This is a genomic window from Burkholderia sp. IO2, assembly GCF_029522185.1.
Lineage (GTDB): Bacteria > Pseudomonadota > Gammaproteobacteria > Burkholderiales > Burkholderiaceae > Burkholderia > Burkholderia cenocepacia.
Genome location: NZ_JAKWFH010000038.1, coordinates 1 through 56,280 on the forward strand (window position 1 = coordinate 1; position 56,280 = coordinate 56,280).

Below are 56,280 nucleotides of genomic sequence, written 5' to 3' on the forward strand. Positions count from 1 at the left end.
TGTCCGATCACGCTCGCTTCACGATCGAATCCGGCGTGAAGGTCTTCTTCGCGGACCCGCACAGCCCATGGCAGCGTGGCACGAACGAAAACACGAACGGCCTTCTACGACAATACTTCCCAAAGGGTACCGACCTATCCCGGTGGAGCGCTCGAGAGATTCAAGCCGTTGCAAATACATTGAATACCAGGCCCCGGAAAGCGCTCGGCTGGAAGACGCCGGCCGAAGCTCTGGACGAGTACCTGAAATCTGTTCAACAATTTAGTGTTGCGACGACCGGTTGAATCCGCCCAATACGCCAGTCGAGCACATAGGAATCTGGCCGCCGAATTCGGCATGACAGTCTCGATGAGCCGGCGTGCCAACGCGTGGGACAACGCGCCGATGGAGAGCTTCTTTAAAACTCTGAACGTCGAGCGCATTTACCAAACGCGCTACGAAACCCGCGCTCAGGCTCGCCTGGACATCGTCGACTGGATCGAAGGCTATTACAATCGGCAGCGCATGCACACGTCGATCGACTACCTCACTCCCGTCGAATACGAAACCCGACGCGACGCTGCATGACATGCTGAACGTGAAAACGAGGCAGGGTCAATCCGGGTGGGCGTGAATTGTGCGGACAGTGTCTGCACAATCCGGTCTGCAGGCCACGTCAAGTAAAAAGCTCGCATCTGCGCGAGATTGCGCCATCCGAAACCACGACCGAATCACTCTGACAGCCCAGCGCCCAAACGGCGGATCACCGCGTCGCCATAAGCGGGCCGCCCCTTCCCGCCCTGCTCGAACTCAACGATTCGTCGCCCGATCTCCCAATATGTCGCCGTCATCAGGGCGTTCACCGTGCGAGCCGTCGCTTCGCGCGACGACGCAACTACATCGGCAATTTCACGGTGCAGTCCGGCATAAGCGGCCTGCCCGACATCGAGCTGCGTCACAGTGCGTTCACCGCGTCCTTAAACGCCTCGCGCCGTAGCCCAGTATCACCGACTCCGTCATTTCCCGCAGGATAGCTTCCGCTACTTCACCGTTGCCAATGGCATGAACAATGCCAGCGGGTCGCTAGTCAGCGGCGCGAAGCCGAAATGCCGGTAGAACGCCGCCGCCGTTTCGTCCTTTGCGTCGATCGTCAGAGCCACCGCAGCGATTTCGGACTTTGCGGCACGTTGCAGCGCGTTGACCAGCAGCGCTGCGCCGAGTCGCCTGCCGCGATATGCCTGATCGACGGCCAGGCGCCCCATGCGCACCACCGGGATCGCAGGATAACGGGGCAACTTGCGCGCGATGGCGTGCGGCAAATCCGTGAGCGCGACGCTGGCGGCAGACAGTGTGTAGTAACCCGCGACGACGTTGCCGTCGAGCATCACGAAACAGGCGGCCACCCTGCGGCGTACGTCCTGCGTAACCACCTCGCGCAGATATCGATCAAGCGCGGGCGTGCCGCATGCGAATCGAGATCGATCATGAGCCGCCTCAAGGGCGGCCACTACCAACTGCGCACCGCTCATGCGTTACGCAGCAGTTGGTCGTGAAGATCGATCGCGCGCTTGAGCGCGTCGACCGGCTCGGCGGGCGTCAGGATCGCGTGCGCGAACCGTTCCGATTCCGCAACCGACAGGCGGATCACTTCCGCGTCAGCAATCGCGCGTTGCGCCGCCTCCCGGGCGGCCGAGACGACGAAATCGGACATCGTGCGCCCCTGAATCTCGGCAGCGCGCCGGATCGCCGCGTGCACATCCGTTTCGATGCGGGCCTCAAATCGTGTGGTAGCCATGGTCACTCACCTCCTGACGCCATTGTACGGAAAATTGCCGGGGCGATCAAGGTGTACGGAAAATTGCCGAGTCACTAGTGCCAGTGTCGCGGCATTGATGGCTTCAGCGGTCATCGGACCGTTGCCGAACTGCTCAAGCAGCTCGGCCGGAATCGCCGGCAGAGCCGCCGGCTGGGCTTTCGGTTTGCGAGGCATACACTCTCCTTGAGAGCATGTTATGCCTTAAACACGAAATTCCTGACAGGCCCGACGATCCCGCCTCTCAACGAAGCGCCGGTACGCGCAGCACTGCAGCACTGGGTTTAACGTTGATTCCAATATTATTTGACTTCCCTCCGCCACTACCCCCGCCCTCTGCCTCCGTGCCGTTGCGGCTTGCCCCCCCTGACGTCGAGGTGCCGGACGACGTCGGGTTTCCCGTGATGGTGATAACGTCACCGTGTGCAGGCGTTCCGCTGATCGTCAACGTGATGGGGGAACTCTCGTTATCCATGGTGACTTGTGTATTTGGCTTGCCCGGGCTCGCGATCGCATCCAGCGGAAATGTCTTCTTCATTGCAAACGAGACGACGCCATTTTTGGATGAAGCGGTTACGTTGGCCGCCTTAAAATCGCTACTCGCAGTGACCGCGGATGCTACGCTGTCCGCGACCGCCGCCGCGGATTGCCCCCCCTGCGGCACCGTGTATTTCACACTGATCGACTGACGGCCTGACGTAGCGGTCTGCCCTGACTGCGAGGGTTGCAACGCAACCGATATGGTGCCTTCTGCCCACGCAAGCGAACATTCATTGTGGTATGAAAGGATCATGCTTCTCTCGGCGTAGACGTCGAGGTGGTCCCGCCCATTCTGGTCCAGCCCGTTCAGATACGCGATATATTTTTGGATGTCAGCCTGATAAGTCGACTGTATAGATTGAGCGACGTGCGAAATAGACAGGGTGTTCAAATAGTTGGCGCTGATGCCAGTCTTTGCAGCACCGAATACGGTGCTGCCAGCGGTAAGGGAATGAACGACGGTGAGCGGAGTAAACACGGTCGCCAAGGTAGATGAAATAGTCCCCAGCACATCGAATGCAAACCCCGATCCGGCCATCTGCGAGTACAGCGAATTGACGAAATCAGCACATTTCGATTGAGAATCCTGGACGAGCGAATTGACAGCCTGAAAGTTTGATAGCGACCGGCTCGGCGTCCCGCTTTTGTCCCCGGACTGAACACTCGAAGCTCCATCGGGGGTGGCGGGTTTTGGCTGCTTCTCCGCCAGCGCCTCGCTGGCCGTCATCAAAGGCTTCGCTGTCAGTTGAAAACTACGTGGCACGGTTGAGCAGCCGGCGGTCAGAACGAGGAGCAGCGATATTGCCAGGTAAGTGAGTTTCATGACTTCCCCCGTCATTTCGAGTTCTTGTAATCGAGTAGCGCCACCGCTTGGCGCAGCGAACACACGTCAAGCGGCAGGCTTCGGGGGACGCACTGGGTGCATAACCGACTCGGGGCACGACGGCAGTGGATGCAAGATCTCGGAGAATCCCGGCGAGTCAATGCTTGGCACCGTAGACAACGATGGAGCCGGCCGCGCGTCGGACAATCCGACGTCACTCGCACGTAGGCGCCACTTCCTATTCCAAGCACGCGCTTCCTTCTTAGTCAATCCCGATTCGGATATCGCATCGACGAAGAACGCGACGTCACGCCCCAGGCGATCGTCATTCACATTCGAGGTTGGAAACAACTGCGAGAAAGCTCGCCGCACGTTGGGTGGCGTGTGGGGTAGCCCCTTTGAGGAAAGAAGCTTGCGAATCTTCATAGCCGAGACACCAGAGTCGTCCGGCGGTGACGACTGCGTCGACCGGTCAAGGAAAAAACCGTAGTCAACCTCTGTCGGCGCGACACCCAGCGTCCGATACAGCTGGAAAAACGATCGCATTTTCGATGCGTCGCTAACGGGCGAAGCATAGTGCTGCTGATAGGCCATGCGCACAGCAGCGAACGAACCGAAACGCGCAAATCCGTTCGTCCACACCGCCCGTCGCTGATCATCCGCGAAAACGGAGCACAAAAACCTGCGTGCAGACTCACCGTTCAAGTGAACGAGCTTGCGCAATGCGCTGGCCTCACTGCCGAATGCCTGGTCAACAAGAGCGGGGGCGCTAGCATCGACACGCGCGACGATCCACTGCACTTCCCGGCCGCCTCCGGCCGTGGCGCCACGCGGCCCCCAGGTTACGAAGCTTGAACGATCGTTGCTGAAGCACGTTTTCTCTGGATGAGCAGACGACCAAAGTGGCTTGCTCTGACAGAAGTTCCATTCGAGATGATCGTAATCGGTCGCCTCGTAGGTGAGGACCAGCGACTGCGCCCGTTCATCGGCCGAAGGCGGAGGCACGTCGGGAAGCAACTGCTTCCACAGTTCCAGTGTCAACTCCCCCTTGAACGCCGGAGATCCGTCAGGGAGCTTCTTCTTCAATGGCGGGCACGCCGCGACGACCTTCACGACTCCCGCGGAGCCAGCACCGAACACGCCGTCTGCCTTAAGGCCTGGAGCGCCGCAACCATGCGCCACGCCGTCGAGGGCCGCTTGTGCACGAGCGACCTTTCCAAACTTCCCGTCGAAAATTGCTCGATCATGGACCGCGTAAAGCGTGACGTCCTCCTGCGCATGCGCGGCGACGACATAGCCTCCCCCACACGCGGCCGCCAGAACGGCCGTTGTTGCGAAGCGAATCATTGTTATCCCCCGCCGAACCGATCTATCGTGATTGTTTCTGCTTCGCACGCCTGCATCTCGTACGTAACACAAGCATAGACGGTACTCGAGAGAGGGCCAACCAGATTCTTACCCCGATCCGTTGATCAAAATGAACTTGTCACCGGTTGCGAAGGAAAATTGTCAGTACGCAAGTCGACGGCGACCAAAGGATACGAAACTACCGGAAATGCATGAGTTTGAACGTCGCGAATTGAAGTCGTCACTGGCCTTGGCCTTGGCCTTGCAACGCTCGATGTCGGCTCCCCCGCGGCGCCGTTGCAGCGCCGGCAACCCGTTCAAACGTTGTGCGAATTCGGAGTTTGGGCAGACTATCGTGCTGTCGTGATAAGGTTCCCTGTCCGCGCGACGCGAAAAGCCCCATCTATCCGATCCTGTGATCGATCTGGCGCGCGCGCCTTAATTCATTGTTACCCTCTCGGAGCGCGACACGCACCCGATCAAGGTATCGCCGCCCTCCCAAGATCTCTACTGCGAGATCGACAAGTGTCGACCATAGCTTGTCGTCGGCGACGACCGTGCCGAACTCAAGCGGAGGTAGATCGTGATTGATGAACCGGGTTACTACCCCTCGGCAGAGCCGCTCGCAGTTGTCCAAGTGACGCCAAGGCGCGGCCCATGGAAGGCGACGTTCGACCATCTGCAAAACCTGATCCGATATCCGCACGTAGCCGAGCCGTTTCTTGTAAGTCTGATTCGTGTCCAGCGACACATACTGCATGCCGAGCCCGTCGGGCTTCCCGCGATGGACGCTAAACCAGCCATCCTGCGCTGCGATGCGGCGCGACACATGGCGCGGCTTGAGAATCTTCGTTTCACCGATGTGCAGTGGATCCTGGCGTTCTTCGTCTGAAATCACGTCCGCCTCATCGCAGGCCAGCATCCAAACAGCTGCAGCAGGAGGCACGCGTCCCTCCGCGGGCTCGTCGGAGGGTTGCTTGATCGCAAACCACAGCGCTGCAAGCGCACTGCCAGACCAGTCGAGCAGTCGCGTCGGCATCGCGTGGTGCTGCGCGATCGCGAGCCAGTCGACTTCGGCGAGATCGAGAGTCGACTCCAGATAACGAATCGCTCGTTGCTTGAACTCCGCCAGCATACGCGCCTCGGTAGTCGGCGTCGTGCACGCGTGTCGTGCAATGCCGGGCTTGAGAAGCCAGTTCTCGCTTCTCTGTCCGCGAAACAAATGGATGTTGTAGCCGAGGTCAGGCGTTCCCGAAACCCATCTGTCTACGTACTGCAGGAAGGTCGCGATGTCACGCGCTTCGCCGAGATACTGAGCGGTCCGGTCTTTGATGTTGGTAGTCAGCATAGGTCCGGTAGGTCAGGCTGCGTCGACAAAAGGATAAATCGGCCTGTCATTACGACCCACCCAGATCATCGAGACGGGCACGTGCTGCCGCAATCGATTGGTGCAGCTTCGCCTCCAGCATCTCGCGTGGCGGGAGCACCGTGAGGTACTCGGCCACGTGGATGCCACTTTTGCCGAGTTCAAGCAATTCGATCTGTTCTTGTTTCTTCCCAGCACACAGGATGATACCGATCGGCGGCGCTTCATCTGGCTCTTGCTCATGCTTTGCCAGCCAGCGCAAGTACAGCTCCATCTGACTCTTATACTCAGCCTTGAAGGCGCCGAGCTTCAGTTCGATGGCAACAAGACGCTTGAGCTTGCGGTTGTAGAACAGCAGATCAAGATAGAAGTCGTCATCGTCGATAGGCAACCGCTTTTGGCGCGCGACGAACGTGAAGCCCGCGCCGAGCTCCAGTAGGAACTGTTCCATCTCGCGCAGGATCGCATCCTCGAGATCACGCTCCAGATAGTGATCATTAAGGCCGAGAAAGTCGAGGATGTACGGATCTTTCAGCACGAGGTCAGGCGTCATCTGCTGCGCGTCGCGGAGGTGTGCCACTTCGCGTCGAATCACTTCGTCGGGTTGCCGCGACAGCGCACTTCGCTCGAACAACATCGACTGCATCCGCTCCTGCAACTGCCGCGACGACCAGCGCTCCAGGCGACAGAGTTCAATATAGAAGTCGCGCTTGAGCGGGTCGTCGACGTATATCAACATCTTCAGATGGGTCCAGCTCAATTCTCTCCGCAGTGCGGAGAGAATTGGTTCATCCGGAAACACCTCGGCCGCGCGGATGCAGTGACGCAATTGCTGCTCGCTCCAACCCCGGCCGTACTCAGCTCGCAGTTGTCGTGCGAGCGCGGGGAGGATCTGTTGTCCGTAGCCCGCGCGCTCCCCGCCCAGTACATCATCTCGGATGCGACGACCAACCTGCCAATAAAGTAGGGTCAGTTCCGCATTGACGGCCGCGGCCGCCCGGGCGCGCGCCGAATCAATCATGCGGCGGATGTCGGTCAAGAGGGATGCGGGGACGAGTTCGGTCATCTTGTTGGGAATGGAGGAATCGGCGGGCCGGCGTGCGCCAGCAGTAGTCACGTTACCGGAATCTCAGCAACGGCGGAACCCTGCTGGGCGCTCCCAATTCTCTCCGCACCGCGGAGAGAATCCAGCCATCTTCCCGCAGAAGCCCTCGCCCCCTCACCGCGCTAACTGTGGGTGCGCGCAATTGAACTTCGGCGTCGCCAGAGAAGAAGCCACCCTCCAGTCGCCCGGCCCGGATCGAAGAACCTCCAGGCCCGCGTGTGACGCAATGCCCTATGAACCCACCCACCGGCACGTCGTCGCCCGGGCCAGAAATACAGGGGCGCCGAGACGGTGGCGGCAGCGTTTTTCGATCGCGGCGGCGGGGGCGCTCGATACCCTTCGGACAGGGTGCCGCGCCCGCGCGGGCGTCGCCTATGTCCCAAAGTAAAGGGTAACATAGCCCTTAATATGTTCCCCTTCATTTCGCTAGACGCCGTCTCTCGAATGCCTTCTTCTTAACGCGATTGCGCGGCACTAAACCTACGGCAAAATTGTTCAGTTAAGAACAGCGGCATCGCCGCCATTAAAGCCGCAATGTCCGGCTGAAATCGACTTTCATGTCGCCATGAAATGAATACTTGGTATGTCGGATGCCCCCCAGATCCAAATGCCCGATACGCTCGAGCATTCCGAAGCCGGGGTAATACGCGTCGACCCACCCTTGACCGGTAACGCGCGCTCCGTGATCGCGCGAACACACGAACCGACGGCGCCCGTTCGTGAACACGAAGCTTCCGCCGGCTAGAGAGACCGTCGGGCTGAAAATCAGGCACGTGCTGAGGGCCGCAACTCACCGTGCCTTCGAGCCGTGAAAATACGCATAATACGAATTCACTGTATCAGGAGGCTGTCATGTCCACCATCACCGCCATCGATCTGGCGCGCCACACCCGCCAGATTCTCGACCGAGTTGCCCGCTAGGTCGAACGCAACCAGACCGTGATCGCGCGCCTGATGCCCGCCGAACCCGCGATGAACGCCGCCCAGGCGCTCGCCGGTCTGCCGATGATCGTTGCCGAGGCCGCGGCCCGTTGGCTACACGACAGCCGCACCGGCTTCGAAGACGGAGTGCGTGACCCGTGGGCGTGATCATCGACAGCTGCGTGGGGTCGGGCTCGCCGGCGGAATGGTCGCGCCGTGCGCGGTGATCGATGCAGCCGGAGATACGCCGGTGTTTATCTCGACGATCTTGCTCGGCGAACTGGCGTTCGGCGCGCAGTCCTGCGCGAATGCGGCCTAGCGCGCGCCGCGCACCTGCGCCTCGAGCGCCGGCCTGCGCTGGACATCACGCGCCACACCGCGGCCGCGTTCGGCGTGCTGGCCGCCGCCGTCGAGCAAACCGGCCGCTCGCCGCGGCCCCACTGCAACGACCTGTGGATTGCCTCGCAAGCGATTGAGCACGGCTACGCACTGATGACGCTGAACGTGCCGGATTTTGCGGACCTGCCGGGACTGAGCGTGATAGTGCCGACGAGCGCCGGCACCAGCTGAATGGGATCACCAAACCAGCTATAGGCACCGACATCCGTTTCGACTAGACGTGCTTGCATAGCAAATCAAAACCGCACCCGCACCCCGGCTCCGACGCCATTTCCTGATGAGGCATGCGTAATCGTGTCATAGCGCCACGCCGCGTAGATGTCTGTGCGCTTCGACAGTGGATAGTCGTAGCCCAGCGCGAACGTCGACCACCGGATGTCGAAACCGGTGACAGGACGCCGACGGGTGCCCGCCCACGACAGCAGCATACTGCCCATACCGAATCGCGCGCTTGCTCCCACCTGCACGGTGTCGTCGGTCACGTTGCTATTGTTGCTCACCCGCTCGTACTGGAACATGAGCTTCGTCGCGTCGATCCGATAGGCACCGCCGACAAGCCATGCCGTTTGTGCCGTCGCACCGTTAAGAAAAAGCGAAGCTGTGTGCAAGCTTTGCACCGCAGCCGTTGCCGAAAACGAACCGGCGAAGTAAAGGACGTTGGCACTATAGTTCGCCTGTCCAGCATGGCCAGCCACACCCGCATTGCTATAGAGCAGGCTTCCAGAGAGCCCGCCGACCTCCGGTGTCTGATACAACACCGAACTGTCGATCGCCGTATCGCTTTGCACGGAAGCCGCCCCCATGGCGGAGCCCAGGTATCCGTGGGAGATCATCGGCGAGAACGCGAACGAGTTACCGAACGGATTGAAGAGTAACGTGGAGACGAACAGGGGTGCCGTATTGCGCCCGACCGTCACTTCCCCAAAGCCTCCGCTCAGTCCGACAAAGGCATTGCGACCGAAGAATGACTGACCATTGAATGAACCGAGCTGACCAGCGTTGACACGGAAAAAACTCTCCAGCGTGAATATCGCCTTCATGCCGTGACCAAGATCCTCCGATCCAGACACGCCCCAATATGACGTCGTCATCCCGCCTGAGCCAACCTGCCAGGCACTGCCAGCGGCGCCTGGCGCATGCGTTTCGCCAACAAAGGCGTCGATCAAACCGTAAAGCGATACCGAAGACTGGGCGTGGACGACGCCCGGGATGCCCCACATCCCAACCGAAACAGCGCAAGCGCGCGCCAAGCCCCAAACTATCTTCCGCATAGGTTCTCCTCCTCGTTGTTCGAATCGATCGCGCGCAACCGGGGCGACGCGTCTACGCGGACACGACGCGCGCGAGCGGCCGACCGTGCTCGGCCAATGCGACGGCCACCACGAGTTCATCCGGCGCAGGAGAATCCGGCACAATCAGCGACGCGGTATCGAAGTGATCGAAGTTCCACATGTCAACCGCGCCATGCAACGGAATGTCCAGACACGCACCTGCGGCGCCGCGCTTCGTGACTGACGGAATGAGCGAGGTGGTCCCCGGTAGACAGGCGCGTATCGCCTTGCCCATTCGTGGATGTAACAGCGCGGCCGCACACTCGAGCGGCACCGCCGTGCCCACCAAGGCGGCCTTGCCGTACACTTGAATGGCCCCGCGTTGCACGCCCAGTGCACATCGGGCGTGCTCGGTCAGCGACGTCCCCAGCTCCGCACCGAGCTCGTACAGAGGCTCAAGAGGATCATCTATTCGCCAGTTCTGCCGTGACAGGACCGCAGCTGCAATGGCCTGGCGGTGCGCTGGATAGATTGCGGTGCCCAGCTCGGCACGCCGCTCAACCAGATGCACCACGATCTTTGCGATTTGAACGCTCACGAGGTTACCTCCGTGGCTACCGCCGCGTGCTCACCCTGAAACAGGGGCGCCGCGGGAAACGCGCCGCGCGCCGACTCGTAGGCGCGTGCGGCGCGCAGCACGAGTGCATCCGCGTGCAGGCGCCCAACGATCTGCACCCCCGTGGGCAAACCACCGGGCAGGCCGCACGGTACGCTCGCGGCAGGCAGCCCGGTCTGGTTGCACCACGATGTCTGCTGAGGTGCCGTGAGCAGTGTCTTCGGCAACCCGGGCACCGGCAATGGGCCGCAATGAAACACCGGTGTCACGAGCAAGTCGTAGCCCTCGAAGAACGCGGCCATCTCGACACCCAGCAGATGACGTGCACGCAACGCACCGGCAAGTTCTGGCGCGGTGACTTGCAGACCGGACTGCACAAGAACCTGTACGTCCGAGTCGAGCTGTGCACGTTGCGCCTCGCTCATCGCGCATGCACGTTGCGCAAAGAACACCGACCACTGAATCGCGTGCATGCGACTGTCCAGATAATTGGCCAGCGGCTTCACATCGACTTGCTCGACGTGCGCACCCAAGGCCTTGAGCACGTCCGCGGCCTGCGCGACACTTGCAGCGACCATGGGGTCGACCGTCACGCCCGCAATGCCAGGGCAATACGCCACGCGCAGCCCGGCGACGCCATCCTCCAGTCCAATGCGATAGTCCACCGGGCGAACTGACTCTGACCGCAAAGGCTCGTGCACTCCCGATGCAACGCTAAGCATCAACGCGGCGTCACGCACATTGCGCGCAATTGGCCCGAGCGTGGACAGTCGCGTCCAGGAGCCGGCTACGCCGGTCGGCACGAGATCGAACGTGGGCTTAAAGCCTACGACGCCGCTCCAGCACGCCGGCACACGAATCGACCCGCCGCCGTCGGTGGCCAGCGACAAAGGACCCATGCCAAGTGCGACCGCAACTGACGAGCCGCCGCTGCTGCCACCCGGCGTCACGCGCCGATCCCAAGGATTGCGGGTAATGCCGGTGAGCGGGGAGTCCGTCACAATCTTGTTGCCGTATTCCGATGTCGTCGTTTTTCCGAACAACAATGCCCCGGCACGGCGCAAGCGCGAAACCGCAGGCGCATCGCTACGTTGCAGTGTGTCCGGGCTCGTCAATGAGCCATACCGCGTCGGAAATCCTTGTACATCGATGAGATCCTTGACCGATACCGGCACGCCATCGAGTAGCCCGAGCGGCTCGCCGCGCATCCAGCGCTGCTCCGATTCGCGCGCTGCCTGCAGCGCCATATCTGCATGGAAGCTGCACATGCAATTCACGAGCGGATCAAACCGCTGGATGCGCTCCAGCACTGCCTCCATACACTCACGTGGCGACAGTGCATGACGTCGATACTCGACAAGCAACGTCTCTGCACTCATCATGGATATATCATTCATATCGCACTCCTTAGTGATATAGACAAAGTAATGACGGGATGTCGTGGCCGCTTTATCCCTGACAGGTCGGTAAAATCGGTCCGACCGAATCCAAAAGCGCAAAGCCGTTATCCGCCTGCGCCTGAGCGATGCGCGTCATGCATGTGACGTGATCGCCCACTCGGCTCACGCCCGTCTTACCGCGCGGCAAATTCAGCGAAATGCCCGACAATGCCGCCTTGACATGCATGACTTCGACGCTGCCAGCGTCTTGCGCGGCCTGCGCAAAGAGTCGAATACCTGCGTACGTGCATTCCCCGTGAGGCAGCATCACCGCATAGGGGCCTAACCGCGGCGCACGGGTGTTGGCCACGCGCGCGGTGTAGCGCGCAAGAAAGCGATGATTTTCAGCGCTATCGATGCTCATAAAGTACGATGACACACCGATGGCGCCCGTTGATGCGCCCGCAGTTGCAATCGATAGCGATTCGTGCGCGATGTCCGTGACCAACTGCGGCCTCATCGCAAACGACCGATACTGTTTGACAAACGTGACCGGATCATCGCCGATGCTGTGCCATACCAGTTGCGGCTGCTGTGCTGCAATTCGTTGAAGCACGGCACCATAATCGCGCGTGCCGAACGGCAACCAGTACACGTTCAACAAGCGGCCACCGTGGCGAGATACGGCCGCCTCCAGCGCGGGCACCAGCACCTTGCGGTTGCTGCCGACGTCCGAGACGACCGCGCTGACACTCTTTCCACCACCACGCATGAGCCACGTAATGAGCGGTTCGACCCGCTGAGCAACACTCAGACCGGTACTTAACAACAGCGGATCACAGCGACCCTCGTCGAAATTCGGATAGACGACAAGACGCGCGGCCGTCTTAGCGGCCTGCAGCGCCGCCTCGCGCTCGGACGGCAGCACCATGCCTGTGAGCATCGCCACTTCGTCACGCATCAATAGCTGCCTGGCTTTCTCGAGCGTCACTGCCGTCGACATCTGCGTATCTTCGACGGCCAGCTCGAGCGGCCGCCCAAGCAGTCCGCCAGCAGCGTTGATTTCTTCAATGGCGAGCATCGCACAGTGCCGATTGGTTTCCCCGACCCGGGTAAGTGGGCCGCTCAACGGCGCAAGCAATCCGATCTTGATCGGCGCCGCTGCTCGGACAAGGTTCGGACAAACGGCGGCGCTGAACGCCCCAAGCGCGCCCCACAGGGCAGATCGCGAAAAGTCACGTCGATTCATGTAGGTTCTCTTTCAATGAACGCCGCTTGCGAATCAGCCGTTCGTTCAGCAGCAGGTGACAAGAATTGGGCCAACGGGTGCGCGCTGTCCGTGCCGCGGTGCGGTTCGATCTTTCCCGCATGGGCGAGCCGCCCGTTCTTGAGCACAATGCATCGCTGCGCGCAGCGCAACACGAGGTCAAGATTCTGTTCGACAAGCAGCACCGCCAGCTTCGAACGACGGCACAGCACCGGGATTACATCGCCGATCAGCTCGACAAGATTGGGTTGCACGCCGTCAGAAGGCTCGTCCAGCAACAACAGTTTCGGTCGACCACACAACGCACGCGCGATAGCCAGTACCTGTTGCTCGCCGCCCGACAACGTCCCGCCATGTTGCGAGAGCCGCGTTTTCAATATCGGGAAGTACTCGAACACCTCATCCAGAATCTCGGCGTCGCCGGCCGCCGCGGTTCCCATCATCAGATTCTCGCGTACCGTGAGCTTCGGAAAAATCCATCGCCCCTGCGGCACCAGCCCGATGCCCAGCCGAGCGATTTCATGCGCGCGCATGCCGTTGATGACGTGCTCGCCAAAGCGAACCGCTCCGCTCACGTGCGGCAAAAATCCCATAATCGCCTTCACAAGCGTCGTTTTTCCCGCTCCATTGCATCCGAGCACCCCGACCACTTCGTTGGGCTGAACGGCAAGCGTGATCTGGTGCAACACAGCAATGTCGCCGTATCCGGCCGACAGATTTTCAATGTGCAGCATGACTTGCCCCCTGCCCCAGATAAATGCGTCGGACTTCCTCGTCCTTCGCAATGTCGTCGTAGCGCCCTTGGCGAACGATTTGGCCGCGGTGCATAACCCACGTCTCGCAATTAAGCGACTGCACGAAACGCAGGTCATGTTCGATGGCAAGTACCGCACACTGCTCACGCAGGCGGTGGATGAGATGCACAAGCCGCTGAGCATCAGTGGCGGATAAACCCGCAGCAGGCTCGTCGAGCAGCAACAATGCGGGGCGACACATCATCGCCATGCCGATTTCCAACCACTGGCGCTCGCCGTGTGGCAGATGCATCGCCAACATGTCGGCTTGCGCGGCAAGTCCGATTTGCTCGAGAACGCCATCGAGGTGCCGCATCGAAAACGCCTGTCGATTCGACACACCGAGCGCAGCCACTTCGAGGTTCTCGCGTACGCTCATCATCTGGAAGACATTTGTTCCCTGGAATTTCCGTACGACGCCGCGCCGGCAGTATTGATACATCGGTCGGCCGGTCATTCGCTCACCTGCGAGGTACAGCTCGCCAGCCCCAGGCACAATCGCGCCCGACATCAGCCCGACCAGCGTGCTTTTTCCAGCGCCGTTCGGGCCGATGACGCAAAGCAGGTCTCGCGCGCCAATTTCTACGTCAACGCCCGCAATCGCGTTAATGCCGCCAAATGCACGGTACAGTCCGACACCTTTGATGATCGGCGCGTTCATCACGACCCTCCTTCGACGCGCCGCGCACCAGAGCGCGGCATGCGCTTGAGCGATATTCCAGTGAATTGACGCAGTCCCTTGAGCATGTCCCCCAGACGCACACCGTTCGGCAGGCAAAGCACGCACGCAAGAAAAACTGCGCCGAGAATAAGCGGCCACCACTGTGTGCTCAGACTGGACGCACCATGCTTGAGTAGCGTCAGGCCGACAGCGGCGAGCACGGGACCGCCCAGCGAGCCACGTCCGCCTATGGCAACCCAGAGGATGACTTCGGTGGCCAATACCGGTGAAAACACATCGGGCGCAACAACGCCGGCGGTTGCTGCCATCAAGCAACCCGCCACCGCGGCCAACACCGCCGAGGCCATGAACATCAACAGGAGATGCCAGGACGTGTGATATCCACACGCCAGCGCGCGCCATTCGTTCGTCGAGATCGCCGCGAGCACCTTCCCGTATCGGCTGCGACAAAGCAGCCACACCACGCCAAGCAGCGCAACGAGGATTATTGCGACGGCATACCAGGACGCGACCGGGCCGCTCAAATCGAGTGTGTGCCCCGCAAGCTGGAAGGACAGCCCCGGAATACCGAGCAAGCCCGTGTCACCGCCTGTTACCGACTGCCAGCTCGTTGCAAGCTGCTGCGCGATAATCAACACCGCCATACTGAGAATGGCAAAGAAATGCAGCCTCACCCCTGCATACAGCAAGAAGTAACCGAGAACGGCCGCTGCGACCGCAGCACAGGCAAGGCCAGCGAGAAATCCGACTAACGGCGTCTGCCCAAACTGGACCGTAGTCACGGCGAAGCCGTATGCTCCAATGCCGAAGAAGGTCGTGTGACCCAGCGTCAGTACACCGGCACGCCCCCACAGCAGGTCATAACTGAGCGCCAATATCGCCAGAACGAGTGCATCGCGTATCACGGTGAGTTGATACGCCCCAACGACAAACGGCAGAATTGCGCCGGCCACAACGATCGCAAAACCGGTCATAACCGGAGACAGATCGCTGCCGCTCAAGGCGGGCTGTGACAACCAAGTCCGCGCACGAGAAAAATAACGGTCGAACATTGCCTTACCCCTTTCCGAGAAGCTGATGCGCCGCACTAAAGCCGGGGAGCAGACCCTGTGGCCGGAAACGAATCAGGACAATGGATACAATCAGGACAATCGCCGACGCGAGTGACGGATCGACGCGATAGCTGAGCAAGGTCTCGATCGTGCCGACAAAAGCGCTGCCGAGTATGCTGCCGGCCACCGAACCGATCCCCCCCAGCACGATCACGAAGAACGCCTTGGCAAGATAGGACACCCCGAGATGGGACTCCACCGACACCATGGGCGCCACCAGAACACCGGCGAGCGAAGCGAGCGCGGCGCCACCACAAAAGGCCACCCGATTCAGCCTTCTGGTATTGATGCCGACAGCTTCGGCCATCGCCGGATGTTGAATGACCGCACGCAGCTTCGTACCAAAACGCGTCCGAGTGAACAGCACCCAGCATCCAGCGGTAGCAGCCAGTGCCACACCGATCACGAACATCCGATAAGCAGGATAGCTGCCGCCCGGTACGTCAACGGTTGCGTTGAACGGCGCATAGACCAGCATCGGCTGAGTGCCGAAGATCAACTCGATCGCCCTCTGAACGATCAGGCTGACCGCGTAGGTCGCCAGTAGCGTATCCAGTGGACGGTCATAGAGCAGTCGGATGACGAAGCGCTCGAGACACCACCCGAGCCCCGCGCCGACAATCGGCGCGGCGAGCAGCCCAGCCCAGAATGCGTGTTGACCTCCCACGGACTGCGCAACCGCCAATGTGTAAGCCCCCATCGTCACCCACTCGGCATGCGCGAGGTTCACGATATCCATCAGGCCAAACACGATCGCAAGACCCAATGCCACAAGCGTAAGCACGCTAACGTAACTAAGAATGTTTAAGATCGTCGCCATTACTCCAAATCCTGTATTCAATGACCGCCCAACCCACCCAGCCCGCGCCAGGCGTGTGACAGCGAAGCCCACCAAGACGACACAGAGATGATGCATGCCGCCACCCAAACTAAGTAATGCTTAGCCTGCAGACTAAGAAATACTTAGCAAAAAGTCCATTAAAAATTAAGAAACTCTTAGGATGCGTCGGACCTTATCGACATCCTCGATCTTCCCCAAGCGTCTCAGAGAGGCACGTCTACGCTCGGGCCTGAGCCAGGAACAGCTCGGCATCGAAGCCGGAATTGATGAATTCTCGGCAAGCGCACGCGTGAATCAGTACGAGACCGGCAAACACGCGCCCAAGCTTCAGACGGCCCACCGTCTCGCCCGAGTACTCCACGTCCCAACCAGCTTCCTATACGAAGGCAATGACCTCCTTGCGCGGCTTCTCGTCGCGGCTGCACCGCTCCCGCAGGACAGCCTAGAAGCACTTCTCGAATACGCTGAGCGACTGTCACGAACCGCCGCCTCCTGATTCCCGACAACGCCCGAACTAAGAGTTACTTAGCAAACCGGGCAATCGATTCCTGGACACTTGATGCATGTCCAGCGACTCGACCGTCACCTCTGTGTTTTCAAAACGCCTGAAGCAGGCGCGGTTGCGTACCGACCTCACCCAGGAACAGCTTGGCATTCTGGCTGGAATCGACGAATTTTCCGCCAGCGCTCGCGTCAACCAGTACGAGAAGGGCAAGCATGCTCCAACCGTACAGACCAGCCAGCGGCTCGCCCGAGCGCTTCTCATTCCGACAAGCTTCCTGTACGAGGAGGACGACTTGCTGGCCAACCTTCTCCTAATTGCTGGGCGACTGAGCAAAGAAAAGAAGCGGGCCCTAGTCGCCGCGGCAGAATCGCTCGCGCAAGAATAGCCCGTCACTCCCGTCGGTGAATAGCCCAACCACTGCGCACTTTATCAGGGCCCTTGGAGACGAAGTTCGCACACGTCGCCAAACAAAGAAGCTTACCCAAGTAGGCCTCGCGACGCGGGCCAACGTCCATCCGAACACGATCTCTTTGGTTGAGCGTGCCCAAATAGTCCCCAAGATCGACGCTCTGCTTGCGCTTGCTGCAGCCCTCGATACCTCTCTCTCGCAATTGGTTAGAGCAGCAGAGACTCGAGCAGATCTTCGCCAGATCCCGTCGGCCTCACACAAACAACAACCATGAGCCTCTCGCCGGCGGCGATCGGCCAGTCGTTACTCACAATCAGTCCGCCAACGATCGCCGCTGCCTTGGAATAGAACCTCGCCGGCCTCGACCTGACGCGATGAACCGCCACGGAGATCGGTCGGACCGGTACACGCGCAGCTTCGATCTTGACGTCTATTTATTATCATAAATTTACGATCGAATATCTCACCTGGTCAAGCGACAAAATGTCAGCGTTTACCCCGGCAATTCCCTCCAAGCTCCCCGCCTACGTACCCTCTCGATGAGCACCTCGACACTCTTTTAGTTCATTTATTGTAATTAACCGGCGCATTGTGACTGACATGTCGTGAACTTCGGCGGGCATGCGCAGACCATGCGATGGCGGAACCGTGCTGTCGGTGGATGCCGCCTCAGGACGCGTCGCGGCTCATCTGCGTATCGAGTTCGGAGTCGAGCACAAGCTTTTGCCTCAACGCGGCATGTACTTTCCGCAGTTGTGCCTCGGCCTCGTCCATATGCGCGGCCATCAGGCGCTCCACTGCCTGAGCATCGCGCCGCCGTGCAGCCTCGAGAATTGCACGGTGCGCAGCGAGCGTCGTACGGCCGAACGCCTGATAGTCACGCTGCGTGACGTTGCCCGCCACAATCACCAGCGAGTGCAGCATCTGATTGATGATCCGGCAAAGGCACCGCAAAAACGCGTTCGGATGAGCCGCGGCCAGCACGTCGTGAAAATGGATATCCTCGCAGCGCTGATCAAGCGCCTGCTCGTGGCCGGCCACAAACGGCTCGCACACTGAAATGCTGCGCTCGAGTGCTTCGAAATCTGCATCAGTCAAATGCGCTACTGCGCCAGCAGCGACAATCGGCTCGAGCGTGCGTCGCACCGCATAAAGCTCCTCGAGCGTGACGTTCTCGAAGAACAAATAGTTCTGCAGAGCTTGGAATGCCCGCGCAAGCGGCACACGCGTAATTGTGGCGCCTCCCTCGGGGCCTGTACTGAGGCTCACGAGTCCCTGCACTTCCAGTGCCTTGAGCGCATCGCGCATTGAGCCGCGGCTCACGTTGAACATCTGCTGTAGCTCAGCTTCCTTGTTCAGTCGCTTGCCCGGGCGCACCCGCCCGTCGTTAATCCAGCCCTTGATCAGCTCGGCCACCTGATCGCCCCGCTTGGTCGTACGCGGGCCGCGTTTGTCCGGCGGCATAGATTGCGTTTTACGCGTTGCTCGTTGTCGTCCTGCCATGTTAGTCACGTCCGTGGTTGGCCAGCGTCATCCAATATCGGCGCATTATCGGGCATCCCTGTCGTCGCTGGCGAAAATCCGTGGCCGGCCTCACCCAACGCCACCCTCCCTAGGTTGGGAGGTAGCCAACCCTCCCTCAGATGCCTACGCTGCATGTCACACGGCATGGACGCCGCGCAAGCATGTCGTCCATGCCACGCCATCGGCCGGCGCGCGTGCGCCATTCGGAACGATCGGACATGCCAGACGCTCTGCAAACATCACAACCGTGCCATGAGGTCGCAACGCTTAAGGTGGCCTTGGCAGCCTCCGGGCTGGATCTCGATCGCCTATACGCGCAAATACGCGCACATCGCGACGAAGCGGATCGTACCGGACAAATTCCTGCAACGTTCTGGCAAGGCGATACGGTCCGCGCTTTGAATCTGAATCTCGTGCCGAGCCAATTCGGGGGATGTCCCGGGGTGCAATCGCTCGTCTCACGCGTGATGTTGATGGAATATCTGGGCTACGCGGACGCCGCGCTCGCGCTGGCCCTGCCCGGCCCAGGGCTTGCCATGCCTCCGGTTCTCGCGCTCGCCAACGAACAGCAGCAGGCAGCATTCTTCGCAGGCTTTCACAGCGACGCGCCACGTTGGGGTGCGTTTGCGATTACGGAGCCCGATTGCGGGTCCGACGCAACAGCCATGCGGACGTCGGCCCGCAAAACCGCGCACGGCTGGGTGCTCAATGGCACCAAATGTTTCATCACGAACGGCGCGCGCGCGAACACGATCATCACGTTCGCAACGGTCAACCGCAACGCGGGCCGCTTCGGCATCCGGGCATTTCACGTCGAGCACGACACGCCGGGGTTCTCGGTCATGCGTGTCGAACATATGGCCGGGCTGCGGGCCAGCCAACTGGCCGTGCTGTCGTACAGCGATTGCGAAGTGCCTGACGATGCTTGCCTCGCGCGCGACGACCAAGCGTCATTGAGCGATGCGTTTTCCGGCGCGCAACGGTCATGGGACTATTTTCGGCCGCTGCTCTCCGCAGTGATGGTCGGCACGTGTCGGCGGGTACGTGACGAACTCACAGCCTATTTCGAATCAGGCTCACATCCGGCCGACCTGCGATGCACTCCCGGCGACGTCGACGTGCATCTTTTGGATCTCGACCGGCATATCACGACCGCGCGCCTGCTCTGTCATCACGCCGCATGGCTCGCAGATCAGGGCCAGCCGAGCGCCATGCACGCCTCGATGGCCAAGGCATACGCCGCACACGTGACAGCCCACGTCACTCGAGCAGCACTCGCGCTCGTTGGGCTTGGCGGTATCGCGCATTGTCCATCGCTCGAACAATGCTGCCGAGACGCCAAGGCGTTCGACATCATGGAGGGCACCGGCGACATGCAGCGCCTGATGATCGCCCGCGCTGCCCAACGCGCGCCGCAATTGCCGTGGGATTCCACTTCAGACGCGCTTGCACATTCGGCCGCCTTGCCGCGTGCATGACCTCACCTGCCCTTCATACCGGAGACGTTCATGACATCCAATTCTGTATCAAATCGCCCTGACGATATTGCTACCGCCCTCAAATCCTGTCTGCTGTCAACGCTCGGCACGCATCTGAGCGCCGAGCTCATCGAGGGCGACACAAACCTTTTCGACCTTGGTGTCGATTCAATGAACATGACCGAACTTCTGCTGCAAGTGGAGCAGCGCTTCAAGTTTGTGCTTGACCCTGAAGATCTGAGCAGCGACCTCTTCCTGCGATTCGACAACCTGGTTGCATTCGTCGCCTCCCATGTTTCCTCGAGCTGAGTCCAGGGCTCCGGCGCCCAGGATCGTCGCCACCGCTCAGTACATTCCATTCGCACGCAGCGCGCACCCTACACGCACCGACGTGAGCTCGCCACTGCGGCAATGCCCGCTTGATTCCGTGATGCAAGCGGTCTATGGCGACACACTGCGCTGGCGTGATGAATGTGAGACCGAACGCGCTCCGAAGGCGCCTTCGCCGCCTACGCTTTCAGATGAGCTCTTCGTAGCAGAGTCGAATCTCTCACTGTCCGACATGGCACTATGCGCGGCACGCCTGTTGTATGACGGTGCCTCACAACCTCCCCGGCCAGACCAGATAATCGTTTGCTCGACCAGCTTCGAACACGATCTGGCATTGTCCTGTGCGGGACGTTTGCATCACGAGCTGGCATCGCGTCGCCCGCCATTCGCGATCGGGCAGCTTCAGGACGTCTCGTTTGCAACGGCGCTCGATCTCACGCTAGCCATGATGGATGCGGACATCGAGCTCAATACCGTCCTGATTGTCGCGGCCGAGCGCTGGCTTCCGCCCTTTTCTCGGTACGTTGACTTACACACGCGCCTCGCCGATGGAGCCGCTGCCGCTCTCCTCACACGCCATCCGACACCTGGCTGGCGCGTGCGCGGCCTGACCATCTGTACGCCGGCCACGCCCAGCAGCTCCAGCGTCATCGCAACGCCTGTCGATTCCGCCACGCTTATCGGCGCCATCAACAAGGCGCTGGCACGAGCTGCCTGTCAGGCCACACAAATGGACTGGATTGTCCCAGCGAAGACGGATAACCGACTATTGCGCAGTATCCGTGCGCACGGTGACTTGCCGCTTGAGCGCATCTGGCTCGCAGATGACACGCCCGGCCACCTTTGCGCAGCACACACACCTGCGCGTCTTGATAGCCTCACGCGGGCTGTTTCTCCGCGCGATGGCCAACATCTGCTTGTATGGTCTACGGGATTTCACGGCCAAGTCGCCTGTGCGATTCTTCAATTCTGCGAAGCACCATCATGAGAACGAGTCCCTTCTCGCTTTCCGCGGTCGCCCACTGTCTGCCGGCTCAAACCATACACGTAAATCAGTGGGTCGAACGTTGCGGCCTGTCTGACGCGAGCGCTCGTGCGCTACGCGATCACGGTGTGGGGCAGTTCCACGACGCCGAGGGTGGGTCCCCAGCAAATCTGGCCGTACGTGCTATCACGACACTTTTGCGCGAAACCGCCACACCGCGCTCAACAGTCGATGCCCTCATTCACACGCATACGATACAGACGAGCGCGCTCGCGCCACCTGCCAGTACAGCCCATTACATTCAACGCCATTGCGGACTGAACCGGGCATTGACGTTCTCCGTCACGCAGCAGCAGTGCGTGTCTCCGATGGCAGCCATCCGGATACTGCTTGCGCTTGCGGCGCGATACCCCACTATCGAGCGCGCCATCATCGTGTGTGCGGACGTCATTGGTTCGGGCTGCGATCGACTTCGTGCGATTGGGGACCTTGCGCTGCATAGCGACGGCGCATGCGCGTTGCTACTTGAACGAGGGGCCGGACACAACGTCATCGCCAGCTTGCATCTATATACCGATGCGCGCTTCTTTCGCGGGACGGACGACACCTTGCAGCCGATTCCAGACGATCGGTACTACTGGTCGGCCTTTACCACCATGCGCGCAGCTATTCGCCAGGCAAACATCGCACCGGATGACATCGCGTACGTATTGCCTCACCACGTCAATCTCCCCGGCTGGGCACGGTTGATGGGAATGCTCACCATTCCCGAGGCGCGGCTATTCATCGCGAATTTCGGCACGGTCGGCCACGCATTCGGCGCGGATCCGTTCATCAATTTCGAGACCTGTCGCAACCAGCAGGCCGGTGAATGGTCGTTGCTTTTTTCTAGTGGTATGGCCGGCTGCTTCGGCGCCCTGGTGATTCGTCATTGACGAACACCGAGCATCTTCCTCAACCCGACGACGCCATTCCATACCATGCGAAACATACTCGACCTCGTGCAGGCAGCCGCATATCAGGCACCCGATTCGCACGCGATCGTATTCGGCGATATCCACCTGAGCTACCAGGAACTTGCCGAGCGCGCATGTGCACTTGGCGACGCGATCGCCTCGCTCGGCATCGCGCCTGGCGCACGTATCGGCATCTTTCTGGAAAAGCGCATCGAAACCGTCGTGTCGCTGCTGGGTATTGCCGCCGCAGGCTGCGTTTTTGTGCCGATCAATCCGCTGCTCAAACCGCAACAGGTCGCACATATCCTGCACGACTGCGGCGCGATCTGCCTGATTACCAGCGCAACGCGTGCACGCTTGCTAGCCGAGAACGGGCCGCCCGCCCTCACCCATACGATTCTCACAGAAGCCCACGATGGAACGGCACCTACATACGACGGGACTGCACGGGTCCATCGTTGGAGCGAGTGCTTCGCTCGGGCGGCTATCGACACGCAACGAAAAGCATCCGATGTCCCGACATCGGGCATTGACACGGACCTCGCGGCCATTCTCTATACATCCGGCTCGACGGGGCGACCCAAGGGCGTCATGCTCAGCCACCGCAACCTGCTCGAAGGTGCGTGGAGCGTCGCTCATTATCTGAACCATACGTGCGCCGATCGAATCCTGGCCGTCCTTCCGCTTAGCTTCGATGCAGGCCTGAGCCAACTTACGTCGGCCTGGGCAAGCGGCGCCACCGCTGTCCTTGTCAATTATCTCGGCCCACAGGACGTGATAGAGGCCTGCGCGCGCGAGCGTATCACCGCAATCACGGGCGTGCCTCCGTTGTGGATGCAACTGGCCCATGCTCGCTGGCCCGATGCAGCGTGCGCCACGCTGCGCTACTTTGCCAATACCGGTGGCCGCATGCCCAGGGCAGTACTGCAAGGCCTGCGTGCGCTGTTTCCACATGCCAAACCCTACCTCATGTATGGTCTAACCGAGGCGTTCCGCTCGACCTACCTCGACCCCGCCGAAGTCGATCACCGCCCTGACTCGATCGGCAAGGCCGTGCCCAATGCACGCATCTTGGTCGTGCGCCCCGATGGTTCGCCGTGTGCGCCTGACGAACCCGGCGAACTTGTACACGTCGGCGCGTGCGTCACGATGGGCTACTGGGGTGATGCAGCGCGAACCTCCGAGCGCTATCGTCCCTCGCCCGAGCATAAACCTGGCGGGGCTGCGCCAGATACCGCAGTCTGGTCTGGGGACCTCGTGCGACGCGATGCGCACGGCTTTCTGTATTTCATTGCGCGCAACGACGCGCAAATCAAGAGTTCCGGCTACCGGATTAGCCCGGAAGAAATCGAGGAAATCATCCACGAAAGTGGTCTTGTTTCCGAAGTCACCGCCGTGGGTGTACCCGATGATGCGCTCGGCGAGACGATCACGCTGGTCGTCGTGCCGGCAGTCACGCCGTTTCTCGCCCGAACGCTGCTGTCGTGGTGCAAGCAACGCCTGCCCAGCTACATGGTGCCGCATCGCATCATCGTTCAGACGGACATCCCGCGCAATGCCAACGGCAAATTCGATCGCGTAGCCTTGCGAGACGCACTCGTGAGCGCGCCGAACAACCAAGCGAGGCCAATATGAATCGATCATTGACCCGCCGCCATGACGTCCTGTTCGCCGACAGTATCGATGTCACACGGCTTGCCAATCGTGCAGGTTCCACACCTTTTTTCGTCTATGCGCGCGCCGCAATCGATGCCCGCGTGTGCCAGTTGCGTGCAAAACTGCCAGCGTCGATACAGTTGCATTACTCGATCAAAGCCAACCCAATGCCTGCTGTCGTACACCATCTGACCACGCGAATCGACGGCTTTGACGTGGCCTCCGGCGCCGAGTTGGCATTGGCACTCAACGCAGGCATGCCGCCTGATCAGATCGGCTTTGCAGGTCCGGGCAAAACACGTGAGGAGCTACGGTGTGCAGTGGCCAGCGGCGTGAACGTGCACATCGAATCGCTCACCCAACTGCATCTGGTGGCAGCCCTTGGCTGGGAGCTGGGCCTGCGCCCGAACGTGACAATTCGCGTGAACCCGGATTTTCAGATAACGCATGCCGGCATGCGCATGGGTGGGGGAGCAACTCAATTCGGCATCGACACCGAACAGGTCCCGGCGCTACTGCAAGAACTGGGCACATGTGACCTGACACTGGCGGGCTTTCACGTCTTCTGGGGTTCGCAGTGCCTGCACCCGGCTACCATCGTCGAAGCACAGCGGCGCAGTGCCGAGCTCGTCATGAAGCTCGCATCCGATTTGCCACTGCCGCCCCGGTACGTGAATCTGGGCGGCGGTTTTGGCATTCCCTATTTCGAAGGCGAAGTGCCGCTCGATCTCGATGCCGTCGCCCAGCCAATGCACACCTGGCTCTCGCGCATGCAACGCGCTTTGCCCGGTGTGCGCCCCGTGCTCGAATTCGGGCGCTACCTGGTCGGCGAGGCCGGTGCCTATGTATGCCGCGTCATCGATCGAAAAGTTTCACGCGGCACCACCTTCCTTGTCACCGACGGCGGCCTGCACCACCACCTCGCGGCCTCGGGCAACTTCGGGCAGATACTGCGCCGCAATTTCCCCGTGGTACTCGGCAATCGGCTCGGCGATACACCAACTGAGCGATGTCACATCGTCGGCTGCTCGTGCACTCCGCTTGATCGCATCGTCGACGACGTGCTGCTCCCCAAAGCTCAGATTGGTGACTTCGTTGTCGTTCTGCAATCGGGTGCCTACGCGCGCTCGGCAAGTCCCAGGGATTTCCTCAGCCATCCCGAAGCAATCGAGATGCTCGTCTGACACCGATGACTCACACCCAATACGGAGAGAGCCATGATGCGCAACCCTATACCGTCATCGTCCGATCTGGTGCCGCCGACATGGGCCATATCTGACGATCAGCGCGCACTCGTCACCGCCTGCCAACGCTTCGCTCGAGACCAGCTCGAGCCTTTGCTCGCTGCTCCGCCGTCGCAAGCGGGCTGGCGCGATATCGTCACGCATGCAAGCTCGCTGGATCTGGGAACCATGATTTTGCCGACGTCTCTCGGTGGTATGGCCATCGGCCAGCACGATCTGTGCGGTATTGTAAGCACGTTGTCCTGTGGTCCGATTGAACGCACAGTACAACTCACTCAGAGCATTCCGGCGCTCATGACGCTGCGCGCATACGACATGCTCGACGCGCTCGCGCCTCATCCCATCGGTGACTACTTTAACGGCACGTGCGCGATCGCGCTTACGGTGCCGGATTTTCACGCCGCCACGCTCTGGCATCTGCACGATCAAGATTGCGCGCCCGTTGCACCACTGATGCTCACACCGCACGCCCGCGGTCTCGCCCTCATCGACTCGGCCCATGGGGACGCTCACGCATGCCGCCGCTGCCTCGTTGTGCTTGGCGCTCTTTCTCTCGAGCAATGGCGCTGCAACGGCACACTGTGCGCCGCCCCACTCGCCTCGATCGATCAGTGTGACGCGCAAAATGACTCTCCCTCGCAGACATGGCTCACCAACATCGCCCTGTACGTGTCGGCCTTGCTCAGCGGTGCCATGCAGCACGACGTTGCATTTGCACTGCGCTACGGAGCCGAGCGACGCGCATTTCGCAAGCCGATCATGCTGCATCAGCGCGTGGCCACCCGGCTGGCCGACATGCTCATTGCAACGCAAGGCACGCATCTCTTCTTGCGCGCGCTCACGCTTGCCGAGCCGAGCATATCAATCGCGCACGTCCGCCAGCTGGTCCGTCACATTGCAGCCGAATCCGTGGAGCTCACTCATGAGCTTGTTCAATTTTGCGGCGCACATGGCTATGTCTCAGGGTTGCCGCCCGCTGCGCGCCTGACGACATGTCACTGGTTCGCGATGTTGCTCATGCGTGTCGATACGGCGCTCGCTCAGCTCATGGCTCGACATACGTTCGACTCAACCACTGGCGCATCGGCATGAATGCGCACCAATACTCCCACGATCACCACTTGTGCGAACGCCATTCGGGCAGATCCGCGACGTTGCCACATGAGTGCTGGCTGCGCGAAGCAAATCGCGACGACATTCGCGATATCGCCGATTGGCTTGCGCGTCCGGCCATTGCGCAGTGGTTTGACTTCGGGCTCGGTCGACAATCGCTTTCCTTACTGGCGGTCCAGGCGATGGCGCAAAGTGATCGACATCGGCTACGCGTATTTGGCGTACGCGGCACGGACCACCCAAGCGGACTGGTCGCGATCAGCGATGTTACTCACCGGTTTGGTCTCGGCTCCTTCTGGGTGCTGCGCGACTCCACGCGCGCCGCATGCGCGAACATGACGCTCGCAGCTTCGAGACAGGTGCTTCGAGAAGGTTTCGAGTGTGATCAACTGCATTGCATTGGCGCGTGGGCGGCGCAACGCAATATTCGATCACGGCGACTGCTCGCACGTTTGGGGTTTCGCCTCATCGGCTTGCAACGCGATTGCCATGTCATCGACGGCCAACGCATGGGGCGTCTGCTCTACGACCTGCTCCCGCAGGACCTAAGCTTGCCGACGCCAATATGATGCCCCCGGTCGTCACCGCACTGTGCTCCTACGTGCCGCCCATCATGAAGCTCGACGAACAGGTATCGGCCATTGAGCCCACCGCGACGAGGCCGCTTACCGGCTGGGATGCATGGATGGCCTTGTGGCGCACCGAATGCACACCGCTCGGGCCGACAGCAATGCCTCGTATCGGTCCGGGGGATGGGCCTCCGCGTGCGCCGGTCGCCCACACCACCGATCTGTCTGGGCTTGCGGCATACGTCACGCGGGCGATCTGTGCTGCTCGGCCTCGCGCTGCCGCGCGGGTTGACATCGTCATTTTTTGCCACAGCAGTGTTGACGAACATATCTCGACAACAACCGCAGGGCGTCTGGCAAGCGTCGTAGGCGCCCCGCGCAGCCCGTGTTTTTCGTTCTCGATTTCGCAGCAGGGCAGCACTGCCCCATTCACGGCCTTACGACTGGCGCAGGACTTGTTCGTCGCCGAACGCGACCTACATACGATCCTGATTGTCGCCGCAGAGAAGTGGGTGGCACCGTTTTCTCGCCACACTGGAACGGGCCCACTGCAAGGGGACGCAGCAGCCGCCCTCCTTCTGGAACGCTTTGGTACGAGCACGCGCGGCTTGCGCCTCATCGACGCTCAAACCCATCCTTGTCCGGCACCAAGCGACGACTCGCCGCATCGCCACGCGCATCCTGACTCATCTCACCTTCAAACGATGCTGCAATTGATCGCCGCGCTGCTCGCAAAACACGCGATTGCCCCGTGCAACGTCACCGCCGTCGGACAACGCCACATGCACGCGCTTGCAGCTGCACTGCAGCAGGAACTCGGCATCGCCTCGCTTGCAGGCGTGCACACGCACGATGCGAATCTCGGTGCAGCGGATTCGATCGAACAATTGACGAGCATGGCCCAGACGCATACCTTCCCATCACAGCACACCGTCTTGCTATGGAATATCGCATCATGCGGCTACGTAGGCTGCGCGCTACTCGACGCACATAGTGCGCCTTTGCTCGCGCGCTCCCTTGGCGCGAACTCCTCATGGTAGACACCTCAATCGGCATCCCGTGTGTCGCCTACCACCTTCCGGAACATGTCGACTGCGTTCGCCACTGGGCACGTCGCACCGGCCAATCCGCTGCTGTGGTGGCAAAGCTCGAGCAGGCCGGCGTACGCAATTTTCACGTGGCACGCGGGCAAAGTGCCTTCAGCCTCGCGATTCAAGCGGTCGACTCGCTGCTGCGCAATACACCAATCTCGCCCGAGTCAATCGACTGCCTGGTCTACACTCACACGCTGCAGGGCAGCATCGCCCCGCCACCGGTGTCTTTGCCGCGGCAGCTATGCGAGTATTTCCGCCTTGTAGGCGTCCCGTCGTTCTCGTTTGCCCAGCAACACTGTGCGTCCTCGCTCGGTGCGTTGCGCATCATTCGTGCAATGTTCATCGCACATCCCGCCATCCATCGTGTACTGCTCGTCGGGGCGGACGTGATGCCTATGGAGACCGAACGCGCGATGGGCACGTCAGGGCTGCTCGGCGATGGCGCATTCGCCGCGTTGATCGAGCGCCACGCGCGCACCAATCGCCTCGTCGCACTGGCCACGCATGCGAGCGGTCGCGGCTGGCGCGGAATGCTAGGACAGACCGAAGCGAGTTTCCTTGCGCAGTACCAGCTCGTCGCGCGAAAGCTCATCACGAAAGTCGCCCAGGATGCACACATTGCGCTCTCCGAGCTCGATCGCATCTTGCCGCCTCATCTGAATCAGCCTGCGTGGCGGCGTCTCGTCCAATCGATGAGGCTGCCACCCGAACGCCTTTTCGCGCACAATTTTTCCCGTATCGCACACGTTACGGTAAGCGATCCATTTATCAACCTGGCCGACAGCGGCCCACTCGCGCCCGGCGCCCCCTTGGTGCTCTATGCGCAGGGCGTAGGGGGATTTTCAACTGCCGCATTGCTGATTCATTAGATGCGCACACTCCACACCCGATCGCCCCTGGAAGCCCATGGCTTCATGCCATGCAGCCGCGGACCGACGTGATATACGCGAGTGCGCGGGTCGATGTATCAAAACATTACATTTTTATGGCTGTGATACGGCTGCAAGCGACTACACTTGCTTTTTGCATGGCGATCAATTGGTCAATAGCAGAACATGCGCCACCTGCAATCGCCACGCATTGTGCTGCTTCAATCCCAAACGACGCACGTCCGGCCACCGCGCCGCGCACCAGTGCGCGAAGTTCCTCCGAGGGCCTCCAGTGGATCGAGTCTGTCAACGCGGCGCGGGTGACACACCCACCGTACCGCAGCCTTTAACATCAAGCCTGGCCGGCCGATGGGCACCGCTGGCCACCGCCTTTCTCAATACCGTGGACCTGTCGTCTTTGCTGAAGTTGTTCGGTGACGTGTCCGCTTCGTTGGGCTTCCCACGCTTTGCCATCAGCCGAGTCTCTCGAAGACACACGGGAAACGGCCGCGCGATGGCAGTCGAGACGCTTTGCGCACGCTATCCGGATCATTGGGTCGCCCATTACGCGCAACGAGACTACGGTCCGGTCGATCCGGTCCATCGGATGGCGTTTGCCCGTGCCACCCCCTATCGATGGGCCGACATCAGAGGCTTGAATCGCATCGAGCAACGCGTGCTCGGTGAGGCACGCGACGCGGGATTAACCAGTGGCGTGAGTATCCCGCTTCGCGAGACCAACGGCGACATCCTGCTGGTGAATCTCGCCAGTCCGTCGCCGGAGATCAAGACAGAAGTCCACATGCGGCTCGCGAGCTCAATTGGCGCGCTCTTTCATCAAGAGCTCCATCGATTGATGAAGCCCCATCGGCCTGAGCCAGCGCTTGAACTCTCCCCGCGCCAACAAGAGTGCCTTGCGTGGGTTGCCCGGGGTAAATCGTCATGGGCGATCGCCTCCATTGTCGGCATATCGCCCCATACCGTTGACTACCACATCGCCGAAGCGATGAAGATTTTAGGCATCAACAGTCGAACCGCGGCAGCTGTGCATGCCGTCACAACCGGCTTGATCCACGTGTAAGCGGCCAGCAGGACCGTCTGCGGTAGTTCCTCCTGCCGGCCGTCCTACCATCGGCCGGGCCTCATTGTGGACTCGTGGCGCCATCAGCACATTCGGGCTTATCCGCGCGTGCCCGCACAATCGCATGCATCGCGAGGGCGACTCGCTACCGGCGTCCTGTCAACTTCATCGGCGTCGCACCTCCCCACCTAACTAGTTCCCCTCACCTCACGCGCTTGATAGCGTGGCATCGGCTATTTCGTGTGAGGGGAAAATCGTGCCATCCATCTTCGCTGGCAGTTTCGACGACATGCCAACCATGATGCATCGACGCCTCGGCGTGTTCCGATACGACGTGTTTGTAGGTCGACTGGGTTGGCAGTTACCCGGAGCGGACGCGACCAGCCTGACTGAATGGGATCAATTTGATCGCGGTCGTACGATTCACGTTGTCTCGGTCGATCAGGCTCAGCACATTTGCGGGTGTGCACGATTGATACCGACCACACAGCCGTATTTGCTCCAGACACTGTGCGCGCCTTCAGCGGCTCTGCACTTGCCACGCGCGCCCACGGTCTGGGAGCTGTCGCGGTTTGCCGCCCGCTGTGGGGCGAACCCGACCATGCGCGCATCGACTGGAATGCAGCTGTTTCCATCGATTCTCGCAATCGCCGCGTCACTGGGCGCCACATGCGTCATCGGTGCCATGACGCGCGCCGTGGCACGGCTTTACCAGCGTTGCGGTCTGGCGCTCCAACTCCTCGACACTGCCGAAACCGCAGATCGTCCAGCCTACCTGATCGGTGCAATCGAGATCACCCGATCGACGTTCACGAACCTGGGGTGCGACGCGCACGAGCTGTTGGCCGCCGTGACACGGCTCGGCGCCCATGCCACATGAGTGGCACTTTCGATGTCAGTGCCCCCGCCCGATACCAGCGGCCATTGACAGGCCGCTGGCCGGTGCCAAACACCGCTTCGGAGCAGAAACTGACGCGGCATCTCGGCGAGATTCCGCGCCGCGCCGCGTTTGAACACACCCGCTCTGCGCGAACCCGCTACATGCGCGGGCCCGCGCGATGATGTCGGCGATCGGCATCTTTCACCCAGTCCGGCCGAATCGCGGACGCATACGCCTGAGCAGTACGCGATGCTTCGCCATTGGCCTGAGCAGAAAACCCAAGGCGCTCGTCGATGGCGCGCGCCACGGTCGACGATTTTGGCAGGCGTCGAGGATCACAATCGGCCCAAAACGTGAACATGTTCTCGAACAACACGCCCAAGATCGTGGTCGTATAAGGCAATTCGACCGTGACGAGCTTGCCGGGCAAATCAGCTTGCGTGGGCAAACCAGACATTGGCATTGTGGCGCCGCCCAAGCCCGTGCACACCGCCCGAAGCTCGCGTTGCAATCGCATCTCGACATCGCAATGGCTGACGGAAGAATTGACAATTGCACGGGTCAGATTAGCCAATTCCCGGGTCTTCAGTTCAAGGCGGTTGTGCAATCGACCGACTTCCTGTTCTGCTCGCCGCACGCGCGCTTGCAGCACCGAGCATTCGTCGGGCGACAGCGAACACTGCTCATTCGTATAGTCAGCCTTCTCGGGGCGTTCCATGCGTTCACCTCTTCACGACCATGATCACCTCGGCACTGAGCCGCGCCGGGATCAACCTACTCAAAAGCGGTAACACCGCGCGCAAAAACCAACTCAATCGCTACGCAATCGATTGCAATGTCGCCGCATATCGTTCGCCGGTGCACCGATGCAGTGTTTGCTGCGGAACGATGCGTCGTCAACTACGAGACTATGGAGGTCAGAAGCGTGAGGTTTTCCGCGACAATTCATTCGAACGCACGCACCCCCGCTTTCGCAAGCCGGTTTAATCGGCCGTACGTGCCGATCTTTTCCAATTGCGACGCGAGCTCATCCAATAGGAGTCGATTCGATGCCAACGTATCTCGAATTGAAGGCGCAAGCTGAACAGCTCAGAGAACAAGCAGAACAGGCCCGCCTGGCTGAGCTTGACATCGTTCTCGCAGAAGTTCGCGCGCGCGTGGCCGAATACGCGCTGACTCCCGAGCAGGTCTTTGGGCGTCGGCGCAGCGCATCCGCCACGCAGGTCGCCCAATGTCGTATCCAGGCCCGGTATCGCGATCCGAAAACAGGCGCGACGTGGAGTGGCCGCGGTCGAGAACCCGGCTGGATCAAGGGCAAAAAACGCGAGCGATTCTTGATCGAACAGGCCTAGAGAGCACCACGAGGTTTTCCGTCCCGGCTCGTGTCGCGCACGCAGGGTACATAAATAAGTTGCATTGAGCGGGCACAGCGCACAACGTCTCAGGACAACGCTCAACGCATTGATACGGCCCCTGCAAATTCGCGAAGCACATGCGTTAAAGACGTGGAACGGCACTGATAGGCTGAGCGGCACCCACTCGAGACACGCCATTGCGTCAACCTTGATGGCTTGCGGCGCATCCCTATAAACAGGGCACGAGAGAAGATCGGCCAGCTCATATCGGACAGGTCCGATTGGCCCGGCGATACGCGGCTCGTACACTCGGGCGCATGATTTCGCTGATCCAGTCCTCCTTCGATACGGCGCGCGGTGTCCTCACGCATGTCGCGCGCCGCCCTTCGTTCCTGCGTAAGCTCGACATCGCGGTGCTCGCGCTGATTGTCGCGAGCGTGCTCGTCGTGATGGCCGATAGCGTGCAGGCGCTGCACGCGCAATACGGACACGCGCTCTACGCGGCCGAGTGGGCGTTCACACTGCTGTTCTCGGCCGAATACCTGCTGCGCCTTTGCACCGCGAGAAAGCCGGCCGCATATGCGCGCAGCTTCTTCGGCATCGTCGATCTCGTGTCGGTGCTGCCGACCTATCTCGCGTTCTTCTTCCCCGGCCTGCATGCGCTGATCGACGTGCGGCTGCTGCGTCTGCTGCGCGTGTTCCGCATCCTCGGGCTGTCGATCTATCTCGAGGAAGGGCAGATGCTGATCCGGGCGCTCACGCGCGCGCGGCGCAAGATCTTCGTGTTCATCGGCGGGATGTTCGTGCTCGTCGTGATTCTCGGCACCGTGATCTTTCTGGTCGAAGGGCCCGAGCACCGGATCACGAGCATTCCGGTAGGCGTCTACTGGGCGGCGGTGACGATGAGCACGACCGGCTACGGCGACCTGACGCCCGTCACGCCGCTCGGCCGGCTGATCACGTCGTGCGCGATCCTGCTCGGCTACGGGATCATCGCGTTTCCGACCGGGATCATGGGCGCGGAACTCGTTGCATCGGCGATGGAGCGCAACAGGGCGAACGCGCGGCCGGCCGACGGCGACGGGCCGTGCTGCCCGCATTGCGGCGGTGCGCTCCCCGTGCAAGGTGCGGCGGATACTCATGCGCACGGCCGCGTGCCCGCCAAAGGCCGCGACGCGCGATAGCCGCGGCAAGAATAAGCCCTGTCCTATTCAGCTTCCCTTCCCGCTGGCCGACACTGAACTCATCGAGCGGACGACCGCGACCGATCGCTCCGGGCCGTAACGGCCTGCGCATCGGTCGCAAGCGCCGGCGGTTTTCAAGAAAGTTCGCATGAAACCGCCCACCCAATGCCCCGCTCGCATCCATCATTTCATCGAGGAGTTCACATGATCATTCGCGCTACCCTCGCGACGCTCATCGCCGCCACGCTGACGACCGCCGCTTCCGCCCAGGTGCTTCACGAGAAAAACCTGCCGTTGAATCTCGCCGCCGACATCGCGCAGCAAACGATCCAGGCATGCTCGGCCAGCGGCTACGACGTGACGGTCACGGTGGTCGACCGCAGCGGTATCGAACGCGCAGTGCTGCGCGGCGACAACGCGGGGCTGCATACCGTGGATGCGTCGAAGCGCAAGGCCTATACCGCGCTGTCGACGAAAACGCCGACCGGCACGCTGGCCACGAACCTGCAGAAGAATCCGGCCGCCGCGCAGATGACGGCCATCGACGGCTTCCTGGTGCTCGGCGGCGGCGTGCCGATCAAGGCCGGCGACGAAGTGATCGGCGCCGTGGGTGTCGGTGGTGCGCCGGGCGGGCATCTCGACGAAGCGTGTGCGCTGCAGGGGATTGCGCGGGTACAAGCGAAGCTGATGTAACGCAACCGGCCGCTCCCTGACGGAGCGGCTTTTTTATCGGGCGCCGACACAAACCATGAAAGCGCCCGCTTCTCACCCCGCCTGCCCGCCCAGCATCTGCACGAACGCGGCCAAGCCCGTCAGCATGATCTGCACGCCCACGCACAGCAGCAGGAACGCGGACACGCGCATCGCGACCTTCGTCCCATCGCTGCCGAGATAGCGCGCGAGCGTCGTCGCGCGGCTGTAGATCTGCCAGATCGCGAACGCAACGAGCGCCGCGACCGCCACCGACACGACACCCGACACCAGGTAGTCGCTCGCCGTATGCGCTCGATTGGCATGCAGCGCGATGCCGGCCGCGATCGAGCCGGGGCCGATCGTCAGCGGCACCGTCAGCGGAAAGAACGCGCGCGACATCAGCTTCTGCAGATCGTCGCCATGCATGGCGACGTCGCCGCCGGCCGGGACGTCCGGTGCATTCAGCATCGACCAGCCGGCCACCGCCACCGCGAAGCCGCCGCCGATTCGCAGCGCCTCCATCGAGATCCCGAAGAAGTTCAGCACCGGCGCGCCGACGAAGAAGATCACGAGCAGCGTGAAGAACACATTCGTCGCGAGCTGCTTCGACAGGATCGCGCGCTCGGCTTCGGTCAGCGATTGCGTGCGTTCGAGAAACACGAACGCCATGCCGAACGGGTTGATGATGCCGATCAGGCCCGTGAAGCCGAACAGGATTTCAGGAATCAGGCGCTCGAGCTGCATCGCGATCGTGCTCTCCGGTAACGAACGGGAATAAAAAAGCGGCCAGTCGAGAAGACCGGCCGCGAAGAGGAGATATCTCCATGATCCGGCACACGGGGGGTATGCCGGGCCGCAGAAACTTGATTGTCGGGAATGTGAACCGGGAAGGGAATCAGTCGAGTCTGATTTTGTCGTCGCAGGTCATCAGCATCGCGATGGCCGACCCCGGACAGACACCCTGAAACTGGCTCGACGCCAACAACGGCTCCGGCACCGCTTCGCGGGCGATACGGACGAAACCCTGCCTGACGAAGTAGTCTTCCGCCGTCGTGGTCAACAGCCCGACCGACTGGACGGCATGCGCGCGGCATTGCGCGAGCAAGCACGTCACCAACAGCCGCCCTACCCCGGCGCGACGCGCGTGTTCGACGACAGCGATCGAGCGAATGAGCGCATGGCGTCCGTGAAATTCGATTCCGCCACACCCCACGATGCCGGATGCTCCATCGGCAACGACAAAATGCGGCAGGTGCACGGCGACGCCGGCGGTCGGCAAACCGCTAGCACGAAGCAGCGCCTCGACCGAGGCCAGATCGGATTCGGTCGCTTGACGAAGAAGTGCCATGGTTCCACCCCGGTTTGGGGTGACATCAATCCCTGCGCTCAACACGCTCGCACAAGCCCGATGCGCCGCACCGCGGCGTGCCCGATTGCCCCCGCGTTCATTCGATGGCGATGCTAGATACGCGCTTGATTGACGCGTTTCGACAGTTCTTCCGCGCTTTCCTTCCGCTCACTATACCGGTCGACCAGATACGGGCCGACATCACGCGTCAGCAGCGTGAACTTCACGAGTTCTTCCATCACGTCCACGACGCGATCGAAATACGCGGACGGCTTCATCCGCCCCGCCTCGTCGAATTCCATGAACGCCTTGGCCACCGACGACTGGTTCGGGATGGTCAGCATGCGCATCCAGCGCCCGAGCACGCGCATCTGGTTCACCGCGTTGAACGACTGCGAGCCGCCGCTCACCTGCATCACCGCGAGCGTCTTGCCCTGCGTCGGCCGGACGGCGCCGACCGACAGCGGAATCCAGTCGATCTGCGCTTTCATGATCCCGGTCATCGCGCCGTGCCGTTCCGGCGAACACCACACCATCCCCTCCGACCACGTCACGAGCTCGCGCAGCTCGACCACTTTCGGATGACTGTCCGGCGCGTCGTCGGGCAGCGGCAGGCCGCTCGGATTGAACACGCGCACTTCGGCGCCCATCGCCGTGAGCAGGCGCTCGGCTTCCTCGATCAGCAAACGGCTGAACGAACGCTCGCGCAGCGAGCCGTACAGCAGCAAGAGCCGCGGCGGATGCGTCGAAGGTTGCTCTGGCCGCAGTTGCACGACGTCCGGCACACGGAACAGTTCGGCATCGAGTTGCGGCAGGTCGTTCAGGTAGTCAGCCATGGGTAAATGCTCTCGTGATTTCAAGCCCGGCACTCGTACCAGCCCTTCGACCGGTTGACGATGCGCACGACCAGCAACATCACCGGCACCTCGATCAGCACGCCGACGACGGTGGCCAGCGCTGCGCCGGAATGAAAGCCGAACAGACTGATCGCGGCCGCGACCGCCAGTTCGAAAAAATTGGATGCGCCGATCAGCGCCGACGGACACGCGATGTCGTGCCTTTCGCCGACCGCGCGATTGAGCCAGTACGCGAGCGCCGAGTTGAAGAACACCTGGATCAGGATCGGCACCGCGAGCAACGCGATCACCAGCGGCTGCCTCAGGATCGCTTCGCCCTGGAACGCGAACAGCAGCACGAGCGTGGCCAGCAGCGCGGCGATCGACCACGGGCCGATCTTCGTCATCGCGGCATCGAACGCCGTCTGACCGTTCGCGAGCAGCCGCTTGCGCAGAATCTGCGCGAGGATCACCGGAATGACGATGTAGAGCACCACCGACGTGAGCAGCGTCGCCCACGGCACCGTGATGGCCGACATCCCCAGCAGCAGGCCGACCAGCGGTGCGAACGCGATCACCATGATGCTGTCGTTCAGCGCGACCTGCGACAGCGTGAACAGCGGATCGCCGCCCGTGAGCCGACTCCACACGAACACCATCGCCGTGCACGGCGCGGCCGCCAGCAGGATCAGCCCGGCGATATAGCTGTCGAGCTGTTCCGCCGGCAGCAGCGGTGCAAACAGGTGGCGGATGAAGAGCCAGCCGAGAAACGCCATCGAGAACGGCTTGACGAGCCAGTTCACGACGAGCGTGACGCCGATGCCTTTCACATGCCGACGCACCTCGTGCAACGCGCCGAAGTCCACCTTGACCAGCATCGGGATGATCATCACCCAGATCAGCAGCCCCACCGGCAGATTGACCTGCGCATACGCCATCCGGCCAATCGCCTGGAACAGGCCGGGCAGCGCCTGGCCGAGGGCAATGCCCGCGACGATGCATAACGCGACCCAGACGGACAGATAGCGTTCGAAGAAGTTGATGGCGGGTTTCGCGACCGCCGTACCGGGCGGCGTGATGTTGGACGTATTCATCGGACGAGCGTCGGTCTCGAAGTCGTGGGCGGCTGCGCGTTTCGGCACATCGCAGCGCGCGATCAGTGTTGCGCAATCTCGATCAGCGCGGCCCGGAGTGCATCGTCGCTCATGTGATCGAGCGGCAGCGCCAGCAACTGCAGCATCCGGTAGCCGATCGCTTGCCGTGTCAGTTCGAAGGCGAGACGCTTGCCTTCGTCGCCGCCCGTCGCGTTCGACGGATCGGCGTAGCCCCAGTGCACCTTGATCGGGCTGCCGGGCCAGTACGGGCACGTCTCGGCGGCTGCGCTATCGCACACCGTGATGACGACGCGCATTTCGGGCGCACCGTCGCCGACGAATTCGTCCCAGCTTTTGCTGCGATAGCCGCTGACGTCGACGCCGGCATGCATCAGCGCTTCCAGCGCGAACGGATTCAGCCGGCCGCTCGGCGCGCTGCCGGCGCTGTAGGCCCGCACATCCTTGCCGAGCTTCGCGGCCCAGTGATTGAGCATGCCTTCCGACAGCACGCTGCGCGCCGAGTTGTGGGTGCAGAGGATCAGGACGTTCGTGGTCATCGGCGGGGCGCGCGAAGGCGCGTCAGGATTGACGGGGGCGGTCGATCTTTCCGGAAGGCGAACAGACGGACACCGGCGAGCACGGATTGCCGCCGCAGCAGTTTTCCGTGAGATAGCCGAGCAGCCCGTTCATCGTGTCGAAGTTCGCGCCATAGAACACGAAGCGGCCTTCCTGGCGGCTCGTCACGAGTTGCGCGTGCGCGAGCTCTTTCAGATGAAAGGACAGCGAGGACGGCGGCACGTCGAGCAGCGTGGCAATCCGGCCGGCCGGCATACCTTGTGGCCCGGCCTGCACGAGCGCGCGAAACACCGCGAGGCGCGATTCATGCGCGAGCGCCGCGAGGGCGGCAATGATTTCGTTCGTTTCCATATTTCGATAATAGTCGAAATATGGAAATCGGAAAAGCGACGCCGATACAGGGCGTCGCCGGGACGGTCTGTCCGTCGATATACGCCGCGCGACGCTCGCCGGTCAGTGCCCGATCAACCGCGTGTGGCTCGGCAGTTCGACCGACAGATCGGTGCCGCCCGCGGCGGACCGCGACGTATCGCGCGTCGCGGCAAGCCATTGCGTGAACTCGGTGGCCGTCATGCCGACGGCTTGAGCCGAACTCGATACCGGCGCGGTCGTCGGCGTATCGGCCGCGCGGGCTGCCGGCTGCGCACGCGGCGTCGCACCACGCGCCGCGATCGCCGCATGTTGCGCGACAGACGCATTCGCCGCAGCCTGACGCGCCGCCTTGCCGCGCGACGCCCCGGCGGATTTCGCCGCCGGCCGCGCCGCGGTCCCCGCAACCGGCTTGCCCGCCGAAGATCCGCGATCGGCACGCGCCGGCGCGGCTTCCGCGACGACGGCATTGGACGCGACCGCCATCGCCACCGCCACCGGCTCACCCGCCGAGCCGCTCCCCGCGACGTGCAACGCGCGCGCTTCCGCGGACGCGGTTTGCGCTACCACCATCGCGGCAGCCTTCATCTGCGCATCCGTCGGCGCCGCCCGATCCGCCCGCACGATCGCGACTTCCGCGGCGTGGCCCGTCGCCCGCGCGACTTCCGTCGCCGCGACGGCCGCGGTCGGCGCGGCCGCGATCGCCGCCGAGTAAGCCGCGTCGTGCTCGGCCGCGTGCTGGCGCTCGTCGACCAGATGCGTCGCGAGGATGCACGTCGCGCCGAACAACGCGCACGCCATCAGCGTCAACCGCCAGCGGCGGCGCAGCGGATGCGGGCGCACCCACGCGCGGTTGTCGGAACCGAAGTCGGCCGCGCGAACGGCCTTGGCGGGCCGCGCGGCCTTGGCGACGGTGCTGCCGTCCGTCGCGGGGGCCGGCACGCGGGAAGGGCCATAGATATCGAACACGTGTTGCCGCGCCCGCCGGCTCGCCACGAACGGCCGGCGTCGCCGGCCGTACGGCGGCGGCACATCCGAGAACGGATGCGCGAGCGGAATCGCGTAATGCCCGGTGATGTCCTGCATGCTCATGATGTCAACGACGCATTGCGCGACATCCGCCGCGGCAATCCGTGCTCCCGTAGTTGAACGAATGGCTCCGAGTATCGCCGTCGCCCCGGTTCCGGTAAATCGGACTGCGTCACCTTCGGTCCGATACGGCGGTCAGCCTGGTCCTACCGTCGCGCCCGGGCGCCCGAACGGACGGCGCACGCCCCGCGCGTATCGCGCATCGCCGCCTCGCACCGTCCGTCGAACGCTCAACTGCCCCGATACACCGACACGTACCACGGCGAACACGCCACCGGCACGTGATGGTGTCGCGCCGGATCGGTCACGGCGAAACGCACGGGCACGATGTCGGTCAGCGCATCTGCCACCTTGAAATACGCGCCGAGATGCAGCCGCAGTTCGAACGCGCCGCGGCGCGCGAGCTCGCCGTCCAGCATCGGCGCGTCGTTGCGCCCTTCCGCGTTGCTGACCGCACGCGCGACGAGCGCCGGCGGCTGCTCGCCCAGGTCGAATAGCTCGATCCGCACACCGGTGATCGGCCGGCCGGTGGCAACGTCCAGCAAATGCGTGCTGATGCCCGTCATGTCGTCCTCCCTTTGCGCAGGTGCGGCCGCATCACGTGCCGCGGTAATACGTGTAGTTCCAGCGGCCGAATTGCACCGCGACATGCAGGCGCTCGTCGTCGCGCGCGATCCGGAAGCGGACCGGCACGACCGTTAGGAACGGCGACTGCACGCCACGCGCACGGAAGTACTCGCCGACATGCAGCATCAGCGTGTACGTGTCCGCGCGATACGCGTCGCCGGCCAGCAACGGCGTGCCGGTGCCGCCGCGCGCATCGACGGTTGCATCGACCAGTGGCACGTCCTGCGCGCCGTCGACACGCGACAGCTCGACGCGCATCCCTTCGGCCGCGACGCCGTGCAGCAGGTCGGCGATGCGCACCGTCAGGTCGGGCGATGCGCCGCGCCGCACACCGGGCGCGACGCGCGGCGCACGCGCGCCGTCAGCCCATGCGGGCACCGCGGCCAGCGCGGTCATCGCCAGCACGAGCCTGCGTCGCCCCGTATCGATCACGTTCGTCATGCGATGCGTCTCCGCGGCCGCCTCTTCCATCAGAACCGGCCACGCAGGCCGATGAACACTTCGTTCGACGACAGCTTCGACTTCAACTGTTCGTCGCGTGCGTTGATGCGGTTCGCGAACGTGTTGAAGCCGGTCTCGACGTTGCCCATGTCGACATAGCGATACCCGAGATCGATCGAGAAGCGCTTGTTGATCGCATAGCTCACGCCGGCACCGGCGGAATACGCGAGGTTCGTCTGCGTCTTCGACGCGAAGCGGCGCGTATCGTTGGTCTGCCAGCCGTCGGCCGACACGATCGCGACGCCGATGCCCAGCGTGCCGTACACGGAGAAGCCGCGGCCGAGATCGAAGTCCTTGTAGCCGTTCAGCATCAGGCGCTGCGCCGATACGTGGAATTCGTTCGCGTTCGCGTCGAACGGCGCCCAGTAGCTCGTGAAGTTGTTGGTGCGCTTGAACACGTATTCGCCTTCCGCGCGCCAGCCGTTGCCGAACTGGTAGCCAAGGCCGAGCGAGCCGGTGACGTTCGAGCCCGTCTCAGGACCGCCGACGCGGCTCGCGACGCGCGGGCTCGTCAGCTCCATGTTCACCGCGTTGTCGAACGCGCCGATGACGCGGCCCGTCGCGTAGTAGCCGGCGTCGCCCGCGTCGGCGATCTTCTTCGTCTCCGGGGCGGCGACGGGTTCGGCGAAAGCCGCGCCCGAGAACAGCAGGGCGAGCGTGGACGGCAGGGCAAAGCGCTTGATCATGATGAATCGAATCCTTGACGATGAATGACTTGTCGGAGAAGCCGTCATCGTAGGAATCGCGCCGCGATCGTTGAACCCGTTCGGCTACGGGTGGCACCTCCGTAGCGCTACGGAGGCGAGCCGCCCGCGAGCGCCGCGTAATCGCGCACGAGCTCGACCAGCGACGCGGCCCGCAGCTTGTCGAACACGTTTGCGCGATAGGTCTCGACGGTGCGCGGCGACAGCCCGAGTTCGCGGGCGATCTCCTTGTTGCTCCCACCGCGCACGATCCCTTCCAGCACCTCGCGTTCTCGCGCGCTCAGCGTCGCGAGGCGGGCCGCGCGAGTCTGGTCGACGTCGTCCTGGCCGCGCTGTGCAGCCTGCCGGCGCAGCGCCTGCTGCACCGTGTCGATCAGTTCGTCGTCGTCGACCGGCTTGCGCAGGAAATCGAGCGCGCCGCGCTTGAACGCGCGCCGGCACGCGTCGACGTTGCCGTGGCCCGTCAGCACGATCACCGGCAGGTCGCGCCGCGCGCGCAGTTCGTCGAGTGCATCGAGGCCGCTCATGCCCGGCATCCGGATGTCGAGCAGCACGCAGCCGAGCGCCGCGTCGTCGGCGTCGGCGAGGAAGGCCGATGCGTCCGGATAACAGCGCGTCCTCACGCCGACCGTGCGCAGCAGCAACGCGAGACCGTCGCGCACGGCTTCGTCGTCGTCGACGATCGCGACAACCGACGCAGCGCGCGTTGTAGAGGGTTGAAGCGAATCGTTCATGCGGCCTCCCCGGCCAACGGCAGCAGCAACGCGGCTTCAACGCCGCCCGACGGCAGATTGCGCACCGTCAGCGTGCCGTCCTGGCGCTGCGCGAGCGTGTCGCACAGCGGCAGCCCGAGGCCGAGCCCGCGCGCCCGCGTCGTGAAGAACGGTTCGAACAGGCGCGGCAGTGCGTCTTCCGGCACGCCGGGGCCGTTGTCGGTCACGCTGAAACGGTAATGCCCGCCGACGCGCGCGCCGCTGATGCGGATCTCGCCGCGCGATGCGACCGTGCCGACTCCCGCGCCGGCCAGCGCATCACGCGCGTTCTGGATCAGGTTGTGCAGGATCTGCTCGACCGCGATCGGCTCCGCGAACGGCCGCTCGCGCGCCGCCGCGTTGTGCCAGTCGAGCGCGATGTGCTCGCGCGCGCACTCGTCGCGGTACAGGAACAGCAGCGTATTCATGATCGCGTCGGGATCGAGCGCGCGACGCTCGCCGCCATGCGCGGTGGTCACCGCTTCGCGCATGCGCTCCAAGATCGCCGCCGCGCGCTTCGCCTGCGCGACGCTCGTCTGCAGCGCGCGGCGCACGCTGTCGCGCTCGGCCGGTTGGTCGAGCAGGCGTTCGGCCGCCCGCGTGTGGCTGACGATCGCGGTCAGCGGCTGGTTCAGTTCGTGCGCGAGGCCGGCCGCCATTTCGCCGAAGGTGTCGAGCCGGCCGAAGCGATCGAGGCGCGCCCGCGCATCCTCGCGCCGCCGCGCCTCGCGCAGCCGCCAGGCACCGAGCGCGCCCGCCGCGAGCAGCGCCGCCACCGCGTTCCACAGCGCGATCGGCAGCCACGGCAGGTCGGCGGCCGTCAGCGTGCGCGTGGTGCGCAGCACGAACGCCTGCGGCTGCCCGGGCAGGCGTTTCTCGAGATGCATCGTCCACAACGGTGTCGCATCGCCGCTCACGCGCTGCAGCAGATCGACGCGGCGGTCGCGCAATTCGAGCGCCGCCGACGAAATCGCCGTCGACCAATCGCCTGGCTGCAGCATCTGCCGAGGATCGACGCGCACGGCCCAGCCGGTTCCCGCGACGAGCCAGTACGCGGCCGGACCGTCGAACGCAAGCGTGAACGGCTTGCCGGGCCGTTGCCGCGGCAGCGTGTCGGGAGCCGGCCCGCCGTCGGTCTGCCAGCCGCTACCGGGCCGCCAGTATGCGAGCCCGTCGAGCTGCGGCATCCGTTCGCGCAGGTTGTCGAGCATGTGCGCGGGCGGCGCCGCGAGCGACGACGCGCCGAGCGTCGCGAGGATCGCCTCGTGCTGCGCGGCCTTCTGCGCAAGCAGGCGGATCGTGATGCTCGAATCCTGGAAGAAGCGGCCGTACGCGTCGGACACGGCGCGCGAGACGACGAACGCGGTGCCGGCAAGGCTCAGCGCGAGCCACGCGGCCAGCGCGGCGATTCGGAAAGACGGTTTCATGTTCGATGGCAAGCGGGAAAGCGGGCCAGCGCACGGCACGAAACGATTGCCGCACCCGGCGCCGAGGACCGTCATTGTCGACAAATCGACACGGCCCGTGGTCCGAATCCGGTTATGCCGGATGTCAGCCCAGTCCCAAACCGCGGCGACATCGATTGCACCGCCTGCAGTTTCAGACTGGGCTGATTTTCTTCAGACTCCGAACCGACCAGAATCGGCTTGCTTGTTCTCCGTTGCCTCCTGGAGTACAGGCTCCATAGTCGATACTTTTCCCGCCCTCCCGGCGGGACTTTTTTTGAACGGCGTCGCGCCGCTAGCTGCCCGGAACCTGTCCGGCCATGATCCCGCCTCTTTTCGTCCGGCCTCGCACGCACGCCGCACCCGCGCCGCGCCGGCTTCGCCCGTCCGCATCGTGACCGACGCCCCTTCCACCGCCATCGCGATCCTGACGATCGACCATCCGAGCCGCGGCACGTTCGACGATCGGCTGCGTCGCGCCGGATACGGCTACGACCGCCTACGCATCGACGACATCCTGCGCCGCGCCGGCTACCGGCCGTCGCGCTTCGAGTATCTGCCCGACCTGCTCGCAGCCTGCGACGCGCGCGCGTTCGATCTGTTCGTCGTGCAATGCGAAACGGCCTGCCGGCGCACGACCGATGCGATCCATGCGCTGCGCGCGCGGTTCGCCGGCACCGTCGCGATCGTGTCGATCAGCCAGCGCGACGCGGAACTCGCACGCTCCGCGTGTTTCGTCGCCGGGGCGAACGAGCATCACCCGTACGCCGTGCAGCCGGACACACTGATCGCCAGCATCGCGACATGGCTGCGCTGGTCGCATCACCGTGCGACCCATCATCGCCACTGGCGGATCGGCGCATTCGAATTCGATACGGCCACGCGCAGCGTAACCGTGGCCGGCCGCGAGCACGTGCTGACCGAGAAGCATTTCCAGATCGCGACCGCCTTCTTCCTGAACATGGGTCGCGCGCTCGACCGCGCGCACGTGAGCCAGCTGGTGTGGGGCTCTCTCGTCGCGGCGTCCAGCCGGCGGCTCGACACGCACGTCGCGTATCTGCGCGACCGGCTCGAACTCGACGGGCGGCACGGCGTGAAGATGATGACGATGTACGGCTTCGGCTATCGGCTCGTCACGTGCGAGCCGGGTGCGGAGCCCGCGGAGGAAGACGCGGCGCGGCAATAGCCGGCGGCGCATCGGCATCCTGTCGGCTCGCGCGGTCGCCAGTCGCCGCGCCTTCATCGCGCGTGCGTCGCTCGGTCGACTCGGCGGCCCGCCCCCGCAAACCTGACAGCCCCCATTGCACGCTGATCGGACTCCATTATCATGGGGGCACCCTGGCCGACCACCCCGCTCCCGATGGACCACCGCGCCGCACCCGATCCCGCCCGCTCCGCCGCCGCGCCCGCGTCCGCCGCGCCGACCCGCGTCGGCCGCCGCCAGCGCGCGCTGCTGTATGCCGGCGGCGCGGCCGTGACGGTCGCGATCCTGCTTGCCAGCGGGCTGATGCTGTATACGATGGCGCGCGAGGCGATCCAGGCGCGCTATACGACCTTCGCGGTACGCCAGTTCCTGGTCCAGATCGAATTCAAGATGCGCGCGACAGGCATGGACGCGCTCGTCACGCACGACGAAGCCGTGTGGAATTCGCGCGCGACCGATCCGGCGCGCGTCGCCGCGCTCGCGGCCGGCCGCGGCCGGCTGATCATCCAGGGCAGCCCGGCCTTCCCGCCGACGCTCGTGCTGGCCGACCTGTCGCCCGCGCACCCGGCCGACAGCTACGCGCACGATCTGGCGATGGCGAGCGACATGAGCTATCGCGTCGGCGCGTACGTCGCGAAGCACGACGCCGCTCGCGCGATCGCCGGCTACGCATATCGCCCCGACCGCAGCTTCGCGGTCGTGATTCCCGAACCGGTGCCGCCCGATCCGCTCACCGCGTCGCCCGCGACCGATGCGGCCACGCTCGTCGCCAAGGTTGCCGCCGGCGTCGGCACGCCACCGCCCGGACAATACGAATGGCATCCGCCCGTCTACGACCCCGTGCAGCGGCGCGACGTGTTCCGGATCGCCGGCGCCGTGTACGACGCGCAAGCGCCGCGCGCCGTGTTCCTGTCGACGCTGCCGGTCGACGTGTTGCGCGCACGCCTCGCAACGGGCGACACGACCGACGCCGCGATCGTCGTCGACGCGCATGGCCGCACCCTGCTGCGCGCCGGCACCGCGGCCGACGACGATGCCACGCGCGTGGCCGTCGAGCGGCTCGGCGCGCATACGCGCGAAGCCGTCCGGCGCGGCGGGCCGCGCACCGCGTTCGGCGACGGGCTGTTCTCGCTGAGCCAGCCGATCGCCGAAACCGACTGGACGCTCGTGCAGGCGTTCACGCTGCGCTCGCTGCTCGCGACGATCGGCCTGCGCGCGGGCTGGTACGTCGCGGTCATGCTGGCCGTGATCGCGCTCGTCTGGTGGCTGCTCGTGCGCTTCGATCGCCGCGTGCTGAAACCCGACGACGCGCGCACGCGGCGCGTGATCGACAGCGAGAACCTGAACCGGACGATCGTCGAAGCCGCGCCGTCCGGCATCGCGCTGCTGTCGCTCGCGGATGGCACGGTGCTGCTGCAGAACGACACGATGCGCGCCTACGATGCGCGCCGCGCGGGCGAACCGTCGTTGCCCGCGCGGCTGCTTGAACGCTTCGATCGTTCGCCCGCCGCCGCCGCGTGGCAACCCGATCTGCACGTGACGCTGCCCACCGCCGGCGGCGAGGCGGTCGACCTGCTCGTCAATCTCGTGCGCACGCGCTTTCGCGACAGGGACGTCGTGCTGTGCAACTTCTCCGACATCACGTCGCAGAAGAACATCGAGCGCCGGCTCGACGAAGCGGCGCGCGCCGCCGACGCGGCGAACGACGCGAAGTCCGCGTTCCTCGCGACGATGAGCCACGAGATCCGCACGCCGCTCAATGCGATCCTCGGCAACCTCGAACTGATCGGCCGCGAACCGCTCGCCGATTCGCAGCGCGAGCGGCTGCATACGGTCGAGGGCGCGTCGTCGGTGCTCCTCGACCTGATCAACGACATCCTCGACCTGTCGAAGATCGAAGCCGGCCAGATGACGATCGAGGCGATCCCGTTCGATCTCGCGGAGACGATCCGGCAAACCGGCGCGATGTTCGAGCCACTCGCGGCCGCGAAAGGGTTGCAGTTCGACGTGTTCGTCGACGACGCGCTCGCGTCGCGCTACGTCGGCGACCCGACGCGCATCCGGCAGATCGCCGCGAACCTCGTCGGCAACGCGATCAAGTTCACGAACCACGGGGAAATCACGCTCGAGGTCTACCTGCGCGACGACACGAACCCCGATTCGCCGATCGCGATCGGCGCCAGCGATACCGGCATCGGCATGACCGACGCGCAGCGCGCGGCGCTGTTCCGCCCGTTCACCCAGGCCGACACGTCGATCACGCGCCGCTACGGCGGCACGGGCCTCGGCCTCGCGCTGACGAAGCAGCTCACGCAGATGATGCACGGCACGGTCGACGTGAAGAGCGAACCCGGCAAGGGCAGCACGTTCGTCGTCACGCTGCCGCTGCGCGCGGCCACCGATGCGCAGATCGCCGAGCACGATGCCGCGCAGGCCGGCGATGCGGCGCTGCCGAGCGTCGCCGCGCGCGTGCTGGTGGTCGACGATCACCCCGTGAACCGCACGCTGCTGCAAGGGCAACTCGTCACGCTCGGCTACGCGGCCGATGCGGCCGACGAAGGCGCGGCGGCGCTGCGGCGCTGCGCGGACACGCGCTACGACCTCGTGATGACCGATCTGAACATGCCGGGGATGGACGGCTATACGCTCGCGCACGTGCTGCGTGCGCAATATCCGGGGCTGCCGATCGTCGCCGTCACCGCGCATGCGAGTGCGGCCGAGCATGCGCGCTGTGCGGAAGCGGGGATCGTCGCGGTGCTCGTGAAGCCGGTGCTGCTCGATACGATCGACCGCACCGTGCGGCGTTACGCGCAGACGGCCTCGGCGCAGGCGCCTGCCCGGCGCACGCTCGTCGATCTCGCGCAAGGTCCGCTGCCGCCGGACGTGCATGCGCTGCTCGAAGCGAGTCGAGCGCAATCGGTCGCGGCGATGCACGACGCGGCAGCGCGCAACGATATCGCCGCGCTGCGTCACGAACTGCATTCGCTGCGCGGCGCGTTCGCGACGATTCACGAACATGCGGTGGCCGACGCGATCGGCGAACTGCAAGCCATTGTGCACGGCGGCGACCTGACGTCGTTCGATGCGCGGCTCGCCGACGCGGACGCCCTCGCACGGGAAGCGCTGCGACGGCGCGCGACGCAGGTGCCGACCGCCTGAATCCAGCACGGCCGGCCGTCGTACGCTGGCCTCCTCCATCCGTCTCCTTCCGTCTCCTTCCGTCTCCTTCCGTCTCCTTCCGTTCCGCGGCGCCTGCCCGCGACGCGTCGTCGCGCGCGTAGGACTGGGCCTACACGGTCGCTATCTCGAATCAGCCAAGGACGACTGATTAGGACGAGGCCGATCCCTACCATCGGTTTGTGAACTGACAAACTGAAAGGAGTAGGGACATGAACAAGACTTATCGCAGCGTCTGGAATGCCGTGACCAACACGTGGACGGCCGCGGCCGAAACGGCGAAGGCGCATTCGAAGGGCTCGGCGCGCGCGGCGCGGCAAGCGGTGATCGCGATCGCGCTGGGCGGTGCGGCGATCGGCGGCGCGGCCGCGGCGGAAACGTGCACGACGGACGACGGGTCGAGCGGGACGGTCGATGCGGCGGGGGTGTGCAAAGCCAGTGGTTCCGGTGTGATTGGTCCGATGGGCTCAGTTGGGACAATGGCAACTGCCACCGAACTCAACGACTTGCTGAAGTTCGGCACCGGCGCGACCGGCGCAGCCAGCGCAACCGGCACGGCGTCTACGGCGCTCGGTTCCTATACACGTGCAACCGGCAACTGGTCCGTCGCAATCGGCGGCGCCACCGGCGCAGATGCAAACGGTGGACGCGGTGCTTATGCCGTCGGAAACAACGCGGTTGCGATTGGCTCCGTGAGCGAAGCGCGTGCCAACGGCTCCGTGGCATTGGGGGACAGCTCGCTGGCCGACCGCGCGAACACGGTATCGGTCGGTGCGGTCAACAATCGCGACGGCCGATCTTTCACGCGCCAGATCGTCAACGTCGCCGCCGGCACGGAAGACAACGACGCCGTGAACGTCGGCCAGATGAAGACGGCCCTGTCGACGAAGGTCGACGATACCTACGTCAAGATCGACACGAGCAACAGCACGGCCGCCGCGCAAGCCGGCACGGCCGCGCTTGCGATCGGCACGAACACGAGCGCGTCGGGATCTTACGCGACGGCCGTCGGCAACAGCGCACGCGCCAGCGGCAACAACAGCACGGCGCTCGGCTTCCAGGCGAGCAGTGCGGGCGGCGCCGCCGTCGCGGTCGGCAATGGTGCGAACGCAAGCGGCTCGCATGGGGTTGCACTGGGCGTCAACGCAGGGGCGTCCCATACCGATTCGGTCGCGCTCGGCGCCAGTTCGGTCACGGATCGCGACAACAGCGTGTCGGTCGGCTCGTCGACGCTGCGTCGGCAGATCACCAATGTAGCCGCCGGTACGGCAGACACCGACGCAGTGAACGTGGCGCAGATGAACGCGGGTCTGTCGACCACGAATGCCGCAATCGCCGCGACGAATCTCAATGTCTCGAGCCTGAGCACCGGGTTGTCGTCGACCAATAGCACCGTCGCGGGCTTGAGCACCGGCCTGTCCTCGACCAACAGCACCGTTGCTGGCCTGAGCACCAGCCTGTCCTCGACCAACAGCACCGTTGCTGGTCTGAGCACTGACTTGTCCACGACCAACAGCACCGTTGCTGGCCTGAGCACTGGTCTGTCCTCGACCAACAACACCGTCGCTGGCCTGAGCACGGGCTTGTCGTCGACGGTCAGCACGGTCGCCGGCCATACCAAGCAGATCGGTGACATCGACGACAAGCTGAGCAAGCTCGAAAGCGGGACCACCGGCCTCGTCCAGCAGGCCAATCCCGGCGACGACATCACGGTCGGCGCGAACACCGACGGCAACGCCGTGGACTTCAGCAGCAAGACCGGCGCACGCACGCTCAAGGGCGTCGCGGCAGGCGACGTGTCGGCGACGAGCACCGAAGCCGTCAACGGTTCGCAGCTGCACGGCGTGTCGGAAAGCGTTGCCTCGGCGATCGGCGGCGGCTCGACGGTGAACCCGGACGGTTCGATCTCCGCACCGTCCTTCGCCGTCGGCGACGGCAGCGGCGGCACGAAGATCGTCAACTCGGTCGGCGAGGTCGTCACCAACCTCGACGGCCGCGTCACGACCAACGAAGGCGACATCAAGAAGCTGGCCGACGATATCGGCAGCGGCACGCTCGGCCTCGTCCAGCAGGCGAAACCCGGCGACGACATCACCGTCGGCGCGAACACCGACGGCAACGCCGTGGACTTCAGCAGCAAGACCGGCGCACGCACGCTCAAGGGCGTCGCGGCGGGCGACGTGTCGGCAACGAGCACCGAAGCCGTCAACGGTTCGCAGCTGCATGGCGTGTCCGACAGCGTTGCCTCGGCGATCGGCGGCGGCGCGACGGTGAACCCGGACGGCTCGATCTCCGCACCGTCCTTCACCGTCGGCGACGGCAGCGGCGGCACGAAGATCGTCAACTCGGTCGGCGACGTCGTCACCAACCTCGACGGCCGTGTCACGACCAACGAAGGCGACATCAAGAAGCTGGCCGACGATATCGGCAGCGGCACGCTCGGTCTCGTCCAGCAGGCGAAGCCCGGCGACGACATCACGGTCGGCGCGAACACCGACGGCAACGCCGTCAACTTCAGCAGCAAGACCGGCGCGCGCACGCTCAAGGGTGTCGCGGCAGGCGACGTGTCGGCGACGAGCACCGAAGCCGTCAACGGTTCGCAACTGCATGGCGTGTCCGACAGCGTCGCTTCGGCGATCGGCGGCGGCGCGACGGTGAACCCGGACGGCTCGATCTCCGCACCGTCCTTCACCGTCGGCGACGGCAGCGGCGGCACGAAGATCGTCAACTCCGTCGGCGACGTCGTCACCAACCTCGACGGCCGCGTCACGACCAACGAAGGCGACATCAAGAAGCTGGCCGACGACATCGGCAGCGGCACGCTCGGTCTCGTCCAGCAGGCGAAGCCCGGCGACGACATCACGGTCGGCGCGAACACCGACGGCAACGCCGTCAACTTCAGCAGCAAGACCGGCGCGCGCACGCTCAAGGGTGTCGCGGCAGGCGACGTGTCGGCGACGAGCACCGAAGCCGTCAACGGTTCGCAACTGCATGGCGTGTCCGACAGCGTCGCTTCGGCGATCGGCGGCGGCGCGACGGTGAACCCGGACGGCTCGATCTCCGCACCGTCCTTCACCGTCGGCGACGGCAGCGGCGGCACGAAGATCGTCAACTCGGTCGGCGACGTCGTCACCAACCTCGACGGCCGTGTCACGACCAACGAAGGCGGCCTCAAGAAGCTCTCCGAGCAGCTTGAAAGCGGCACGCTCGGTCTCGTCCAGCAGGACGCGATGACGGGCGGCATCACGGTCGGCGCGAACACCGGCGGCTCGGTGGTGAACTTCGCGGGCACCGGCGGCGCGCGCGTGCTGTCCGGCGTCGCGAACGGCGTGGACGACGACGACGTCGTGACGGTGTCGCAGCTCCGCGCCACCGGCCTGATCGACTATACGGGCAAGGAAGTCGGTGCGGTCACGTACGACTCGGGCCTGAACTTCGACACGGTGACGTTCGCCGGCACGTTCGGCACGAAGCTGCAGCGCGTCGCCGCGGGCGAAATCAGCGCGACGAGCATGGACGCGATCAACGGCAGCCAGCTGTTCGACCTGCAGGAGCAGTTCGCGAAGCAGTACGGCGAGCTGAGCGGCCAGTTCGGCGACCTGTCGAACCGCTTCGACGATCTGTCCGACCGTCTCGGCGAACTCGAAACGAACCCCGGCACGGGCGGCCCGGGCACGGGCGACGGCTCGACGGTGGTCGGCGAAGGCGCGGTGGCATCGGGCGAGAACAGCTCGGCGCTCGGCGAGAAGGCGCTCGCGTCGGGCGAGAACAGTTCCGCCGTGGGCCAGGGCGCGGTCGCATCGGGCAGCAACGGTTCGGCCATTGGCCAGGGCTCGACGGCATCGGGCAGCAACAGCTCGGCCGTCGGCCAGGGTGCGGTCGCGTCGGGCAACAACGGTTCGGCCGTCGGCCAGGGCGCGGTCGCGTCGGGCGAAAACGGCACGGCGCTGGGCCAGGGCGCGGTTGCATCCGGCAAGGACAGCACGGCGCTGGGCCAGGGCGCGTCGGCCACCGGCAGCGGCTCGGTCGCGATCGGCCAGGGCTCGGTCGCGACGGAAGCCAACACCGTGTCGTTCGGCGACGGCACGGCCGAAGGCAACCGCCGGCTCGTCAATATCGCGGACGGCATCAACGCCAGCGATGCGGCGACGAAGGGCCAGCTCGACCGCGCGATGGAATCGGTCGACCAGCGCTTCAACGACACGAACCGCGCGATCAACGACGTCGCGAAGAACGCGTACGCCGGTATCGCGGCGGCGATGGCGATGCCGAACATGACGCCGTCGCAGCCGGGCAAGACCGTCGTCGCGGTCGGCGCCGCGAACTTCAAGAGCGGCTCGGCGATCGCCGCCGGCGCCACCTACCGGTCGCGCAGCGGCAACTGGCTCGTGAACGGCGCGACGTCGATCACGTCGGTCGGCGACGTGGGTGTGCGTGCCCAGGTCGGCTATGAGTTCTGACCCGATCGCTCCGCCTCGCGCGGAGCATCGACCCGACGCGGGGGAATCCTCCCCCGCCGTTCGGCCGACGGCCGGTGCCGATTCCGCCTGGAGTCGCCACCGGCCGTCGGCGCGTCCGCATTACGCGCGGCCTGCCATGGCGCGCCCGGCAACGGCCCACCTGCGCCGATCCCTTTCCTTCAACCGAGCGAGACACGCGCGCCGCCGGATGCGGCGCGACACGTGAGACCAACATGAACAGAACCTTCCCTATTCGCATCGTGATCGCCGACGACCATCCGGCCGTCGTCATCGGCGCCCGCTACGAACTGTCGGCCACGAACACCGTCGCGGTGGTCGCGACGGCGCACAACTCGACGGAGCTGATGGACGCGCTGTCGAACCATCCGTGCGACGTGCTGGTGTCCGACTACGCGATGCCCGGCACCGAATACGGCGACGGCCTCGCGATGTTCACGACCCTGCTCAAGCGCTTTCCGGGACTGAAGATCGTCGTGATGACGATGATGGAGAACGCGGTGGCGCTGCGCGCGCTGATCGACATCGGCATCGCGTGCATCGTCAGCAAGTCGGACATGCCCAATCACCTGACGATGGCGATCCACGCGGCCTATACGAACGGCCGCTACCTGTCGCCGTCGATGGACCGGATCCTGCGCAACACCGGCAGCGTCGGCGGCAGGGCGCCCGCGCTGTCGGTGCGCGAGGTGGAAGTGATTCGCCTGTTCGCATCGGGGCTGTCGGTCAACGAGATCGCGGAGAAGCTCAATCGCAGCAAGAAGACGATCAGTACGCAGAAAAGCTCGGCGATGCAGAAGCTCGGCATCGAGCGCGACGTCGACCTGGTGCGCTATGCGATCGCCTGCGGGCTCGTGACCGACTACGGCTATGCGCCGCCCGTGCGCGGCGACGAAGCGGCCGGATAATACCGCCGCGCGCTGAAACGAAAAACCCCGGCAACCGTGAGGTCGCCGGGGTTTCGGTGCGCGGGCAGTGCCCGGCACATCAGGGCACATCTGCGTTCGCTGCCGCGATCCCGCGCGGCCGGCCCCGTTGCGCGCGCCGTCAGGCCGGATCGACGCCGCCTTCCTCTTTCGCGTCGCCGCCCCGCCCTTCGCTGGCCGATGCGGCGACGATCCCGTGCTCGATCGCGTAACGCAACAAATCGATGTCCTTGTCGATCCCGAGCTTTTCCATCGCGCGCGCCTTCTGCGTGCTGATCGTCTTCTTGCTGCGGCTGAGTTGGTCGGCGATCTCGTTGACCGTGAGGCCCGACGCATAAAGCCGCACGACTTCGAGTTCGCGGTCGCTGAGCTCGCGCTTCTGGTCGGCGGCCCGCGCGCTCGAATGCGACGTGAGCGTGCGCACGACCTTCTCGACCGACGGCGAATAGTAGGTGCCGCCCGTCGCGGCCGCGTGAATCGCGGGAATCAGGTGATCGATCGTGTCGGACTTGCTGACGATGCACTCGATGCCGAGCCGGGTCAGCGCGCCGATCACGGCCGGGTTGTCGAGCATGGTCAGCACGACCAGCTTGACGGCCGGGTGATTGCGCTGGAGATAGGAGAACAGCGTGATGCCGTCGCCGTGCGCGCTGCCCGGCATCGCATAGTCGGACACCACGACGTCGCACACGCCGGCCTCGACGAGCCGGATCAACTCGGTCGAATTGACGGCCTTGCCGGTCAGCCGGATCGTCGGCACCGACGACAGGCCGTGCTCGACGCCGACCAGCATCGCCGGGTGGTCGTCGGCCAGTACCACGCGTATCAGATAGCTTCCCATAGTCGTCCAGATTTGCGCGGCAATCGTCGCGGCCTGCTCGCCGCCCGGCGGGCGGCGACGGCGCGCATCGCGGCGTCGTGGATCGTAATTGGGCGCTATCTTCGCACGAAAACGGGCGCATCAGCCATCGCCCCGGCCGGCGGCGGCGGCCGCACCGCGCACCGCCATGAAAAAAACCGCCGGCTCGTGACGAGCGGGCGGTTCCAGGTACAGGGCGGGACGGTGGGTGGGAGCGTCCTTCCGTCGGCTCAGTGCCGATCGGGTTCCCGCGCGTACCGGTGGCGCGTCATCCGCTGCGCGTTACTTCGCATCGATCCGGATCTCGACGCGGCGATTCTGCGCACGGCCTTCCGCGGTCGCGTTGGACGCGACCGGATCGGCGGCGCCGAGGCCTTCGGAGACGAACGACTGCGCCTTCAGGCCGTTGCTGCGCAGGTAGTTCATCACGTTGCGGGCCCGCGAAGCCGACAGCGCGAGGTTGTGCGTGTCGCTGCCCGTCGAATCGGTGAAGCCGGTGATCGCCACGCGGCGGAACTCGACGCCGCTGTTGATCTGCACGAAGCGGTCGAGCTGGCTGCGCGCGTCCGGCGTCAGCACCGCGCTGTCGAACGCGAAGTTCGCGTCGCCCTGCAGCAGCACCTGGCGCTGCTGGACCGGCTGAGGCGCCGGCGCCGGTTGCGGCGCCGGCGGCGCGGCCTGCACGACCGGCTGCGGCTTGCCGCACATGAACGTGATCTCGCGCGGGTCCTTCATCGGCGCGCGGCTATACACGCGGTCGATCATCTCGAGCGGCGTGAAGCCCTTGCCCTGGCAGAATTCCTCCGCCGCGCGGGCGCAGGCGTTCGCGCTGCCGAGCAGCCCGTCGCAGCTCACGCGGAATACGGTGTCCGGCTTGCCGGGAATCGACACCGCACGGATGTCGTAGGTGACGCCCGATTGCGTCGTACACGCACCGAGCGCCATCGCGATCGCGCCGATCGATGCGGCGCGCAACAACAAGGTTTTCATGGTCATGGTGAAACGTCCGCCGTGAAGCGGACGCCTGAAAAAGTTGAATGGAGTCAGTCGGATCGCCCGCTCGGGCGGGGCGCGAGGCCCCGCCCGGCGGCTTACCACTGATACGAAGCGCCCACGCCGACGGTGTTGCCGCCGCTCGACATGCCCACGCCGGCCTTCATCTTCAGGTTCTGCGTGATGCGGGCCTCGCCGCCGAACGCCACCGCCTGATAGCCCTTGTAGGTCGCGCCGCCGATACCGAACGACACCGTCTTGCCCGGATCGACGCCCGGGATCATCGTCAGCGCGGTGGCCGCGGCGATACCGGAGTACGCGTTGCGCGACAGGTCGTTGACCTGACCTTGCACGCCGCCGATCGCGCGATCCATCTGGCCCTTCGTCGCCGCGTCGGACGCGTTCACGCCATCGGCCAGGTTCGAGATCGTGCGCTTCTGATCGGCCGTACCGACGGACACGGTGTTGTCGCTCGACGCCACCGAGCCGGCGCCCAGCGCGACGGAGTTCTTGCCCGACGCGTTCGCACCGTCGCCGATCGCCGTCGACTTCTCGCCCGATGCGTTCGCGCTGCTGCCGATCGCGGTCGCGCCTTCGGCGCTGCTCTTCGAGCCCGAACCGATTGCCGTACCGTTGCTGCCCGATACGTTCGCGTTGGAACCCACGACCGTGGCGTTGTTCGCGCCCGTGCCGATCGTCGCGCCCGAACCCGCGGCCGTGTTGCCCGTGCCGCTGCCCGCGTTCGCCTTCGTCGTGCCGTCCGTGCCCACGTCGGTACCGGCGAAGTAGTCGTTGCCGGAACCGCCGTTGCCCGGATTGCCCGTGCCCGGGTTCCGCTCCAGTTCGCCGACGCGATCGTCGAGGCCGCCGATCTTGTCGTTCAGTTCGCTCAACTGCCCGAAGTTCACCGCGTCATACCGGCTCGAACCGTCCGCGACGTTGGTCAGGCGCACCGGCGCCGCGCCCGAGCCGCCCAGGGTCACCGAGCCGTAGTTCGCCGTGCCGTCCTTGTTCAGGTCGTAACGCACCGCGAGCGAATCCGTCGCACCGTACTTGGCCGCGGCCTGCACTGCTTCGGCCACGGTCTTGTACTTGCTGCCGTTCACTTCGATCGACGTGTCC

At 63.8% G+C, this 56,280-nt stretch carries 57 protein-coding genes and 2 pseudogenes (1 of these 59 only partly in view); 26 read left to right on the plus strand and 33 right to left on the minus strand.

The features are described from left to right. Together MMB92_RS23040 and MMB92_RS23045 are read left to right on the plus strand one after the other, a co-directional pair. Window positions 1-284: IS30 family transposase (locus MMB92_RS23040; protein ID WP_277562941.1), on the plus strand; the 284-nt coding region annotated here is incomplete at its 5' end. Between the two features lie 4 nt (window positions 285-288). Further along, window positions 289-567: pseudogene (locus tag MMB92_RS23045) on the plus strand (IS3 family transposase); the annotation flags it as partial. 5 nt (window positions 568-572) lie between these two features. Here the strand turns inward: MMB92_RS23045 and MMB92_RS23050 are convergent. From MMB92_RS23050 to MMB92_RS23085, 8 genes and pseudogenes are all read right to left on the minus strand, one after another. Then, window positions 573-938 (minus strand): annotated as a pseudogene (locus MMB92_RS23050) (DUF1016 N-terminal domain-containing protein); the annotation flags it as partial. Between the two features lie 81 nt (window positions 939-1,019). Further along, window positions 1,020-1,508, minus strand: coding sequence for a GNAT family N-acetyltransferase (locus tag MMB92_RS23055; RefSeq protein WP_080323869.1), 489 nt, complete (start codon window positions 1,506-1,508; stop codon window positions 1,020-1,022). After that, window positions 1,505-1,774 (minus strand): DUF1778 domain-containing protein, encoded by a 270-nt coding sequence (locus MMB92_RS23060; protein WP_011548486.1) that lies wholly within the window; start codon window positions 1,772-1,774, stop codon window positions 1,505-1,507. The genes MMB92_RS23055 and MMB92_RS23060 overlap by 4 nt, the downstream gene beginning before the upstream one ends. Before the next feature lie 6 nt (window positions 1,775-1,780). Further along, entirely contained in the window at window positions 1,781-1,969 is a 189-nt protein-coding gene (locus MMB92_RS23065; RefSeq protein WP_077177723.1) for a hypothetical protein, read from the minus strand. Between the two features lie 67 nt (window positions 1,970-2,036). Beyond that, window positions 2,037-3,155: a hypothetical protein gene (locus MMB92_RS23070; protein WP_143262331.1), complete on the minus strand. Its 1,119-nt coding sequence runs from the start codon at window positions 3,153-3,155 to the stop codon at window positions 2,037-2,039. A gap of 66 nt (window positions 3,156-3,221) precedes the next feature. Continuing rightward, complete coding sequence (locus MMB92_RS23075) at window positions 3,222-4,502, minus strand: hypothetical protein (protein ID WP_077216372.1); 1,281 nt, start codon at window positions 4,500-4,502, stop codon at window positions 3,222-3,224. A gap of 403 nt (window positions 4,503-4,905) precedes the next feature. Next, window positions 4,906-5,850: an FRG domain-containing protein gene (locus tag MMB92_RS23080; protein ID WP_277562942.1), complete on the minus strand. Its 945-nt coding sequence runs from the start codon at window positions 5,848-5,850 to the stop codon at window positions 4,906-4,908. A 49-nt stretch (window positions 5,851-5,899) separates the two neighbouring features. Next, a complete protein-coding gene (locus MMB92_RS23085) occupies window positions 5,900-6,934 on the minus strand; it encodes a PDDEXK nuclease domain-containing protein (protein WP_077177719.1) in 1,035 nt (344 codons plus the stop codon). A 978-nt stretch (window positions 6,935-7,912) separates the two neighbouring features. Between MMB92_RS23085 and MMB92_RS23090 the strand changes: the two genes are divergently transcribed. Together MMB92_RS23090 and MMB92_RS23095 are read left to right on the plus strand one after the other, a co-directional pair. Next, a complete protein-coding gene (locus MMB92_RS23090; RefSeq protein ID WP_256870199.1) occupies window positions 7,913-8,062 on the plus strand; it encodes a hypothetical protein in 150 nt (49 codons plus the stop codon). 48 nt (window positions 8,063-8,110) lie between these two features. Then, on the plus strand, window positions 8,111-8,464 hold the full coding sequence (locus MMB92_RS23095) for a hypothetical protein (RefSeq protein ID WP_226244962.1): 354 nt from the start codon (window positions 8,111-8,113) through the stop codon (window positions 8,462-8,464). Window positions 8,465-8,529: 65 nt separating this feature from the next. On the opposite strand, the gene MMB92_RS23100 is transcribed toward MMB92_RS23095, so the two are convergent. From MMB92_RS23100 to MMB92_RS23135, 8 genes are read right to left on the minus strand one after another with little or no spacing between them, the layout of a single operon-like run. Further along, complete coding sequence (locus MMB92_RS23100; RefSeq protein ID WP_077178132.1) at window positions 8,530-9,564, minus strand: porin; 1,035 nt, start codon at window positions 9,562-9,564, stop codon at window positions 8,530-8,532. A 52-nt stretch (window positions 9,565-9,616) separates the two neighbouring features. After that, window positions 9,617-10,162 carry an amino acid synthesis family protein gene (locus MMB92_RS23105; protein ID WP_054928402.1) on the minus strand — a complete coding sequence of 182 codons (546 nt, stop codon included), beginning with the start codon at window positions 10,160-10,162 and terminating at the stop codon, window positions 9,617-9,619. Further along, entirely contained in the window at window positions 10,159-11,577 is a 1,419-nt protein-coding gene (locus MMB92_RS23110) for an amidase family protein (RefSeq protein ID WP_277562943.1), read from the minus strand. Before MMB92_RS23110 ends, MMB92_RS23105 begins: the two co-directional genes overlap by 4 nt. A 52-nt stretch (window positions 11,578-11,629) precedes the next feature. After that, on the minus strand, window positions 11,630-12,808 hold the full coding sequence (locus MMB92_RS23115) for an ABC transporter substrate-binding protein (protein ID WP_054928404.1): 1,179 nt from the start codon (window positions 12,806-12,808) through the stop codon (window positions 11,630-11,632). Then, window positions 12,805-13,560, minus strand: a complete 756-nt coding sequence (locus tag MMB92_RS23120) for an ABC transporter ATP-binding protein (RefSeq protein WP_062910129.1) — start codon at window positions 13,558-13,560, stop codon at window positions 12,805-12,807. The genes MMB92_RS23115 and MMB92_RS23120 overlap by 4 nt, the downstream gene beginning before the upstream one ends. Then, window positions 13,547-14,281 carry an ATP-binding cassette domain-containing protein gene (locus tag MMB92_RS23125; RefSeq protein WP_058902605.1) on the minus strand — a complete coding sequence of 245 codons (735 nt, stop codon included), beginning with the start codon at window positions 14,279-14,281 and terminating at the stop codon, window positions 13,547-13,549. Before MMB92_RS23125 ends, MMB92_RS23120 begins: the two co-directional genes overlap by 14 nt. Further along, entirely contained in the window at window positions 14,281-15,354 is a 1,074-nt protein-coding gene (locus MMB92_RS23130) for a branched-chain amino acid ABC transporter permease (protein WP_059781612.1), read from the minus strand. Before MMB92_RS23130 ends, MMB92_RS23125 begins: the two co-directional genes overlap by 1 nt. A gap of 4 nt (window positions 15,355-15,358) precedes the next feature. After that, window positions 15,359-16,234, minus strand: coding sequence for a branched-chain amino acid ABC transporter permease (locus tag MMB92_RS23135; RefSeq protein ID WP_054928408.1), 876 nt, complete (start codon window positions 16,232-16,234; stop codon window positions 15,359-15,361). A 181-nt stretch (window positions 16,235-16,415) separates the two neighbouring features. Here MMB92_RS23135 and MMB92_RS23140 point away from each other — a divergent pair, with 181 nt between their 5' ends. The 3 genes from MMB92_RS23140 (at window position 16,416) to MMB92_RS23150 (ending at window position 17,443) form a co-directional block, all read left to right on the plus strand. Further along, on the plus strand, window positions 16,416-16,751 hold the full coding sequence (locus MMB92_RS23140; RefSeq protein ID WP_012493049.1) for a helix-turn-helix transcriptional regulator: 336 nt from the start codon (window positions 16,416-16,418) through the stop codon (window positions 16,749-16,751). A gap of 67 nt (window positions 16,752-16,818) precedes the next feature. Further along, window positions 16,819-17,145: a helix-turn-helix transcriptional regulator gene (locus tag MMB92_RS23145; protein WP_012338904.1), complete on the plus strand. Its 327-nt coding sequence runs from the start codon at window positions 16,819-16,821 to the stop codon at window positions 17,143-17,145. Window positions 17,146-17,161: 16 nt separating this feature from the next. Next, window positions 17,162-17,443: a helix-turn-helix transcriptional regulator gene (locus MMB92_RS23150; RefSeq protein ID WP_077021661.1), complete on the plus strand. Its 282-nt coding sequence runs from the start codon at window positions 17,162-17,164 to the stop codon at window positions 17,441-17,443. A gap of 395 nt (window positions 17,444-17,838) precedes the next feature. On the opposite strand, the gene MMB92_RS23155 is transcribed toward MMB92_RS23150, so the two are convergent. Next, on the minus strand, window positions 17,839-18,672 hold the full coding sequence (locus tag MMB92_RS23155; RefSeq protein ID WP_006491538.1) for an FCD domain-containing protein: 834 nt from the start codon (window positions 18,670-18,672) through the stop codon (window positions 17,839-17,841). A gap of 239 nt (window positions 18,673-18,911) precedes the next feature. On the opposite strand from MMB92_RS23155, the gene MMB92_RS23160 reads away from it, so the two are divergent. The 12 genes from MMB92_RS23160 (at window position 18,912) to MMB92_RS23215 (ending at window position 30,948) form a co-directional block, all read left to right on the plus strand. Next, the gene (locus MMB92_RS23160) at window positions 18,912-20,171 is read left to right on the plus strand and encodes an acyl-CoA dehydrogenase family protein (protein ID WP_058902602.1); all 1,260 of its coding nucleotides are present in this window, start codon (window positions 18,912-18,914) and stop codon (window positions 20,169-20,171) included. 30 nt (window positions 20,172-20,201) lie between these two features. Beyond that, window positions 20,202-20,480, plus strand: coding sequence for an acyl carrier protein (locus MMB92_RS23165; protein WP_058902601.1), 279 nt, complete (start codon window positions 20,202-20,204; stop codon window positions 20,478-20,480). 121 nt (window positions 20,481-20,601) lie between these two features. After that, window positions 20,602-21,489 (plus strand): 3-oxoacyl-[acyl-carrier-protein] synthase III C-terminal domain-containing protein, encoded by an 888-nt coding sequence (locus tag MMB92_RS23170; protein ID WP_230205733.1) that lies wholly within the window; start codon window positions 20,602-20,604, stop codon window positions 21,487-21,489. Further along, a complete protein-coding gene (locus MMB92_RS23175; RefSeq protein ID WP_058902600.1) occupies window positions 21,486-22,421 on the plus strand; it encodes a 3-oxoacyl-[acyl-carrier-protein] synthase III C-terminal domain-containing protein in 936 nt (311 codons plus the stop codon). The genes MMB92_RS23170 and MMB92_RS23175 overlap by 4 nt, the downstream gene beginning before the upstream one ends. A gap of 45 nt (window positions 22,422-22,466) precedes the next feature. Continuing rightward, on the plus strand, window positions 22,467-24,077 hold the full coding sequence (locus MMB92_RS23180; RefSeq protein ID WP_058902599.1) for an acyl-CoA ligase (AMP-forming), exosortase A system-associated: 1,611 nt from the start codon (window positions 22,467-22,469) through the stop codon (window positions 24,075-24,077). After that, entirely contained in the window at window positions 24,074-25,282 is a 1,209-nt protein-coding gene (locus tag MMB92_RS23185; protein ID WP_058902598.1) for a pyridoxal-dependent decarboxylase, exosortase A system-associated, read from the plus strand. Before MMB92_RS23180 ends, MMB92_RS23185 begins: the two co-directional genes overlap by 4 nt. Window positions 25,283-25,315: 33 nt before the next feature. Next, the gene (locus MMB92_RS23190; RefSeq protein WP_058902597.1) at window positions 25,316-26,434 is read left to right on the plus strand and encodes an acyl-CoA dehydrogenase family protein; all 1,119 of its coding nucleotides are present in this window, start codon (window positions 25,316-25,318) and stop codon (window positions 26,432-26,434) included. Next, window positions 26,431-27,024 (plus strand): GNAT family protein, encoded by a 594-nt coding sequence (locus MMB92_RS23195; protein WP_277562944.1) that lies wholly within the window; start codon window positions 26,431-26,433, stop codon window positions 27,022-27,024. The genes MMB92_RS23190 and MMB92_RS23195 overlap by 4 nt, the downstream gene beginning before the upstream one ends. Before the next feature lie 44 nt (window positions 27,025-27,068). Beyond that, a complete protein-coding gene (locus MMB92_RS23200) occupies window positions 27,069-28,064 on the plus strand; it encodes a 3-oxoacyl-ACP synthase (RefSeq protein WP_230878049.1) in 996 nt (331 codons plus the stop codon). Further along, window positions 28,058-28,987 (plus strand): 3-oxoacyl-ACP synthase, encoded by a 930-nt coding sequence (locus tag MMB92_RS23205; protein ID WP_080323226.1) that lies wholly within the window; start codon window positions 28,058-28,060, stop codon window positions 28,985-28,987. The genes MMB92_RS23200 and MMB92_RS23205 overlap by 7 nt, the downstream gene beginning before the upstream one ends. A gap of 37 nt (window positions 28,988-29,024) precedes the next feature. Next, window positions 29,025-30,068: a LuxR family transcriptional regulator gene (locus MMB92_RS23210; protein ID WP_171984011.1), complete on the plus strand. Its 1,044-nt coding sequence runs from the start codon at window positions 29,025-29,027 to the stop codon at window positions 30,066-30,068. Between the two features lie 256 nt (window positions 30,069-30,324). Beyond that, entirely contained in the window at window positions 30,325-30,948 is a 624-nt protein-coding gene (locus MMB92_RS23215) for an acyl-homoserine-lactone synthase (protein ID WP_277562945.1), read from the plus strand. A 157-nt stretch (window positions 30,949-31,105) separates the two neighbouring features. Here the strand turns inward: MMB92_RS23215 and MMB92_RS23220 are convergent, their stop codons facing one another. Further along, window positions 31,106-31,666: a hypothetical protein gene (locus MMB92_RS23220; protein WP_077021658.1), complete on the minus strand. Its 561-nt coding sequence runs from the start codon at window positions 31,664-31,666 to the stop codon at window positions 31,106-31,108. 331 nt (window positions 31,667-31,997) lie between these two features. Here MMB92_RS23220 and MMB92_RS23225 point away from each other — a divergent pair, with 331 nt between their 5' ends. From MMB92_RS23225 to MMB92_RS23235, 3 genes are all read left to right on the plus strand, one after another. Continuing rightward, window positions 31,998-32,300: an H-NS histone family protein gene (locus MMB92_RS23225; RefSeq protein ID WP_058902594.1), complete on the plus strand. Its 303-nt coding sequence runs from the start codon at window positions 31,998-32,000 to the stop codon at window positions 32,298-32,300. Between the two features lie 320 nt (window positions 32,301-32,620). Continuing rightward, complete coding sequence (locus MMB92_RS23230; RefSeq protein ID WP_277562946.1) at window positions 32,621-33,487, plus strand: ion transporter; 867 nt, start codon at window positions 32,621-32,623, stop codon at window positions 33,485-33,487. 204 nt (window positions 33,488-33,691) lie between these two features. Further along, on the plus strand, window positions 33,692-34,180 hold the full coding sequence (locus tag MMB92_RS23235) for a heme-binding protein (protein WP_058902592.1): 489 nt from the start codon (window positions 33,692-33,694) through the stop codon (window positions 34,178-34,180). 72 nt (window positions 34,181-34,252) lie between these two features. Here the strand turns inward: MMB92_RS23235 and MMB92_RS23240 are convergent, their stop codons facing one another. The 12 genes from MMB92_RS23240 to MMB92_RS23295 form a co-directional block, all read right to left on the minus strand. Continuing rightward, entirely contained in the window at window positions 34,253-34,924 is a 672-nt protein-coding gene (locus MMB92_RS23240) for an NAAT family transporter (protein ID WP_058902591.1), read from the minus strand. A gap of 151 nt (window positions 34,925-35,075) precedes the next feature. Continuing rightward, the gene (arsN2, locus tag MMB92_RS23245; RefSeq protein WP_277562947.1) at window positions 35,076-35,528 is read right to left on the minus strand and encodes an arsenic resistance N-acetyltransferase ArsN2; all 453 of its coding nucleotides are present in this window, start codon (window positions 35,526-35,528) and stop codon (window positions 35,076-35,078) included. A gap of 113 nt (window positions 35,529-35,641) precedes the next feature. Beyond that, window positions 35,642-36,364: an arsenical resistance protein ArsH gene (gene arsH / locus MMB92_RS23250; protein ID WP_277562948.1), complete on the minus strand. Its 723-nt coding sequence runs from the start codon at window positions 36,362-36,364 to the stop codon at window positions 35,642-35,644. Window positions 36,365-36,384: 20 nt separating this feature from the next. Further along, a complete protein-coding gene (arsB, locus tag MMB92_RS23255) occupies window positions 36,385-37,458 on the minus strand; it encodes an ACR3 family arsenite efflux transporter (protein WP_084751209.1) in 1,074 nt (357 codons plus the stop codon). A 62-nt stretch (window positions 37,459-37,520) separates the two neighbouring features. Continuing rightward, complete coding sequence (locus MMB92_RS23260) at window positions 37,521-38,015, minus strand: arsenate reductase ArsC (RefSeq protein WP_084751207.1); 495 nt, start codon at window positions 38,013-38,015, stop codon at window positions 37,521-37,523. 22 nt (window positions 38,016-38,037) lie between these two features. Beyond that, the gene (locus tag MMB92_RS23265; protein ID WP_277562949.1) at window positions 38,038-38,385 is read right to left on the minus strand and encodes a metalloregulator ArsR/SmtB family transcription factor; all 348 of its coding nucleotides are present in this window, start codon (window positions 38,383-38,385) and stop codon (window positions 38,038-38,040) included. A 102-nt stretch (window positions 38,386-38,487) separates the two neighbouring features. Continuing rightward, a complete protein-coding gene (locus MMB92_RS23270) occupies window positions 38,488-39,495 on the minus strand; it encodes a hypothetical protein (protein WP_062885168.1) in 1,008 nt (335 codons plus the stop codon). A gap of 227 nt (window positions 39,496-39,722) precedes the next feature. Further along, window positions 39,723-40,058 carry a hydroxyisourate hydrolase gene (locus MMB92_RS23275; protein WP_062885167.1) on the minus strand — a complete coding sequence of 112 codons (336 nt, stop codon included), beginning with the start codon at window positions 40,056-40,058 and terminating at the stop codon, window positions 39,723-39,725. Between the two features lie 31 nt (window positions 40,059-40,089). Further along, window positions 40,090-40,560 (minus strand): hydroxyisourate hydrolase, encoded by a 471-nt coding sequence (locus tag MMB92_RS23280; RefSeq protein ID WP_196217752.1) that lies wholly within the window; start codon window positions 40,558-40,560, stop codon window positions 40,090-40,092. A 29-nt stretch (window positions 40,561-40,589) separates the two neighbouring features. Continuing rightward, window positions 40,590-41,306 (minus strand): outer membrane beta-barrel protein, encoded by a 717-nt coding sequence (locus tag MMB92_RS23285; RefSeq protein ID WP_062885165.1) that lies wholly within the window; start codon window positions 41,304-41,306, stop codon window positions 40,590-40,592. Between the two features lie 107 nt (window positions 41,307-41,413). Further along, complete coding sequence (locus MMB92_RS23290) at window positions 41,414-42,058, minus strand: response regulator (protein ID WP_027810675.1); 645 nt, start codon at window positions 42,056-42,058, stop codon at window positions 41,414-41,416. Next, window positions 42,055-43,503, minus strand: coding sequence for an ATP-binding protein (locus MMB92_RS23295; RefSeq protein WP_277562950.1), 1,449 nt, complete (start codon window positions 43,501-43,503; stop codon window positions 42,055-42,057). The genes MMB92_RS23290 and MMB92_RS23295 overlap by 4 nt, the downstream gene beginning before the upstream one ends. A gap of 295 nt (window positions 43,504-43,798) precedes the next feature. On the opposite strand from MMB92_RS23295, the gene MMB92_RS23300 reads away from it, so the two are divergent. The 4 genes from MMB92_RS23300 (at window position 43,799) to MMB92_RS23320 (ending at window position 53,288) form a co-directional block, all read left to right on the plus strand. Beyond that, window positions 43,799-44,707, plus strand: a complete 909-nt coding sequence (locus MMB92_RS23300; protein WP_277562951.1) for a winged helix-turn-helix domain-containing protein — start codon at window positions 43,799-43,801, stop codon at window positions 44,705-44,707. Window positions 44,708-44,848: 141 nt separating this feature from the next. Then, on the plus strand, window positions 44,849-47,884 hold the full coding sequence (locus MMB92_RS23305; protein WP_277562952.1) for an ATP-binding protein: 3,036 nt from the start codon (window positions 44,849-44,851) through the stop codon (window positions 47,882-47,884). Between the two features lie 230 nt (window positions 47,885-48,114). Then, window positions 48,115-52,362, plus strand: a complete 4,248-nt coding sequence (locus tag MMB92_RS23315; protein ID WP_346828710.1) for an ESPR-type extended signal peptide-containing protein — start codon at window positions 48,115-48,117, stop codon at window positions 52,360-52,362. Between the two features lie 233 nt (window positions 52,363-52,595). After that, window positions 52,596-53,288, plus strand: a complete 693-nt coding sequence (locus MMB92_RS23320; RefSeq protein ID WP_277562953.1) for a response regulator — start codon at window positions 52,596-52,598, stop codon at window positions 53,286-53,288. Between the two features lie 139 nt (window positions 53,289-53,427). Here the strand turns inward: MMB92_RS23320 and MMB92_RS23325 are convergent, their stop codons facing one another. The 3 genes from MMB92_RS23325 to MMB92_RS23335 form a co-directional block, all read right to left on the minus strand. Then, window positions 53,428-54,147 (minus strand): response regulator transcription factor, encoded by a 720-nt coding sequence (locus tag MMB92_RS23325; RefSeq protein WP_277562954.1) that lies wholly within the window; start codon window positions 54,145-54,147, stop codon window positions 53,428-53,430. Window positions 54,148-54,447: 300 nt separating this feature from the next. Beyond that, window positions 54,448-55,161, minus strand: coding sequence for an OmpA family protein (locus MMB92_RS23330; RefSeq protein WP_277562955.1), 714 nt, complete (start codon window positions 55,159-55,161; stop codon window positions 54,448-54,450). 95 nt (window positions 55,162-55,256) lie between these two features. After that, on the minus strand, window positions 55,257-56,280 hold the 3' portion of the coding sequence (locus MMB92_RS23335) for a YadA-like family protein (RefSeq protein ID WP_277562956.1). The gene runs 9,110 nt beyond the window's last position; the window shows 1,024 of its 10,134 coding nt (coding positions 9,111-10,134); its start codon lies off the right edge, out of view; it ends in the stop codon at window positions 55,257-55,259.

What these genes read in the sequence shown, in the direction of transcription:
- MMB92_RS23160 (WP_058902602.1), top strand. Translation starts at nt 18,912, where the DNA reads ATGCCAGACGCTCTGCAAACATCACAACCGTGCCATGAGGTCGCAACG.
- MMB92_RS23315 (WP_346828710.1), top strand. Translation starts at nt 48,115, where the DNA reads ATGAACAAGACTTATCGCAGCGTCTGGAATGCCGTGACCAACACGTGG.
- MMB92_RS23220 (WP_077021658.1), bottom strand. Translation starts at nt 31,666, where the DNA reads ATGGAACGCCCCGAGAAGGCTGACTATACGAATGAGCAGTGTTCGCTG.
- MMB92_RS23135 (WP_054928408.1), bottom strand. Translation starts at nt 16,234, where the DNA reads ATGGCGACGATCTTAAACATTCTTAGTTACGTTAGCGTGCTTACGCTT.
- MMB92_RS23320 (WP_277562953.1), top strand. Translation starts at nt 52,596, where the DNA reads ATGAACAGAACCTTCCCTATTCGCATCGTGATCGCCGACGACCATCCG.
- arsB (WP_084751209.1), bottom strand. Translation starts at nt 37,458, where the DNA reads ATGAATACGTCCAACATCACGCCGCCCGGTACGGCGGTCGCGAAACCC.
- MMB92_RS23280 (WP_196217752.1), bottom strand. Translation starts at nt 40,560, where the DNA reads ATGACGAACGTGATCGATACGGGGCGACGCAGGCTCGTGCTGGCGATG.
- MMB92_RS23235 (WP_058902592.1), top strand. Translation starts at nt 33,692, where the DNA reads ATGATCATTCGCGCTACCCTCGCGACGCTCATCGCCGCCACGCTGACG.
- MMB92_RS23110 (WP_277562943.1), bottom strand. Translation starts at nt 11,577, where the DNA reads ATGAATGATATATCCATGATGAGTGCAGAGACGTTGCTTGTCGAGTAT.
- MMB92_RS23155 (WP_006491538.1), bottom strand. Translation starts at nt 18,672, where the DNA reads ATGGCAGGACGACAACGAGCAACGCGTAAAACGCAATCTATGCCGCCG.
- MMB92_RS23120 (WP_062910129.1), bottom strand. Translation starts at nt 13,560, where the DNA reads ATGCTGCACATTGAAAATCTGTCGGCCGGATACGGCGACATTGCTGTG.
- MMB92_RS23305 (WP_277562952.1), top strand. Translation starts at nt 44,849, where the DNA reads ATGGGGGCACCCTGGCCGACCACCCCGCTCCCGATGGACCACCGCGCC.
- MMB92_RS23225 (WP_058902594.1), top strand. Translation starts at nt 31,998, where the DNA reads ATGCCAACGTATCTCGAATTGAAGGCGCAAGCTGAACAGCTCAGAGAA.
- MMB92_RS23125 (WP_058902605.1), bottom strand. Translation starts at nt 14,281, where the DNA reads ATGAACGCGCCGATCATCAAAGGTGTCGGACTGTACCGTGCATTTGGC.
- MMB92_RS23260 (WP_084751207.1), bottom strand. Translation starts at nt 38,015, where the DNA reads ATGACCACGAACGTCCTGATCCTCTGCACCCACAACTCGGCGCGCAGC.
- MMB92_RS23080 (WP_277562942.1), bottom strand. Translation starts at nt 5,850, where the DNA reads ATGCTGACTACCAACATCAAAGACCGGACCGCTCAGTATCTCGGCGAA.
- MMB92_RS23325 (WP_277562954.1), bottom strand. Translation starts at nt 54,147, where the DNA reads ATGGGAAGCTATCTGATACGCGTGGTACTGGCCGACGACCACCCGGCG.
- MMB92_RS23145 (WP_012338904.1), top strand. Translation starts at nt 16,819, where the DNA reads ATGTCCAGCGACTCGACCGTCACCTCTGTGTTTTCAAAACGCCTGAAG.
- MMB92_RS23085 (WP_077177719.1), bottom strand. Translation starts at nt 6,934, where the DNA reads ATGACCGAACTCGTCCCCGCATCCCTCTTGACCGACATCCGCCGCATG.
- MMB92_RS23100 (WP_077178132.1), bottom strand. Translation starts at nt 9,564, where the DNA reads ATGCGGAAGATAGTTTGGGGCTTGGCGCGCGCTTGCGCTGTTTCGGTT.
- arsH (WP_277562948.1), bottom strand. Translation starts at nt 36,364, where the DNA reads ATGGCTGACTACCTGAACGACCTGCCGCAACTCGATGCCGAACTGTTC.
- MMB92_RS23285 (WP_062885165.1), bottom strand. Translation starts at nt 41,306, where the DNA reads ATGATCAAGCGCTTTGCCCTGCCGTCCACGCTCGCCCTGCTGTTCTCG.
- MMB92_RS23180 (WP_058902599.1), top strand. Translation starts at nt 22,467, where the DNA reads ATGCGAAACATACTCGACCTCGTGCAGGCAGCCGCATATCAGGCACCC.
- MMB92_RS23330 (WP_277562955.1), bottom strand. Translation starts at nt 55,161, where the DNA reads ATGACCATGAAAACCTTGTTGTTGCGCGCCGCATCGATCGGCGCGATC.
- MMB92_RS23140 (WP_012493049.1), top strand. Translation starts at nt 16,416, where the DNA reads ATGCGTCGGACCTTATCGACATCCTCGATCTTCCCCAAGCGTCTCAGA.
- MMB92_RS23185 (WP_058902598.1), top strand. Translation starts at nt 24,074, where the DNA reads ATGAATCGATCATTGACCCGCCGCCATGACGTCCTGTTCGCCGACAGT.
- MMB92_RS23295 (WP_277562950.1), bottom strand. Translation starts at nt 43,503, where the DNA reads ATGAAACCGTCTTTCCGAATCGCCGCGCTGGCCGCGTGGCTCGCGCTG.
- arsN2 (WP_277562947.1), bottom strand. Translation starts at nt 35,528, where the DNA reads ATGGCACTTCTTCGTCAAGCGACCGAATCCGATCTGGCCTCGGTCGAG.
- MMB92_RS23070 (WP_143262331.1), bottom strand. Translation starts at nt 3,155, where the DNA reads ATGAAACTCACTTACCTGGCAATATCGCTGCTCCTCGTTCTGACCGCC.
- MMB92_RS23075 (WP_077216372.1), bottom strand. Translation starts at nt 4,502, where the DNA reads ATGATTCGCTTCGCAACAACGGCCGTTCTGGCGGCCGCGTGTGGGGGA.
- MMB92_RS23205 (WP_080323226.1), top strand. Translation starts at nt 28,058, where the DNA reads ATGGTAGACACCTCAATCGGCATCCCGTGTGTCGCCTACCACCTTCCG.
- MMB92_RS23115 (WP_054928404.1), bottom strand. Translation starts at nt 12,808, where the DNA reads ATGAATCGACGTGACTTTTCGCGATCTGCCCTGTGGGGCGCGCTTGGG.
- MMB92_RS23170 (WP_230205733.1), top strand. Translation starts at nt 20,602, where the DNA reads ATGCAAGCGGTCTATGGCGACACACTGCGCTGGCGTGATGAATGTGAG.
- MMB92_RS23210 (WP_171984011.1), top strand. Translation starts at nt 29,025, where the DNA reads ATGGCTTCATGCCATGCAGCCGCGGACCGACGTGATATACGCGAGTGC.
- MMB92_RS23240 (WP_058902591.1), bottom strand. Translation starts at nt 34,924, where the DNA reads ATGCAGCTCGAGCGCCTGATTCCTGAAATCCTGTTCGGCTTCACGGGC.
- MMB92_RS23195 (WP_277562944.1), top strand. Translation starts at nt 26,431, where the DNA reads ATGAATGCGCACCAATACTCCCACGATCACCACTTGTGCGAACGCCAT.
- MMB92_RS23230 (WP_277562946.1), top strand. Translation starts at nt 32,621, where the DNA reads ATGATTTCGCTGATCCAGTCCTCCTTCGATACGGCGCGCGGTGTCCTC.
- MMB92_RS23130 (WP_059781612.1), bottom strand. Translation starts at nt 15,354, where the DNA reads ATGTTCGACCGTTATTTTTCTCGTGCGCGGACTTGGTTGTCACAGCCC.
- MMB92_RS23275 (WP_062885167.1), bottom strand. Translation starts at nt 40,058, where the DNA reads ATGACGGGCATCAGCACGCATTTGCTGGACGTTGCCACCGGCCGGCCG.
- MMB92_RS23060 (WP_011548486.1), bottom strand. Translation starts at nt 1,774, where the DNA reads ATGGCTACCACACGATTTGAGGCCCGCATCGAAACGGATGTGCACGCG.
- MMB92_RS23290 (WP_027810675.1), bottom strand. Translation starts at nt 42,058, where the DNA reads ATGAACGATTCGCTTCAACCCTCTACAACGCGCGCTGCGTCGGTTGTC.
- MMB92_RS23065 (WP_077177723.1), bottom strand. Translation starts at nt 1,969, where the DNA reads ATGCCTCGCAAACCGAAAGCCCAGCCGGCGGCTCTGCCGGCGATTCCG.
- MMB92_RS23200 (WP_230878049.1), top strand. Translation starts at nt 27,069, where the DNA reads ATGAAGCTCGACGAACAGGTATCGGCCATTGAGCCCACCGCGACGAGG.
- MMB92_RS23165 (WP_058902601.1), top strand. Translation starts at nt 20,202, where the DNA reads ATGACATCCAATTCTGTATCAAATCGCCCTGACGATATTGCTACCGCC.
- MMB92_RS23055 (WP_080323869.1), bottom strand. Translation starts at nt 1,508, where the DNA reads ATGAGCGGTGCGCAGTTGGTAGTGGCCGCCCTTGAGGCGGCTCATGAT.
- MMB92_RS23175 (WP_058902600.1), top strand. Translation starts at nt 21,486, where the DNA reads ATGAGAACGAGTCCCTTCTCGCTTTCCGCGGTCGCCCACTGTCTGCCG.
- MMB92_RS23270 (WP_062885168.1), bottom strand. Translation starts at nt 39,495, where the DNA reads ATGAGCATGCAGGACATCACCGGGCATTACGCGATTCCGCTCGCGCAT.
- MMB92_RS23190 (WP_058902597.1), top strand. Translation starts at nt 25,316, where the DNA reads ATGATGCGCAACCCTATACCGTCATCGTCCGATCTGGTGCCGCCGACA.
- MMB92_RS23265 (WP_277562949.1), bottom strand. Translation starts at nt 38,385, where the DNA reads ATGGAAACGAACGAAATCATTGCCGCCCTCGCGGCGCTCGCGCATGAA.